The following is a 55,690-nucleotide window of genomic DNA, read 5'->3' on the forward strand; positions in this document are numbered from 1 at the left end:
AGCGCTTCGGCACGCCGCTGCCGCAGGCGGGGGTGCCGCCCGTCGAGATCACCGCGGACACCCCGGCTGCCGACCTCGAGATCGTGCTCGACGGCAAGCGGCGCAGGCTGCGCCTGCCGTATCAGGGGGTGAGCGTGCTCGACGTCGGGCTGCGCGCCGGTCTCGCGCTGCCGTACGCGTGCAAGGGCGGCGTGTGCTGCACGTGCCGCGCGAAGGTGCTCGAAGGCGAAGTGAAGATGGAAAAGAACTACACGCTCGAAGAACACGAGGTCCGCGACGGGTTCGTGCTGACGTGTCAGTGTCATCCGGTGAGCGAGAAGGTTGTCGTCAGTTACGACGAACGTTGAGCCTGGAGCTTTCGTGGCCAGGGTGTGGACTCGCTTCGTGTAACGGCCGGCGCCGCTTTCGGCCGTTTCGCGATCCGCTTACACTAGGGGCCGCTCATCGATCGGGACATCGGTTTCCAGTCGGCGAGCGGCCTTTTTTTGTTACAGCTGCAAGCGTCACAGCAAGCCCTTGCCCATGAGCACGATTCATCTCACCAACGGCGACGTCGCCGCCGAGTCGCTGCGTACCGCGCTGGCCCAGGCGGGCCGCGACGACCGCGTGCAGCCGTTGCGCGACGATCTGGCGGTCGGCCCGCTACGCGGCGTCGACGACGCTCCGTACGTGCGGGCCGACTTCTGGGAACGCGTCAACGCCGACCCGCGACGCGACTTCGTGCGCGAGTTCCGCGAACAGGCCGCAGTGCTCGACGGCCTCTCGAACGACACCGCGAATCTCGTTGTGTGGCACGCCGAAAGCGCGTCCGATCAGCTGATGCTGCGCCGTGTCTGCTACCTGGTGCGCAACAGCCCGCAGCGTTTGAACGAAGTGCGTCTGTCGATCGCCGACCTCGCCGATCCGCAAGCGTGGGCGCATACGCGCAAGGACCGCGCGACATCGGTCGGCATGTTTGCGCCGGACGTATTGCAGGCACATCTGCCGGACGCCGCGCCGATTTCCGTGCTGCGCATCAGCCGGCTCGCGCTCGAATGGCAGGAGGTCAAGCAGGCGAACGGCGAGACGCGGTGCTGGCGTGACAATACCTTCACGAGCGGCAGCTTTGCCGAACTCGACACGCTGATCCTCGAACGCGCAAGCGACGACTGGCAGCCCGCCGCGCGCGTCGCCGCCTATGTTATGACCGCCGAACTGTGGTTTCTCGCCAGCGACAGCATCGTGCTGTGGCGCATGCGCGAACTCGCGACGCAACGACGCATCGACCTGCGTGGCGACGCGAACGAATGGCGCTCGCTCGAACTGCGCGCGGCGTCCGCTTCCAGCTCACCCCAATAAGATAAAACAGACAACTATGGCCCGCACCCGAGCCCCCGACCACGAAACCCAGCGCGAGCAGATTCTCGAACTGGCCGCCGCGAAGTTTGCGCAGACCAGCTACCCAAGCACGTCGATGGCCGATCTCGCCGCGGCGAGCGGCACCTCGAAGGCGCGCCTCTATCACTATTACGAGAGCAAGGAAGCGATCCTGTTCGACCTGCTCGATCGCTACACGAAGCGGCTGATGCTGATCATCGCCGAAGTGGAAGGGTCGAGCCAGCGGCGCGAACTGAGCGAGCGCGAAACCTTCGCGGAGCTGATCCGCGCGTTCCTGTCCGAGTATGAGACGTCGCACAGCCGGCACGTCGCGCTGTTGAACGATGTCAAGTATCTGGTCGATTCGCAGCGCGAGATCATCCTGAACCGCCAGCGCGACGTGGTCGCCGCGTTCGCGCGGCAGCTCGCGCGCGCCTACCCCGAACGAGCGACGCGCGACAACCAGACCGCGCTGACGATGATGGTGTTCGGCATGATCAACTGGACCTTCACGTGGCTCAAGCCGGACGGCCGCATGGGTTATAGCGAGTTCGCCGAACAGGTGGTCGGCATGGTCGAGCATGGTCTCGGCACCGCGCCGGTCAAGTGAGACGACGGTCCGAGCCGGCGCCTTGGATGATGCAAAGCAACAACATTCATACGAAATATGTCAGCTCCGGGATGCATGCGGCATCGTGTCCCGAACGTGCGTTCATTTTGCATTTCCTTTAAAAATCAATTGAGTAAATTTAGGGCTCCAGCGGTCTAGGTAATCGCCTCAGTTTTTGATACGGGTTTTCCCTAGTGAATGGCTTGGGTTTCCGCTAAAATCGGTTTTGCGGTGCACAACACCGCCTGATTAAAAGGAGAACCCGACCATGAACACGCTGAGCCTTCGCACCACCGAGCCGATCGCACCGAACGACCGCGCGTCGCTGTCTGCTGGACGCGCGCACGTTCTGGTCCGAGAACTCACCGCGGTCGATCGCGAACGCCTGCTCACGCACTTCCTCGCGCTCGACGAAGAAGACCGACTGCTGCGCTTCGGCCAGGTTGTGCCGAACCACGTGATCGAAAACTACGTGCGCACGATCGACTTCACGCGCGACACCGTGTTCGGCGTGTTCAACAGCAAGCTGGAACTGAGCGGCGTCGGCCATCTGGCCTACCTGCCGGCCGAAGGCAACAAGCGCACCGCCGAATTCGGCGTCTCGGTGCTCGAAAGCGCGCGTGGCATCGGTATCGGCTCGAAGCTGTTCGAGCGCGCCGCGATCCGCAGCCGCAACACGCATGTGACGACGCTGTACATCCACTGCCTGGCGCGCAACTCGACCATGATGCACATCGCCAAAAAGGCCGGCATGAAGATCGAATACGCGTACGGCGAAGCCGACGCCTATCTGACGCTGTCGCCGGCAGATCAGTCGAGCATCCTCGCGGAAATGCTGCAGGAGCAGGCCGCCGTGTTCGACTACGCACTCAAGCGCCACGCGCGCCAGGCATCGCGACTGTTCGAGTCGTTCATGCCGGTGGCTGTCGCTGCCTGAATAATCGCTACGGGGAAATGAGACTGGGGCGGCCGCAAGGTCGCCCTTTTTTCTATCTGTACCAAATCAACGCCATGCGCAGGGCGTGACGCGTGAAGCCTACAAAATGGGCAGCGCCGTCGTTTCCTTGATTTTTTCGAGCGAAAAGCTCGATTTCACATCGATCACCGATGGATGCCGCAGCAATTGATCCTGCACGAAGCGCGAAAAGTGCGCCATGTCCTCAACCTGGACGCGCAGCAGGTAATCCATCTCCCCCGTCATCGCGTGACACGCGACCACTTCGGGCCACGTCTGCACGGCCGCGCCGAACAGATCGGCGTGGGTGGCATCGCCATGCGGACTGAACGCGCGACCGCCGCCCTTCTCCAGCCGCACGTTGACATATGCAAGCAGGTCGAGTCCGAGACGCTGCGCGTCGAGTAGCGCGACGTAGCCGCGAATCACGCCGCTTTCCTCGAGCCGGCGAATCCGCCGCAGGCACGGACTCGGCGACAGATTGATCCGCTCCGCTATCTCCTGATTCGACAGCCGGCCATTTTCCTGAAGGATCGCCAGAATGCGTCGATCGATCGCATCTATCTCGCTATTAGCCATGTTCTGCCACGTCTCGCCCGAATCGAGCCATAAAGTAGCTCGAGAATAGCGACGCGCGATTAAGTTCGCAAGTTCTTGCCCCCATCACAGTTCTACACTTGCCCTATCCGGTCGCGCTCAGCCGACCGTCCCGCGCGCTCACCGCCAGCGCGCCTCGGCAACCCCTTGCATGGGATTGGAGACAGACAATGCAGGTTTCTACTTGGGAAAATCCGGTCGGCACCGACGGCTTCGAATTCATCGAATACACGGCGCCGGACCCGAAAGCGCTTGGCAAACTGTTCGAACGGATGGGTTTCACCGCCGTCGCGCGACATCGTCACAAGGACGTGACGCTGTATCGTCAGGGCGACATCAATTTCATCGTCAACGCGGAGAAGCATTCGTTCGCGCAGCGCTTCGCGCGCTTGCATGGCCCGTCGATCTGCGCGATTGCGTTTCGCGTGCAGGACGCCGCGAAGGCCTACAGCCAGGCGCTCGAAAAAGGCGCGTGGGGATTCGACAACAAGACCGGCCCGATGGAGCTGAACATCCCGGCGATCAAAGGCATAGGCGATTCGCTGATCTATTTCGTCGACCGCTGGCGCGGCAAGAACGGCGCGGCGCCGAACAGCATCGGTGACATCGACATTTATGACGTCGACTTCGAACCGCTTCCCGGCGCGAACCCCAATCCGGTCGGCCATGGCCTGACCTATATCGATCACCTGACGCACAACGTGCATCGCGGCCGCATGCAGGAATGGGCCGAGTTCTACGAGCGCCTGTTCAACTTCCGCGAGGTGCGCTACTTCGACATCGAGGGCAAGGTGACGGGCGTGAAGTCGAAGGCGATGACTTCGCCGTGCGGCAAGATCCGCATTCCGATCAACGAGGAGGGCTCGGACACAGCCGGTCAGATCCAGGAATATCTGGACGCGTACCACGGCGAAGGCATCCAGCACATCGCGCTCGGCACCAGCGACATCTACCGCACCGTCGACGGCCTGCGCGCGTCGAACATTTCGCTGCTCGACACGATCGACACATACTACGAACTCGTCGACCGGCGCGTGCCGAATCATGGCGAGCCGCTCGAGGAACTGCGCAAGCGCAAGATTCTGATCGACGGCGCGCCGGACGATCTGCTGCTGCAGATCTTCACCGAAAACCAGATCGGCCCGATCTTCTTCGAGATCATCCAGCGCAAGGGCAATCAGGGCTTCGGCGAGGGCAACTTCAAGGCGCTGTTCGAATCGATCGAGCTCGACCAGATTCGCCGCGGCGTCGTGCAGGACAAGACCTGATCGCGGTGACTCGCGCCTGATCGGCGCGCAGAAGAAAAAAGGGCGAGGATCGCAGGATCCTCGCCCTTTCACGTTGCACGCCGCCGCTCTCTTCGAAACGGCGGCCGGTTGTCACAAGACGCGCGCGATGTGGCGCGTCATGAATTCTGCCTGTACTCATTGCTGCCGGTCGCACCGTCGATCGTTCCGACCTGCGCCGGCGCTACCTGCGCCGTGCGAATCATCGCGTTCGACAGCGCCCCCGTAGTGCCCGGATTCGAGTGCATCGGCGTGCTCATCGCGAAGAATGCGGCGGAAACCATCAGGAACGTCTGGATGTTTCTTGTGTTCATGCGTACTCCTTTTCTAACTGCCCTGCTGTCCAGAAGCTGCGCAAAATGCGCAGCGATCGGCATCGCTCGCAGGTCCGGGGATTAGACAGTGGTTTTCACTGCGGTTCCGCACATTTGTAGGTTTTACAGCTTGTTACATGCGCAAGCACAACCCAACTCGATTCCGCGGAAAATCCGCGCCAACTGCTGACACCGCGTGGCCAACTTGCAGCGGAACCATCTGAAATCAGACTCGGCGCGGGCGATTTCTGATCCGCTGCGGCGGGTTTCCACCAGTGCTACCATCGCTTGAAACCCGTCAATATGACGACCCCGGCCCCAGCATTCACGAGATGCCGGGGGCCAGAAAAGTTTTGGTGATCCCAAGCTGAAGTGGAGGAGTACACATAATGAATGCCCCGCTAGACGCAGGTCAGCGAGCCTCGCTCGAAGCCGCGTTGTCTTCCGTCACGCTCGACGACAAATACACCCTCGATCGCGGCCGCGCTTACATGAGCGGCATCCAGGCGCTGGTGCGTCTGCCGATGCTGCAGCAGGAACGCGACCGCGCCGCTGGCCTCAATACGGCCGGCTTCATCTCCGGCTACCGCGGGTCCCCGCTCGGCGGACTCGACCAGTCGCTGTGGAAAGCCAAAAAGCATCTGTCAGCGCATCAGGTCGTGTTCCAGCCCGGTGTCAACGAAGACCTCGCGGCCACCGCCGTGTGGGGTTCGCAGCAGGTCAACCTGTACCCGAGCGCCAAATACGACGGCGTGTTCTCGATGTGGTACGGCAAGGGCCCCGGCGTCGACCGCTCCGGTGACGTCTTCAAGCACGGCAACTCGGCCGGCTCGTCGCGGCACGGCGGCGTTCTGGTGCTCGCCGGCGATGATCACGCGGCCAAATCCTCGACACTCGCGCACCAGTCCGAACATATCTTCAAGGCGTGCGGGCTGCCGGTGCTGTTTCCGTCGAACGTGCAGGAATATCTGGACTTCGGTCTGCACGGCTGGGCGATGAGCCGCTACTCGGGCCTCTGGGTCGCGATGAAGTGCGTGACCGACGTGGTCGAATCGTCCGCATCGGTCGATATTGACCCGCACCGCACCAGCATCATCCTGCCGGAAGACTTCGTGATGCCCGACGGCGGGCTGAACATCCGCTGGCCCGATCCGCCGCTCGTGCAGGAAGCGCGTCTGCTCGACTACAAGTGGTACGCGGGCCTCGCCTACGTGCGCGCGAACAAACTCGACCGCGTCGAAATCGATTCACCGCATGCGCGCTTCGGCATCATGACCGGCGGCAAAGCCTATCTCGACGTGCGTCAGGCACTGACCGACCTCGGCCTCGACGACGAAACCTGCTCGCGCATCGGCATCCGGTTGTACAAGGTCGGCTGCGTGTGGCCGCTCGAAGCGCAAGGCGCGCAGGCCTTCGCGCGCGGTCTCGACGAAATTCTCGTGGTCGAGGAAAAGCGCCAGATCCTCGAATACGCGATCAAGGAAGAGCTGTACAACTGGCCCGACGCGCAGCGCCCGCGCGTGTTCGGCAAGTTCGACGAAAAAGACGGCGCGGGCGGCGAATGGTCAGTGCCGATGGGCAACTGGCTGCTGCCGGCGCACTACGAGCTGTCGCCCGCGATCATCGCGAAGGCAATCGCCACGCGGCTGGACAAGTTCGATCTGCCGTCGGACGTGCGCGCCCGGATCGCCGCGCGCATCGCGGTGATCGAGGCGAAGGAAAAAGCGCTCGCGCGGCCGCGCGTCGAAGTCGAGCGCAAGCCGTGGTTCTGCTCGGGCTGCCCGCACAATACGTCGACCAATGTGCCGGAAGGCTCGCGCGCGATGGCCGGCATCGGCTGTCATTACATGACGGTCTGGATGGACCGCAGCACCAGCACGTTCAGCCAGATGGGCGGCGAAGGCGTCGCGTGGATCGGCCAGGCGCCGTTCACGAACGACAAGCACGTGTTCGCCAATCTCGGCGACGGCACCTACTTCCACTCGGGGCTGCTCGCGATTCGCGCGGCGATCGCGTCGAAGGCGAACATCACCTACAAGCTGCTGTACAACGACGCGGTCGCGATGACGGGCGGCCAGCCGGTCGACGGCGTGCTGACCGTGCCGCAGATCACGCACCAGCTCGCCGCCGAAGGCGCGACGAAGATCGTCATCGTCACCGATGAGCCGGAGAAGTACTCGGCGAACGTCGGCCTCGCGCCCGGCGTCGACATTCATCACCGCGACCAGCTCGACGACGTGCAGCGCCAGTTGCGCGAGATTCCCGGCACCACGATCCTGATCTACGACCAGACCTGCGCGACCGAAAAGCGCCGTCGCCGGAAGCGCGGCGCGTATCCCGATCCGGCACGGCGCGTCGTGATCAACGAGGCGGTGTGCGAGGGCTGCGGCGACTGCTCGGTGAAGTCGAACTGCCTGTCGGTCGAACCGCTCGACACCGAGTACGGCACGAAGCGCCAGATCAACCAGTCGACCTGCAACAAGGACTTCTCGTGCGTGAACGGCTTCTGCCCGAGCTTCGTCTCCGTTGAAGGCGGCCAGTTGCGCAAGCCGAAGGCGGCGTCGGGCGCCGGCGCCGAAATGCCGCCGGTGCCGGACCCCGAGCTGCCGTCCATCGAGCGTCCGTACGGCGTGCTGGTGACGGGCGTCGGCGGCACCGGCGTCGTCACGATCGGCGCGCTGCTCGGCATGGCCGCGCATCTCGAGAACAAGGGTGTCACCGTGCTCGACGTCACCGGCCTCGCGCAGAAAGGCGGCGCCGTGATGAGCCACGTGCAGATCGCGAACCAGCCGGCCGACATCCATGCGACTCGCATCGCGATGGGCGAAGCGAGCCTCGTGATCGGCTGCGACGCGATCGTGACCGCCAGCGACGAGTGCGTGTCGCGGATGCACACGGATCGCACGCGCGTGGTGCTGAACAGCGCGCACACGCCGACCGCCGAGCTGATCAAGAATCCGAATTGGCGCTTCCCCGGCAGCAGCACCGAAGCCGACGTGCGTGCCGCAGCGGGGGACGACAACGTCTCGGCCGTCGACGCGAATCACTTTGCCGTCGCTCTCCTCGGCGACGCGATCTACACGAACCCGTTCGTGCTCGGCTACGCGTGGCAGCGCGGCTGGGTGCCGCTCACGCACGAGTCGCTGATTCGCGCGATCGAGCTGAACAACGTGCAGGTGGAGAAAAACCGCGCCGCGTTCCAATGGGGCCGGCGTGCCGCGCACGATCTGGCCGCGGTACGCAAGCTCGCGCAATCGCAGGGACGCGGAGAGACGACCGACAACGCAAGCGGCAAGATCATCGCACTGCATACGCCGAAGGCGCTCGACACGCTGATCGACAAGCGCGCCGACTATCTGACCGCGTGGCAGAACCGTGCGTATGCGGACCGTTATCGCGCGCTGGTGTCGCAGGTGCGGGTCGCGGAAGAAGCGCTCGATTCCGCCGACGGCCATATGCCGCTGACCGAAGCGGTCGCCAAGAACCTGCACAAGCTGATGGCGTACAAGGACGAATACGAAGTCGCGCGTCTGTACAGCGACCCGGCGTTCATCGAGAAGCTGAACGCGACGTTCGAAGGCGACTGGAAGCTGCATCTGCATCTCGCGCCGCCGACGCTATCGAAGAAGGACGCGCACGGCCATCTGGTGAAGAAGAAGTACGGTCCGTGGATGTTCCGCGCGATGCACGTGCTCGCAAAGCTCAAGTTCCTGCGCGGCACCGCGCTCGACGTGTTCGGCAACACCGAGGAGCGACGCACCGAGCGCGCGCTGATCGGCGAATACGAGGCATTGGTGCGTGAATTGATCGGCGGGCTGACTTCGCAGAAGCGCGATCTCGCGGTCGAGCTCGCGAACCTGCCCGACGGCATCCGCGGTTATGGGCACGTGAAGGAGAACAACCTGAAAGGCGTGCGCATCAAGTGGAACGAGCTGCTCACGCGTTGGCGTTCGTCCGATGCAGGCAAGACGACGCAGCACGCGGCCTGATCGACTCTGGCAGTTGAACTGAAAAGCGGCGGTCTTCACGGACCGCCGCTTTTTTTCGGACGCAAAAAAAGCGCCACGGAACCGCAATTCCGTAGCGCCTTTACCGAAGGCGTCGCGCGCGCGTTACTGCCGCCCCCGCTTCAACCCCGCGCGATGCACGTTACTTCGCGTTCACCGACTTGCGCGCGTTAGCCGAAGCGACCGCCGTCATGTTGATGATCCGGCGCACGGTCGCGGCCGGCGTCAGGATATGCACCGGCTTTTCCGCGCCGAGCAGGAACGGGCCGACCGTCACGCCCTCGCCGCCCACCACCTTCAGCAGGTTGTACGCGATGTTCGCCGCTTCGACGTTCGGCATGATCAGCAGGTTCGCTTCGCCGGCGAGCGTCGTGCCCGGGAACGCGGCCTTGCGGATGGTCTCCGACAGCGCCGCGTCGCCGTGCATTTCACCGTCGATTTCGAGCGACGGCGCGCGTTGCGTGATCAGCTTGCGCGCGGCAGCCATACGCTGCGACGACGACGACGGCGCGCTGCCAAAGTTCGAGTTCGACAGCAGCGCGACCTTCGGCGTGATGCCGAACTTCTCGATTTCGCGCGCGGCGAGCATCGTCATGTCGGCGAGCTGCTCGGCGGTCGGCACTTCGTTCACGTACGTGTCGCAGATGAACAGGTTGCGGCCCGGCAGCATCAGCAGGTTCATCGCGGCGAAGTTATCGACGTTGTCGGCCTTGCCGAGCACCTGCTCGATGAAGTTCAGGTGCGTGTGGTACTGGCCGATCATGCCGCAGATCATGCCGTCCGCATCCCCGAGATGCACGAGGATCGCGCCGATCAGCGTGTTGAACTTGCGCATCGCCGCCTTCGCGACGTCGGGCGTCACGCCTTCGCGCGCGCCGATTTCGTGATACGCCTGCCAGCTCTTGTGATAGCGCGGATCGTCTTCCGGATCGACGATTTCGACGTCTTCGCCGCACTTGAGCTTCGAGCCCATCTTCTTCAGACGCATCTCGATCACCGACGGACGGCCGACCAGGATCGGCTTCGCGATCTTTTCGAGCAGCACGAACTGCGCGGCGCGCAGCACGCGCTCGTCTTCGCCTTCCGCGAACACGATGCGCGCCGGTGCCGCCTTCGCCGCCGCGAAAACCGGCCGCATCACCATGCCCGAGCGATAGACGGTCGCGCCGAGCTGTTCGCGGTACGCGTCCATGTCCTGGATCGGACGGGTCGCGACGCCCGAATCCATCGCGGCCTGCGCGACGGCCGGCGCGATCTTGATGATCAGACGCGGATCGAATGGCTTCGGAATCAGGTATTCGGGACCGAATTCGAGCGAGTGGCCTTCGTAGGCCTTCGCGACCTCATCGCCCTGGTCGGTTTCCTCGGCCAGTTCGGCGATCGCGCGCACGCACGCGAGCTTCATTTCTTCGGTGATCGTCGTCGCGCCGACGTCGAGCGCGCCGCGGAAGATGAATGGGAAGCACAGCACGTTGTTGACCTGGTTCGGATAATCCGAACGGCCGGTCGCGATGATGCAGTCCGGGCGGACCTTGCGCGCTTCTTCCGGACGGATCTCCGGCTCGGGGTTCGCGAGCGCGAGAATCAGCGGCTGCGAGCCCATTTCGGCGACCATCTCCGGCTTCAGCACGCCGGCGCTCGAGCAGCCGAGGAACACGTCGGCGCCACGGATCGCGTCGGCGAGCGAGCGCGCTTCCGTGTGCGCCGCATAGCGTTCCTTCGACGGATCGAGGTTGCCGCGCCCTTCGTAGATCACGCCCTTCGAGTCGGCGACGATAATGTTCTTCTTCGACAGACCAAGATTGACGAGCAGATCCAGGCACGCAATGGCGGCGGCGCCCGCGCCAGAACAGACCAGCTTCACTTCGTCGAGCGTCTTGCCGACCACTTTGAGGCCGTTCAGGATCGCCGCCGACGCGATGATCGCGGTGCCGTGCTGATCGTCGTGGAAGACCGGAATCTTCATACGTTCGCGCAGCTTCTTCTCGATGTAGAAGCACTCGGGCGCCTTGATGTCCTCGAGGTTGATGCCGCCGAGCGTGGGCTCGAGCATCGCGATCGCCTCGACGAGCTTGTCCGGATCGGATTCGGAGAGCTCGATGTCGAACACGTCGATGCCGGCGAACTTCTTGAACAGACACCCCTTGCCTTCCATCACCGGCTTCGCGGCGAGCGGGCCGATATTGCCGAGGCCGAGCACCGCTGTACCGTTCGTGATCACGCCCACCAGGTTGCCGCGCGACGTGTACTTCTGCGCGTCGAGCGGTTCCTCGTGAATCGCCATACAGGCTGCAGCCACGCCCGGCGAATACGCGAGCGACAAATCCAGCTGGTTCGACAGCGGCTTGGTGGGCGTCACCGAAATCTTGCCAGGTTTCGGATTCTGGTGATATGCGAGAGCGCTTTGCTTGAGTTGTTCGTCCATTTCTAGGCCTGCGAGACGTAAGTGATTGGGCCCGGCGCCCCACACCGTTGCGGCGTTTTCATCTGTCGAATGGATAGCCGACCGAGGCGGTTTTCGCACGCGCCCGGCAAGGCGCGATGACTTACCTCGACGAAGACGGGACGATGCGGAGTGCTTCGCGGGTCGATCAGTGTACACCCCGGAAGTGTCGATGCACTGAGTGGTTAACAGAACTGGCCATTGGCGAAACAGCCGCTATAAATGCAGAGTCGCTGCACCTGGGAGCGTTTTTCCGCCATGTGGCGGCGGCACGCTTAATCGAGCTCGGCGCCGCGTCGCTCAGGGATCAGAAATAGTGTCGCGAAGATGTCGAGCAGGTAAATCGACGCGAGCAGCGCGAGCGCCGCGCCAAACGAGTAGCGCGCCGCCAGCGCGCCCACCACGACCGGCCCAAAGCCTCCCACCGCGCGGCCGGCGTTGAACAGCACGTTTTGCGCGGTGGCGCGCGCATCGGTTGGATAGAGCTCCGAAATGAGCGCGCCATAGCCGCCGAGCATGCCGTTCACGAACACCCCCATCGCCGCGCCGCCGATCAGCAACGCCATCGGCGTCGTCAGTTGCGCATATACGAATACCATCACGACTGCGCCCGCCTGGTAGAACAGGAACGTCGGCTTGCGGCCGAAGCGGTCGGCGGCGATGCCGAATAGCCAGATGCCGGCCGCCATGCCGAGAATCGTCGCGGCGGTCCATAGCCCCGATTTGGTCAGCGAATAGCCGAAGGTCTTCGACAGATAGCTCGGCAGCCAGATCATCAGCCCGTAATAGCCGAAGTTCTGCACCGAGCACAGGATCATGACGCCGAGGCTCGCGCGCGTCGTGCGTGCATCGACGAACAGCAGTTTCAGCGGCAGCTTGCGCATGCCGCGCGCGACGCGTTGGTTGAAAAGCGCCGGCTCCTCGACGCGGCGCCGCACGAAGAACGACACGACCGCCGGCAACAGCCCGAGCGCGAACATGCCGCGCCAGCCGATCACCGGCAGCAGGAGCGGCGTCAGCAACGCGGCCGCCAGCACGCCGAGCTGCCAGCCAAGACCGACATACGACGACACCCGCGCCCGCTGCGACGCCGGCCACGCTTCGGCGACCAGCGTCATGCCGATGCCGAATTCGCCGCCCAGCCCGATGCCGGCGATGGTCCGGTAGACCAGCAGGTCCGTATAGCCCTGCGCGAGCGCGCACAGGCCGGTGAACACCGCGAAGATCAGGATCGTCCACGTCAGCATGCGCACGCGGCCGAAATAATCGCTGAGCACGCCGAACAGCACGCCGCCCGCGACTGCGCCGATCAGCGTCCATGTAACCAGCGCGCCGGCCTGCGACGAGCTCAGATGCAGGTCGGCGGCGATCACCGGCAGCATGAAGCCGAGGATCAGCAGATCGAAGCCGTCCATCGCGTAGCCCAGCACCGACGCGAGCAGTGCGCGGCCCGCATGGCCCGGCTTGACGGCAAAACGGGTTTCGGTGGCGGAGGCTGAGGCGGATGGAGCGGCGTTCATTGAAAGCATTCCGTTGGTCTGGAGGCGGCTGCGTGGGTTGCCACCCGGGAAAGTCGCGTGAGTGTAAAGGCGGCCTCAGCCGGTCACAAGACGATGCGCGCGCCGAAGCGCCCACCGGGGGCGGCGGCGCGTACGACGGCCTCCTCGGTGGGACCCATTTCAGGTAAAATAACGGCCCACGCGCGCAGCAAAAGCCGGTCCTTGCTCTTCCCCCGGCCGCGTATCCCGCCCAGCATGGCGCGGCATACCCCGCTTGCTGCGCCACCGGGCCCGGCGCCCGCTTCTCCCCCGCTCACTCCGAAGGATCCGCCCATGACAGGCTTCGATCGCCAGACGATCTCCGACACCACCGCCAAAATGCTGCTCGAAGTGCAAGCAGTGCATTTCAACGCGGAGAAACCGTATATTTTCACGTCCGGCTGGGCGAGCCCGGTGTACATCGACTGCCGCAAGCTGATCTCGTATCCGCGCGTTCGCCGCGGCCTGATGGAAATGGCCGAAGCGACGATCCTGCGCGACGTCGGCTATGAGCAGATCGACGCGGTCGCCGGCGGCGAAACCGCAGGTATCCCGTTCGCGGCATGGCTGTCCGACCGCCTGATGGTGCCGATGCAGTACGTGCGCAAGAAGCCGAAGGGTTTCGGCCGTAACGCGCAGATCGAAGGTCTGCTGACCGAAGGCCAGCGCGTGCTGCTCGTCGAAGACCTGACGACCGACAGCCGCAGCAAGATCAACTTCATCAACGCACTGCGCACCGCCGGCGCGACGGTGAACCACTGCTTCGTGCTGTTCCACTACAACATCTTCAAGGAAAGCGTGTCGGTGCTGAAAGACATCGACGTCGATCTGCACGCGCTCGCCACGTGGTGGGACGTGCTGCGCGTAGCGAAGCAAAACAACTACTTCGACACGAAGACAATCGACGAAGTGGAGAAATTCCTGCACGCGCCGGCCGAATGGTCCGCGGCGCATGGTGGTGCGACGTCTGCGCCGCAATAAAGCCATCGCGGTAAAGCAGTGACAATAAAAACGTAGCCGCTTTATGCGAATTGAATAAGAAAGCCGCCTGTTGCGAAACAGGCGGCTTTTTTTATCGCCGATTGCATATTGCGGATTACCTTTCGCCGATTACGCGGCGGACAAAACGAGGCGCGATATCAGGACTCGTTCGCGATGTTCCTGGCCGCGTTCGACGACAGATTCAGCAAACCATTGCTCTGTGCATACTGGAATAGTTGAGAGTCGCGATCGATTCCGAGCTTGCGCATGGCTGCATTTTTCTGCGTGCTGATCGTCTTGATGCTGCGATTCAAACGCTCCGAAATTTCCTTGATCGTCATACCCGACACGAACAGCCGCACGACTTCGAGTTCGCGCCTCGACAGCTTCGAGTCGTCGCGCTTGCCGGCCGAATTGACCCGCAACCCTTCGAGCACCGCCTTCACCGACGGACTCATATAGGTCATGCGACGGCCGACGTGCTGTACCGCAAGCGCAATATGGCTTAGATCGTCCGACTTGTTCACGACCGACGTCACGCCAAGCTCCTTGAGCCGTTTCAGTAAGGCGGCGTTCTCGAGCATGGTGAGCACGACAATGGGCAGGTTCGGAAAATTGCGGCGCAAATAGTCGATCAGCTGCAAGCCATCGCCGTACTGACCGCCCGGCATGGCCAGGTCGGTGACGAGCACGTCGCATCCGGTGGATTGCAACAATTTGATGAGTTCAGTCGACTGTCTTGCGCGCCCAACGACTTGCATACCGGGAAATTTGTGAAGCGCATTTTCGGCACCAAACAGAATAACCGGATGATCGTCTGCCACCACGACCCTGAGTGAAACTTGCATCGTCCTCCTCTGGACGGATAAACCGGTCTCCACAACATCTAACACTTCTTTCGACGCTCGCTATTTAAACGAGATAAATACAGCCAGGGTCACCCGATAATCCTCTTACTATAGCTGATTTCCTATCTGCTAATTCCGCGGGACGCGAACAGATTGCGTCGCAGAGCTAATCAGCGCTGGTGTTAGACTTTATTCGACCTTGGGGCACAATTCAGGACAACGACCATCGCGAGGACCCGCGCCTCGCGCCCTGACAGGAGAACCGGCATATGCGCGTGCGTTGCCTGGTTGTTTCGTTGGCTTCATCCTGGTGGCATCGATCGCTCGCCGTCGGTGCGATGCTCGCACTATCGGCGGCGCATAGTGCCGGTGCCCGCGCCGACGAGCCGTTCACGCTGACGAGCGCGAGCGTGCGCGCGGGCGGCGCCGTGCAGAATGCGCAGGTGTTCGACCAGAGCGACTGCAAGGGCGGCAACCGTTCACCGCAGCTTTCATGGCGCGCCGCACCGGCCGGCACGCGCGGCTTCGCGATCACGATGTTCGACGAGGACGCGCCTGGGCGCGGCTGGTGGCACTGGGCGGTCGCGGGCATCCCAGCCACGGTCGACAGCCTGCCCGAGAATGCCAGTTCGTCCGGTTTCCTGCGCAAGCTCGGCGCGGTCGAAGCGCGCAACGACTTCGATACGGACGGCTATGGCGGCCCGTGCCCGCCGCCCGGCAAACCGCATCGCTATATCATCACCGTGTACGCGCTGAATTCGGCCGATCTGCGTCTCGCGCAAGGGCGTCCCGCGTTGATGTTCGATCACGAGATCGGCACGGCCGCGATCGGCAGCGCGAAGCTGGTGGTCAATTTCGGGCGCTAGTGGCGGCCGGCGCGGTCGTCATGGCGCGCCGCCTCGCCGCATCGGGTTTCGTCTCCCATCACCGTCCGGGTCGCCTCGCTGGAGCAGTCCATGTCGAAGATCGTCATCGTTTACCACAGCGGCTACGGCCACACGAAGAAGGTCGCCGAAGCCGTGCTCGCGGGCGCGCTCGAAGCCGGCGCGCACGCGAAGTTGATGCCGGTGGGCGACCTCGACGACGCCTCGTGGGACGAGCTCGCCGCCGCCGACGCGCTGATCTTCGGCGCGCCGACCTACATGGGCGGCCCGTCGGCCGACTTCAAGAAGTTCGCCGATGCGAGCTCGAAACCGTGGTTCGCGCAGGCGTGGAAAGACAAGATCGCGGCCGGCTTCACGAACTCGGCGACGATGAACGGCGACAAGTTCTCGACGATCCAGTACTTCGTCACGCTGGCGATGCAGCACAGCATGATCTGGGCAGGCACCGGCATGATGCCGTCGAACACGAAGGCCGCGACGCGCAACGATCTGAACTTCGTCGGCGGCTTTACCGGCCTGCTCACGCAATCGGCGGCTGATGCGTCGCCCGACGAAGCGCCGCCGCCGGGCGATCTCGAAACCGCGCGCCTGTTCGGCGCGCGCATCGCGGGCGTCACCGCGCGCTGGATCGCGGCGCGCGGTTGATGGCAGAGCGGTCTGAACGGCCCCGAAGCGGCGTCGCGCCGCATCTGTAGTGCATCTTCGGTCATCAGCCCGCATTTGCCGCGCAACGGGTCACGCCGATGTCACGTTGCGCGCGCATCGTCGTTTTTTCGCGCTGCACCGCACGATCGCGGCGATGACGTCTTAAAATAACGTTCCGGCGCGGCGTCGCGCCCCGTTTCCAGCGAGTGAGAGTGAGATGAGCACGAAAGTTTTTGTCGACGGACAGGAAGGCACGACCGGCCTGAAGATTTTTGAATACCTGTCGCAGCGCGCCGACGTCGAAATCCTGCGTATCGAAGAAGCGAAGCGCAAGGACCTGGACGAGCGCCGTCGTCTCATCAACGCATCGGACGTCACGTTCCTGTGTCTGCCCGACGTCGCCTCGCGCGAATCCGCTTCGCTCGTCGAGAACGACCGCACGGTGCTGATCGACGCGAGCACCGCATTCCGTACCTCGCCCGACTGGGCCTACGGCCTGCCTGAGTTGGCCCGTTCGCAGCGCGAGCGGCTGCGCACCGCCAAACGCATCGCCGTGCCGGGCTGCCACGCCTCGGCGTTCGTGCTCGCGATGCGCCCGCTCGTCGAAGGCGGCGTCGTCGCGCCCGAGTTCGCCGCGCATGCCTATTCGATCACCGGCTACAGCGGCGGCGGCAAGAAGATGATTGCCGACTACGAAGCCGGCGGCAACGACAGGCTGAAGAGCCCGCGCCCGTACGCGCTCGGCCTCACGCACAAGCATCTGCCGGAAATGGCCGCGCATACGGGCCTGAAGTCGGCGCCGATCTTCACGCCGATCGTTGGCGACTTCTACAAGGGCCTCGCGGTCACCACGTACTTCTCGCCGGGCCAGCTCGCGAAGAAGACGACACCGCACGACGTGCAGGCTCTGTTCGCCGAGTACTACGCAGGCGAAGCATTCGTGCACGTCGCACCGTTCGACGCCGAAGCGAACCTCGACAACGGTTTCTTCGACGTGCAGGCGAACAACGGCACCAATCGTGTCGACCTGTTCGTGTTCGGCAATGAGGAGCGCTTCGTGACCGTCGCGCGTCTGGACAATCTCGGCAAGGGCGCGTCGGGTGCGGCGATCCAGTGCATGAATCTCGCGATCGGCGCGACCGAAGACAGCGGTTTGAAACGCTAAGCAAGTCGACCCACGAGCCTCGCTGCGAGCCTACGAAAAAGCCAGCCGGTCTATAAGACCGGCTTTTTCGTTTTAATACCGCGAACCCGGTCACTTCCTTCGTGGCCGCATCGTATAAGTTTCTGAGCTTGATTTTCCGCGGTCGCGGCGGCGGCGCTTTGCGCACACGCGGCGAATTCCGGGCAAAAAAAAGCCCGCCTAGGTTGGCGGGCTGAATCCATATCAGAGGAGACATGGAGGAGACAAGACGTACTATAGCAAACCGCTTGGTGCGTTGCAACATGCAAATTAGGGTTGACCCTCGATGTTGCAAACATACAACGGTCACACAAATACGCTTCAGTTTCCCGTTGTCTGCCAGCAGGCGCGGTGCTCAGTGCCGCACCAGCGCCATCATCGCGCCGAAACCCACGAATACACCGCCCGTCAGCCGGTTGAACATGCGCGCGACGCTGCGGCTCTTCAGCTTCGCGCCGATGCGTGTACCAAAACCCGCATACACCAGATACCAGCTGACCTCGATCAACGCGAACGTCGCGAGCAGCACGCCGAACTGCGGCAACTTCGGTTCGGTGGCATCGATGAATTGCGGCAACAGCGCGGCCGCGAACAGAATCGCTTTCGGATTGCTGCTCGCGACCAGAAAGCCGTTGCGAAACAGCGCGAAGCGCGAGCGCGCGGGCCTGACCGCCAGATCGTCGACGGTTTGCGCGGCGGCTTCGTCGGCCGGCGCGCGCCATGCCTTGATGCCCAGATACACGAGGTAGGCCGCGCCGATCATGCGCAGTGCGTTGAACATGGTCGGCCATGCCGCCAGAAACACGCCGAGTCCCGCCGCCGATACCGCCAGCATCAGCACCAGCGCCGACAGACAGCCGGCCATCGTCGCGCTCGCGCGGCGCAGACCGTGCTGGGCGCCGTGCGTCATCACGAGCAGCATGTTGGGACCGGGAATCGCGGAAACGACGAAAACGGTGGCGACGAACAGCCACCAGGTATGCAGAGTCATCGAGGTCGGGGGTAGGGAAATCGGGCGGCCATTATGCCTTGCCGCCCAGCGTGACTCCATGCGGTCACATTGGGTCGATCGCTCGCGTGCGGCGATCGACGGCCACGATCAACGGCCGGCGCGTCGCGCGGCCACCTGGCCCAGCACCGCGAAATCCTTCTCGCCGTCGCCGTGCGCGATCGCCTCGATCAGGCTGTCGCGCACCACGCTTGCGACCGGCATCGGCGTCGTCACCGCATCGGCGGCGGCGAGGGCGAGGCGCACGTCCTTCAGTCCCAGACGCGCCTTGAACAGCGCCGGTTCGAATCGCTGCTCGGCGATCAGCTTGCCGTAGCCCGAGTACACCGGCCCCGGGAACAGGCCGCTCGTGATCACATCGAGGAAGTCCTGCATTCCGACGCCGTGGCCCGTAACGAGCGCGGCCGCTTCGCCGAGCGACTCGATCGCCGCGCCGAGCATGAAGTTCGCGGCCAGCTTCATCACGTTCGCCTGCTGCGGCAGCGAGCCGATGCGCCAGGTCTTCTGGCCGAGCACGTCGAAAATCGGCTGGATCCGGTCGATCGATTCGGCCGGCCCGCCCGCGACGATGGTCAGCTTGCCCGCGGCCGCGACGTCGGGCCGACCGAGCACCGGCGCGGCCACATAGTGCACGCCGCGCGACGCGTGCGCGGTCGCCAGTTCCTCGGCGAGCGCCACGGAAATCGTCGCCATGTTCGCGTGGATCAGCCCACGCGGCGCATGTTCGAGGAGCGACGCGGTGATGACTTCGCGCAGCGCGGCATCGTCGGCGAGCATCGAGAACACGGCGTCGCCCGCAAACGCTTCAGCCGGCGTCGCAACCACTTGCGCGCCCAGCGCGGCCAGCGGCTGCGCCTTTTCCGGCGAGCGGTTCCACACCCGCACCTGGTGCCCGGCTTTCAGAATGTTTGCAACCATCGCGGCGCCCATCTCGCCGAGACCGATAAAACCGATGTCCATCTATCGCTCCGTCTTTTAAAGAACCCGAAGTAAAGCACACTCATGCGACACGCGCAGGACAACACACCGCCCCGGCGGTGCGATACTGCGGGCATGGTCACTGCGACATTCCGCTTCTACGAGGAGCTGAACGACTTCATCGCCCGGCCGCTGCGCCGGCGCGCGTTCATCTGCGTCTGCGCGCGCGACGCGACGACCAAGCACATGATCGAAGTGCTCGGTGTGCCGCATACCGAGGTCGAGCTGATCCTCGTGAACGGCGAGTCGGTCGGTTTCGATTATCCGCTCGCCGACGGCGACCGCGTCGCGGTCTATCCAAAGTTCGAGGCGCTCGACATCCAGCCGCTGCTGCGTGTGCGCGAGCGTCCGTTGCGCGTGATGCGGTTCATCGCCGACGCGCATCTCGGCGGCCTCGCGCCGCTATTGCGGCTCGCGGGCTTCGATACGCTGTATGACAACCACTTTCCCGACGCCGATATCGAGGCGCTCGCCGCCGCGCAACAGCGCATCGTGCTAACGCGCGACCGCGAGCTGCTCAAACGCCGCAACATCACGCATGGCTGCTATGTGCGCGCGCTGCGGCCGCGCGAGCAGTTACGCGAAGTGTTCGAGCGGCTCGATCTCGCGCGCAGCGCGCAACCGTTCCGGCTATGCCTGGTATGCAACGCACCGCTGCGGCGAATCGGGCGCGAGGAAGCCGGCCCGCGTGTGCCGCACGGCGTGCTGCAGCGGCATAGCCGCTTCGTCACCTGCGATGTATGCGGACGGGTGTTCTGGGAAGGCACGCATTGGCAGAGGATGCGTGCGTTGATGGACAGCGTCTCCGCCAGCGCGCCGGAGCGAGTCGGCTGACGTCGCGCGCTTGCGTACAATGCGGGTTGATCTATTTGGCAGAGGCCTTTCCGATGGCGATGAAAAAAACCGACCTTGAAAAGAACAAGGCGCTGAAACTGGGCAACGCGATGAAGCAGGCGGCCGCGAACCGCGGCGGCAAGAACGCGGCGACGGAGCCGAAAGTCGACCGGCGCGAGCAGCGCAAGCTCGATCAGGCGCAAGGCCTCGTCCCGTTTGCGTGCAAGCTCAATAGCGGGCTGGTGGAAGAATTGAAAACGCGCGCCGCCACGCATCCGGACGGCCTGAACGGGCTGCTCGATGAAGTGATCCGGCGCGGGCTCGCGGGCTGATCCTCCCGCGCGCAATATTCGCCGCAAAAGCAAAAAGGCCAGAGCTCGCGCTCTGGCCTTTTTGCTTTTGCAACGCATCTGCCTTCGCCGGCTGCATCGACCGGCAAGCGGCCCGGTGCAGCGGTATGGCACGCCCGACGAGCGGGCGTCGGCTTAGTTCTGCGTGCCCTTGTCGTTCGTGCCAGCGGCCGAAGCTGCAGCGGAAACGTGTGCCTTCTTGCCGTGGGTCTTCAGTTGCTTGATGTGGTGCTTCTTCGGTGCGCTTGCTGCTTCCGTAGCTGCGGCATCCGATGCCTGTGCGAAAGCCTGAACGGAAACGAGTGCGATCGAAGCGGCTGCGAGCGAGACGATAACTTTTTTCATGTGTTGATCCCCAAACCAGACGACTTAGTCAATGTGAATGAATACAACAGCTGCACGGTAGAGCGGGCCGGACTTCGAGGCGCCTTGTGCTCCCCGCGGGAGAGTATTACCCAAGCGTAGGCGGTTTGTCATGCGCAAAACTCGATATGTATTTTCCGGGAGACAGCCTGCTTTCAGCGTGCTTGCATCGACCTGCAAGTTGCACCAGGGACACTACCAACTCCCCCGTGAAGCCACCTGCCGCGCGCCTCGCCGACCGCTTCGCCGCGCTCAAAGAAGGTTCCGCAGCAGGCTCGCGGTCTCCTGCAGCGCCGGCAAAACGCGGTGCAGCGCGGCGTTCGCCGACTCCTCGCCGATCGGCATGCTGACGCTGATCGCCGCGACCACCGTACCGTGCCGGTCGCGCAACGGCACCGCGACGCCGCGCACCCCGATCTCGAGCTGCTGGTCGGTGACCACGTAGCCGTTGCGGCGGATTTCGCCGAGCACTTCCCTGAGCCGGTCGACCGTCGAATAGGTGTACGGCGTAAAAACCTTGATCGGATACGACGCGAGCCACGGGTCGATGCTGTCGGGCGGCTGAAACGCGAGCAGCACGAGCCCCGCCGACGATAACGGCGCCGGCGCGCGCGAGCCGGTCACGAAGCCGACCGCCATCGCCCGATTCACGCCGTTGCGCGCGACGTACACGACGTCGTGTTCGTCGAGGATCGCAACCAGCGCGGTTTCCTGCACGGTCGCGGTGATCCGCTGCAGGAACGGCTGCACCGTGCGCGGCAGCCGCGCCGAATCGAGGTAAGACTGCCCGAGCCGCAGCACGCGGGGTGCGAGCCAGAAAAGCTTGCCGTCGGTGTCGACGTAGCCGAGCTCGCGCAGCGTCAGCAGATAGCGGCGTGCGGCCGTCCGTGACAGGCCGGCGCGCGCGGCAACCATCGTCGGCGTCATGCGCGCGTGTTCTTCGTCGAATGCTTCGATGATCGCGAGCGCCTTCGCGGCGCCCGCGATCCAGTCCTTGTCGTCCATTTCGTTTGCTCGTGGAAGGAGCCAGGGGTCGCGGTCCGGTTTGCAAGTCGCCTCATCACGGCGGTCCGCACGGCGGCGACCGCGGCCGTTGCGCGATTATCGCGCGGCTCGCGGGCTTTGCCTGCCCGGCGCGCGAGGCCCGCGTATCATGTGAGCGATTCCTTACGGGCTGCGCACCGCGTGGCGCGCCCTTGCGGCTTCCCAGCCCGATCCACACGACAAAACAGAACAAACCTTGAATCCCGACACCCGCCAACACCTGCGCGCGAACGTGCTAATGCTGATCGCCGCGATGATCTGGGGCTCCGCGTTCGTCGCGCAGCGACTGAGCCTCGATACGATCGGCCCGTTCCTGTTCACCGGCCTGCGCTTTTTGCTCGGCGGGCTCGTCGTGCTGACGATGATCGTCTGCGTGCGCCGCCCGGCGCTCGCCGAACTGACGAAGCGCGCGCCTGGCGGCGCCCGCGAACTGCTTGGCGCGGGCGGGCTGCTCGGTGTCGTGCTGGCCGTGTCGATCTCGCTGCAGCAGATCGGCCTGCAGTACACGAAGATCGCCAACGCGGGCTTCATAAGTTCGCTGTATGTGGTGATCGTGCCGCTGCTCGGCGTGCTGTTTCGCCACCGGACCGGCCTAGGTACATGGCTTGGCGCGCTGCTCGCGGCCGTTGGCATGTACTTCCTGAGCGTCGACGAGCACTTCTCGATGCTGTATGGCGACTGGTATCAGCTCGCCGGGGCGCTGGTGATTTCCGCACAGATGATGCTGGTCGGCCGCTTCGCGGCGCGCCACGACACGCTGATGCTCGCGCTCGTGCAGTTCGTGACCTGTGGGCTCGTGTGTCTGTCGATTGGCCTCGTCGTCGAGCCCGTTAGCGCCGCGGTAATTGTGCGAGCCGCGCCGACGATCGCGTACGGCGGTGCATTATCGGTGGGCGTCGCGTATACGATCCAGGTGGTCGCGCAGCGCTATGCGGCGCCTTCGCACGCGGCGGTGATTTTCAGCATGGAAGGCGTGTTCGCGGCGTTCGCGGGCTGGCTCGTGCTCGGTGAGACGCTGACGGCGCGCGCATTGTTCGGCTGTGCGCTGATGCTCGCGGGATTGATCGTGTGTCAGGTACTGCCGGGCTGGAAACGCGCCCGGCAGCGTGCTCCGCAGGGGTTGTGACTGACAGCGGTTAAAACGATTCGACGCCGACGCTCGGTGCGCGACGCGCACCGGCAGGCGTCTTGCCCATTCGCCCAACTATGCCGCGCGCGGATGAGCGAATAGGCTCGGCGTATCGGCGGTCGGCGGAAACACACACCAGCAGCCGTCGTCGTGCCGAAAGAAGAACAAACCGCGCGCGCCCTCTTCCGACGAAGTTTCCACCCGCACATAACGCCGCCCGCCGGTGCGCGTGCGGCTGAACTCCGTCACGTGAACCGGCTCCGCCGGCGATGGCGAAAGCCACTTGTCGACCAGAAACCGCAACGACTGTTCGCTCGCGGTTCTCATGATCTGCTCCGGAACAGCTTGTCGCGCTGCGCATTGCGCGCGGACTCGGGACTGTCGTCGTCGCGAGTGGTGTCGCCGTTCTCGGCAGCCTCGGCGGCTGCCAGCGCCATCATCCGATTGGTTGCGGCCGCCCGCAACGATCTGCAATGGGCCGCATGTCGAAGGTCCGACAGAAGACGGACTAGCTGTCGTGCTGATCTGCGTTTCATACATCCCCCGCACTGCACCAGAAACCTCACAAAGCACTTTAACTCTATGCCGGATTGTTCGCTGGGCAAATGGTTTTTGACGAAATAGCAACAGTTGCGCTTGCAATAAGAAGGCGCGCAATCTTCGTACCGCGTCATCAATGTGCGCGTTCGGTAGCCGAAATTCTGTGCGTTGGCGAGCGCTTCGCATCGCGCGAAGCGCAGGTGCGGGCAGCGGTTATCCACAGCGACCTCTGAATAACTTCGGGATAGCACGACGAACAGCCTGTGCGCGAAATCTTGATAAAGCCGGGGTCGGTTAACGCGTGTTCGAACTTATCCCAGCTATGTAGTTTTTCTACCGACGTGTTCCGCAGGGTTATCGGTTTCGCATGATGTTGAAGCGGCGGGACATTTGCGACTTATCCACAGAATCGGCTAACCCTTGTTAACTACTACTACGTATGTATACGTATCAAGTAAACACCATAAGGTGAATCTTGCTGCGCGCCTGAATCAAAGGCTGATCGGATCTTGATCAGCCTCGATGCGAAAGCCGCTGCGCGCTGTCACGGCACCAGAGACGCCGTGCCGCTCGCGGGTTCGATCGCAGCGGCCTGGCCAATCGGGTCGGTTGGTTGGACCGGAGAGGATGGCGACGGCGTCGTGAGCGAAACCGGTGCGGGCGCGGTTATCTGCACTGGGGCGGGCGCTGATTGGACCGCTTGAACCGCAGATGGCTGCGTCGCCTGACCCGACACTGCCGGCGTCGCCTGAACGGCAGCGGGAGTCGTCGCCGGTACCGGCTTGGGGACCGGATCAGGAATCGTCAGCTGGAGCGGCGTGGCTACCTGCATTGGCAGCGTGCGCGTTTCGATCGAGCTGCTCGTCACCGGCTGCGTACGCACGACGGTCTGCAAGTAGTGATCGACGAGCCTGAAAAAGCGGTCGTAGAACTTCCCAGACGGGATCGTTTCGCTCGAGATCTTCACCATCGCGTCGCTATTCGAGCGAATCGGCAGCGACAGCGAACCGAGCACGCTGAGCCCGACGCTCGCCGACGTATCGCTCTTCTTCAACGCGAAGCCGTTCTGCACCGCGTTCACATAAACGATGCTGGTATTGGCCGCCTCTTCGCCGGGCGTGCAGACGACGTGAAATTCGACGACCACGTGTGAATCGCCGGTCGGTTGAAAATTCTTCGTGCCGTCGACGGTATCGGGGCGCGACATCGTCGTCAGATAGCCTTGACTCAGCAGTGCGCGGCGCGCGGCTTCGCAGCTATCGCCGGTACTCGAATTAAAATTGCGCGCGTACGGGCTGGCGCCGGTTTCGAACAGTTCCTGCGTGAACTTGGGTTGCGGCGTGCTGCTGCATGCCGTGAGCGCGAGCAGCCCGAACAGGGCCGCGGCGGTGGTGCGGGAGAAGGGGGTCTGCATGATCAGGTGCAAGAAGCGCCTCGTGAGCGCGAATGGGAATGCATTGTAGAGCGGGCAGCGCTATGTGCGTAAAAAGCGTGCAAGCCGGAGCCCGAACCCCATTACGTCATGTAACACAGCACATCAACTAGATGCACGCCGCCCGACCTTCGCAGCACGTACGGGCGAAAACGGGAGTAAAAGCCGCGCCGGCGCGCCTAGTACGATGTCGTGCGCGTCGAGCCCGCTGTCGCGGCCGAACTCGACCCTGAGGCCGCGGCAGCCCCGCTCGCCGCAGGTGCCACAGGTGTAGTGAGCGCCGCCGGTAGGCTGAACGCGTCGGCCCACGGGTTCACACCGGCGCAACGATCCGCCTCGCACGACGCGGACCGCCCGGCGGCTCCTGAAGCGCCGTCCGCGGGCGTCGCAACCGCCGCGAAATCTTCGATGCGCAGATTCACCTTCTGCGCATAGGCCTTCGAGCCGCCATAGCTCCTCAGTGCCGTATTCAGATCGCCGTTCGCCGAGCGCATGTAGCCGTATAGGATCGCCGAACCGGCTTCGATGTTCGCACCCGGTTCGGTCAGGTCCTTCACGTTGCGCAGCAGCCCGCGGTGCGCCTGCGGCACGACCTGCATCAGCCCCGTCGCGCCATTGGCGCCGCGAGCCTTTTCCTTGAAACGGGATTCGATCGAGATGATGGCGAGCAGCAGCGCCGGAGGGAGGGAGTATTTGTTGGCGGCGGATTGCACCGCGTCGGAGATCTTTTGAGCTTTTTCTTTGCCCACACCGAATTTCTGCGTCAGGTATGCCGATATTCGGTCGGTGTTTTCGTCGGCCGCCGCGGTTTGCGCGAGGCCGAGCGAAAGCACGATCAGACAAAGTAACCGGCTCATGGTGGACGTCAGGGAAGCAAAGATCCGCGCATTATAGCTCCGCGGTGCACTACGGAGCCTTTATTCGAGAGTTTTTGTCTTTTAAATCAAGGATGACCAGAACTCTTCGCATTTTGGGATCCGCTTGTTTGACCGCTTCGGTCTTCAGGTCATAGCCGTCGGTCAGCGTTGCGAGGAACGCGGTGAAGAGCGGATGGGCTCCGCTCACGCCCGGCTGGTGGATATGACAGGACGCGCAATTGCCGCCGGCGGGGTCGTCGAACAGCCTTTGCCTCGCAACTCTTGTGCAGTTAGTTGCACTTTTCTGTCGAGGTAGCAATCGAACTTGCTCGTGTACGGATGAGAGCTCGGGTCATCGCGCTCGAAGCGCTCGATCGCGTGGCGAGGGGGCCGCTCGCTTCATCGTTCGCGCGGATTTGAGACAATGCACGTCCGCCGTGCGCATCGCGTTGCGCACCGCCTCGATGAACAACCGATGTTTTCAGCTATGAGCAAGACCGCGTTTATTCCCAGCGTCCCGGGCACATCGGACGACGACTTCGAGATTTCGGCGAGCGCGAAGATGGCCGGCTACCGGCGCTTCTTTGGCGTGTTGAAGGTCGTGCGCACGACCGACGGCCGCGTGCTGTTTCCGTTCGACGGCGCGCCGGAACTCGGCCCGCATCCGAGCCGCGTCGAAGCACTCGCGGCCGCGCAGGTGTATGGCGAACACATCGTCGCGAGCGATCTGGCGCGGCCGGAGTTGTAGGCCGGGACGCCCCGAACCGGGTCCATTCCAACGAACGGCGAGGTCTCCATCAGCGCGCCCGCACCCGGCGCGCAGCCCCAGCCCCCGAGCGTGCCGCGAGCACACCGCCGATCACGCCGCCGATATGGCTCTGCCATGACACATCGGGATAGATCGGCAGCACACCGAACAGCAAACTCAGACCGTAGCTGCCGACCACGACTAGAGCCACGAGGATCGACGCCAGATTGCGCGTGTAGTAGCCGCGTGCGACCAGGTAACCCGCATAGCCGAACACCAGTCCACTCGCGCCGATATGCACCGAATACGGCGCGCCGAACAGCCACGCGCAAAGACCGGCGCCGAGCATTGCGCCGATGGTCGCGCGCCAGAAGCCCCCGATGTGCGGCCACGTACACAGCCAGCCCAGTACGACGAGCCCGCTCGTGTTGGCCGCGATATGCCCGACGCTCGCATGCAGCCACGGTGCGAACAGAATCCCTTGCGAGCCGCCAAACGTACGCGGCACGACACCGTGTTCGTCCAGATGCAGGAACGGCAACGCAACCGACAGAAAGAACACGGCCCACATCGAACCGACGAACAGCGCGATCAGTACGACTCGCGACTTGAGCTTCTCGGTGAGCGTGTTGCGAGATGAGGTCTTCATGGTGACGTGGCCACGGAATGTCGACAGAGGGTAGTCGATGTGGCGTCGTCACGTCGAGGCATCGTGGAACGACAGATGCCGATTTGAGCGGTGGATGTTTCGTCAGCCGCACCGCACCGAATGGCGGTGCGGCTGATTTGGCGGGAGCCGGCGGCCCGGTTCGTCGCCGCCGCCGTGTCGTTACGTCTTCTGCTTCGTCGTCACTCCACCGTCACCGACTTCGCCAGATTGCGCGGCTTATCCACATCCGTGCCACGCGCACACGCGGTGTGATACGCGAGCAACTGCAGCGGCACCACGTGCAGGATCGGCGACAGCAAGCCATAGTGCTCCGGCATCCGGATCACATGCAGCCCTTCGCCGTTGACGATCTTCGTATCCGCATCGGCGAACACATACAGCTCGCCGCCGCGCGCGCGCACTTCCTGGATGTTCGACTTCAGCTTTTCGAGCAGCGCGTCATTCGGCGCAACCGTCACCACCGGCATCGCTTCGGTCACGAGCGCCAACGGCCCGTGCTTCAGCTCGCCAGCCGGATACGCCTCGGCGTGGATATACGAAATTTCCTTGAGCTTCAGCGCGCCTTCGAGCGCGATCGGATAATGCATGCCGCGTCCGAGAAACAATGCGTGTTCCTTGCGCGAAAACTCCTCCGACCAGGCGATGATCTGCGGCTCCAGCGCGAGCACGCTGTTCAGCGCGGCCGGCAGGTGGCGCAACTGCTTCAGATAACTCGCTTCCTGCTCGTCGCTCAAACGTCCGCGCAGCTTCGCGAGCGTTGCCGCCAGCGTGAACAGTGCGACCAGCTGCGTCGTGAATGCCTTGGTCGACGCGACGCCGATCTCGCGGCCCGCATGCGTGAGGAACGACAACTCGGTCTGCCGCACCATCGCGCTCGTGCCGACGTTGCAGATCGCGAGCGTGTGCGGGTGGCCGAGTTCCTGCGCGTGCTTGAGCGCCGCGAGCGTGTCGGCGGTTTCGCCCGACTGCGAGATCACCACCACCAGCGACTTCGGATTCGGCACCGACTCGCGATAGCGATACTCGCTCGCGATCTCGACCTGAGTCGGAATCTTCGCGACCGATTCGAGCCAGTACTTGGCGGTGAGTCCCGAGTAGTAGCTCGTGCCGCACGCGAGAATCAGCAGGCTGTCGATGTCCGCGAACACCTGGCGCGCGCCTTCGCCGAAGATCGACGCATCGAACGCGTCGGCTTGCGGAATCGTGTCGGTGATCGCGCGCGGCTGCTCGAAGATTTCCTTCTGCATGAAGTGGCGATACGGGCCGAGTTCGACCGCGCCGCCATAGGCCGCGACCTGACGCACCTCGCGTTGCGCGATCTCGCCCTGGCGATCGGCGATGCGCACGCCATCGAGCGACAGTTCGCACACGTCGCCTTCCTCGAGGAAGATGAAGCGCTCGGTGCTGCCGGCGAGCGCGAGCGCGTCCGAGGCCAGGAAGTTTTCACCGTCGCCGAGTCCGACCACGAGCGGCGAGCCCTGGCGGGCGCCGACCACCGTATGCGGCTGGTCCTTATGCTGCACCGCGATCGCATACGCGCCGTGCAGTTGTGCGATGGCTTCGCGCACCGCGGCGAACAGGTCGCCGCGATACAGGCTATGGATCAGGTGAGCAATAACCTCGGTGTCAGTTTGCGACACGAACTCATAACCCTTGCCACGAAGCATTTCGCGCAAGGTCTCGTAGTTCTCGATGATGCCGTTGTGTACCAACGCCAGCGCGTCGCGCGAGAAGATCGGGTGCGCGTTATCGGTGACCGGCGCGCCATGCGTGGCCCAGCGTGTATGCGCGATGCCCGTCACGCCTTCGAGGTGACCTTCGCGCACCTGAGCGTCGAGGTCGGCGACGCGCGCGACGCTGCGTGCGCGGCTCGGCCCGCGAGCGCCGAGCACGGCGACGCCGCACGAATCGTAGCCGCGATATTCGAGACGTCGCAGTCCTTCGATCAGGACGGGAACGATATTACGTTGCGCAACCGCGCCGACAATGCCGCACATGGTGTATTCCTTTTCAGTGCCGAATTCAGTGAGCGCGCCTCGTGGGCACGCCATATCGATCAGCTTTTCTTTTTGACTGGGCGCACGTAGCCCGTCTTGCTCGTCTGGGTTTTATCGTTCAACACCAGCGCATTCGCGGCGACGTCTTTCCACACCGTGGTGCCGGCCGCGATCGTCGCGCCGCGCTGGACGCGCACCGGTGCGACCAGTTGCGTGTCCGAGCCGACGAACACGTCGTCCTCGATCACGGTGCGGAATTTATTGGCGCCGTCGTAGTTGCAGGTGATCGTGCCCGCGCCGATATTCACGCGCGCACCGACATCCGCGTCGCCGATGTAGCTGAGGTGGTTGGCTTTCGAGCCATGACCGAGCACAGCGTTCTTGATCTCGACGAAGTTCCCTACATGAGACTCGTCTTGCAGCGCCGCGCCTGTGCGCAAGCGCGCATACGGACCGACAACGGCTTTCGCGCCCACTTCCGCGCCTTCGATGTGCGTGAACGCATCGACCCGCGTACCCGCGCCGATTCGCGCGTTGCGAATCACGCAGTTCGGCCCGATGCTGACGTTGTCAGCGAGCGACACGCTGCCTTCGAACACGCAGTTGACGTCGATCGATACGTCGCGGCCGCATTCGAGCGTGCCGCGCACGTCGACGCGCGCGGGGTCGGCGAGCGTCACGCCCGCGACGAGCAGCGCGTCGGCGACGTTGCGCTGATGAATCCGCTCGAGTTCGGCGAGTTGCTGCTTGCTGTTGACGCCGAGCGTTTCCCACTCGTCGTCGGGCTGCGTGGTGACGACTTCGAGGCCGGCTTCGATCGCCATCTCGACCGCGTCGGTCAGATAGAACTCGCCTTGCGCGTTGTCGTTCTTGAGCGCCGCGAGCCAGCCGGCAAGGCGCGCGGTCGGCGCGACGATGATGCCGGTGTTGATTTCAGCGATCTTCAGCTGCTCCGGATTTGCGTCCTTCTGCTCGACGATGCGCTGCACGTTGCCATGCTGATCGCGCACGATGCGGCCGTAGCCGTTCGGGTCGTCGAGCGTGACCGTGAGTACGCCGTAGCCGTCCTGCCCGGCGCGCTCTGTCAGTGCGCGCAGCGTTTGCGCGCGCGTGAGCGGCACGTCGCCATAGAGCACCAGCGTGGGCAACGAAAGATCGAGCAACGGCAGCGCCTGCTGCACCGCGTGGCCGGTGCCGAGCTGTTGCTCCTGCACCGCGAACTGGATATCGGGCGCCGCGACGGCTTCGCGCACGGCTTCGGCGCCGTGGCCGATCACGACGATCAGGCGCGCGGGCCTCAGCGCGCGGGCGGTGTCGATGACATGAGCGAGGAGCGGCCGGCCGGCCAGAGGATGGAGCACCTTGGGAAGCGCGGACCGCATGCGCTTGCCGGTACCTGCCGCCAAAATGACGATGTTCATGGCGTCGGCAAATAGACGAGTTTGGAGCGCACGATTCTATCATGCTGCACCTGCAAAAAAGGCCGCAGACGCGGCCTCGGCAGGGCGTGCAAGCCAGCCGAAAACCGCCCGAATGCCGCCAAAACAAGCAGTTTTCGCTCTCTACAGGTCGTCGAACTGGACCAGCGGAATAGTCTTCGGGCCGGTGAGCGGTGCACCTTCGTCGCCGCTCGAGCACGGTTCTTCGTCGAACGCGATGTCGCCTTGCGGGTCGGCCTCACCGGTCGCGCGCAACCCCGCGAACGGAAACAGCTGGTGATCCATCAGATGCGACGGCACTACGTTCGACAGCGCGTTGAACATGTTCTCGATGCGACCCGGGAAACGCTTTTCCCAGTCGCGGACCAGCGCCTTCATTTCCGCGCGCTTCAGGTTCGGTTGGCTACCGCACAGATTGCACGGAATGATCGGGAATTCGCGCAGCTCCGCGTACTTCTCCAGATCGGTTTCCTTCACGTAGGCAAGCGGCCGGATCACGATGTTCTTGCCGTCGTCCGATTGCAGCTTGGGCGGCATGCCCTTCAGCTTGCCGCCGTAGAACAGATTCAGCAGCAGCGTCTGCAGGATGTCGTCGCGATGATGGCCGAGCGCGATCTTGGTCGCGCCGAGCTCGCCGGCGACGCGATACAGGATGCCGCGCCGCAGCCGCGAGCACAGCGAGCAGGTGGTCTTGCCCTCCGGCACGAGCCGCTTGACGATGCTGTAGGTGTCCTGGTTCTCGATGTGGAACGGGATGTCGAGCTGGGTCAGATACTCGGGCAGCACGTGCTCGGGGAAGCCCGGCTGCTTCTGGTCGAGGTTGACCGCGACGATGTCGAAATTGATCGGCGCGCGCTCGCGCAGCCGCATCAGGATGTCGAGCATCGCGTAGCTGTCTTTGCCGCCCGACAGGCACACCATCACCTTGTCGCCGTCCTCGATCATGTTGTAGTCGCCGATCGCCTGGCCGACCTGGCGCGCGAGGCGCTTGAACAGCTTGTTGTTCTCGTACGCTTCCTTCTGCTCGCGGCGCGTGAGCGGCGATTTCGGGGCGCGCGCGGCGTTCGGGGCCGTGGTGGCCTCGGCGGCCGGGTTGCCTGCGTTCAGCATTTCCGGTGCATTCATCGCTCAATCCTCCTTGATGCGGAAGACTTCGACACCGACCGCATCGCAGTCCGGATACACGTCCGGCTTCTCGGTCGACACGCGCGCGCCGCGCACCTGCGGATGTTCGAGCATCACGCGCACGAGGTCGTCGCACAGCGTTTCCTGCAGATGAATATGGCCTTGCGACACGCGCTTGGCGATCGTCGAGCGCATGAAGTCGTAGTCGACGACTTCGGTGAGCTTGTCGTGAACCGGCGTGGACATCGCGAGCGGCACGAACAGTTCGACGTTGATCACGACGCGCTGCTCGCCGCGCTTTTCGAAGTCGTGCACGCCGATGTTGATATGCACTTCGTAATTGCGCAGAAACAGCCGGCGGCAATCGGCGAGCCGGGGGTGCGAAAGAGCGGCAAACATGTTCGTTCCAGTCAAAAAAGCGTGCGGGGCACGCAAAGGGGCACTTCGTCGCACGCGACGGCCGCCTCGGCAAGGCCGGCCGCCCGCACGTATCAGGCGCCCGTCAAAAACATTACATCGCGCGGCAGCGGCACGAGATGCTGCCCGCCGTCGACCACCAGCGTCGTTCCGGTGACGCCGGCTGCATCCGCGAGATACAGCGCGGCGGCGACGATATCCTCGGGCCGCGACGCACGGCCGAGAGGCGTCATACGGTGGGCCGCCTCGAACCCGTGCTGGGTCTGGTCGCCCGATTGCATCGTCAGGCCAGGCGCGAGCCCGACCACCCGGACCTTCGGCGCGAGCGCCTGGGCGAGCGCGACCGTCGCGGTCTGCAGCGCCGCCTTCGACAGCGTGTACGACAGATAGTCCGGGTTCATGTTGTACAGCTTCTGATCCAGCACATTGATGACCACGCTGCGCTGGCTTTCGTCGCGCAACGCGGCATCGGGCGTCGCGTCGTAAAGCATGCGCGCGAGCACCAGCGGCGCGCCGACGTTCATCGCGGTCAGCTTCAGCAGCAGGTCGTAGCCGACGTCGCGCGCCGTATCTTCCTCGAAGCGCGACGCGTTGTTGACGATGCACGACGGCCGCCCGAGCGCCGCGGCACAGTCCGGCAGCAGCCGCGCGACCTGCGCCTCGTCACCGAGCTCGGCGTGCAGCGCGACCGCGCGGCGGCCCAGCGCGACGATCTGCGCGACCACTTCGTCGGCGTCCTCACGCGAGGCGCCATAGTGCACCGCCACGTCCCAGCCGCGTGCGGCAAAGCCGAGCGCGAGCGCGCGCCCGATGCGGCGCGCGGCGCCGGTAATCAGCACGACGCGGGGCGGTTCAGTCGGCGCTTCGGCCGCGCGGGCAGCGATGTCCGGAGAAACGGTCATTTACAATGCGGGGATGAATCCGAAAGCTCACCAACCCGATAGTTTACCTGCTCCCGGCCCGAGCGCGCTCGCGCAGTCCGACGCGCTCGTCGCCGAGATCCGCGCCCAGCTCGACGCGGCCGGCGGCTGGCTGCCGTTCGACCGCTACATGGAGCGCGCTTTGTACGCGCCGGGGCTCGGCTACTACAGCGGCGGTGCACGCAAATTCGGCCTGCGCGCCGACGATGGCAGCGACTTCGTCACCGCGCCGGAATTGTCACCGCTGTTCGCCGCGACGCTCGCGCGCCCGGTCGCGGAAGCGTTGGAGGCGAGCGGCACGCGCGAGGTGATGGAGTTCGGCGCCGGCACCGGCAAGCTCGCCGCGGGGCTGCTCAATGCGCTGGACACCCTCGGCGCCGAATTCGACAGCTATTCGATCGTCGATCTGTCGGGTGAGCTGCGCGAGCGGCAGCGCGAAACGATCGCGGCGGCCGCGCCCGCGCTGCTCGCCAAAGTGCGCTGGCTCGACGCATTGCCGGAGCGCTTCGAAGGCGTGGTGATCGGCAATGAGGTGCTCGATGCGATGCCGGTGCGGCTCTTCGCGCAAAACGGCGGTGTCTGGCACGAGCGCGGCGTGGTCTGGCGCGACGGCGCATTCGCATTCGACGACCGCCCCGTCGCGGCCGCCGCGGACCGCGCGCTGCTGATCGAAATCGATACTGATCGCGAGAACGCCGGCGACGGCTACGTGACCGAAACGCACGAAGCCGCCCGCGCTTTCACGCGCACCATCTGCACGATGCTCGCGCGCGGCGCGATCTTGCTGATCGACTACGGCTTTCCGCGCCACGAGTACTACCACGACCAGCGCGCGCAGGGCACGCTGATGTGCCACTACCGGCATCGCGCGCACGGCGACCCGTTCCTGTACCCCGGTCTGCAGGACATCACCGCGCACGTCGAATTCACTGGCATCGCCGAGGCGGGCGTCGACACCGGCGCGGATCTGCTCGGCTTCACTTCGCAAGCGCGCTTCCTGCTGAACGCGGGCGTCACCGAGGTGCTCGGCGAAATCGATCCCGCCGACACCAGGCGTTTTCTGCCCGCGGCCAACGCGATACAGAAGCTGCTGTCCGAGGCGGAGATGGGCGAACTCTTCAAGGTGATCGCGTTTTCACGCGGACTCGACGATACGTTGCGCGCCTTTTCGAGCGGCGACCGCTCGCATACGCTGTGATTGTGAAACCGCTCCGGTTCGAGGACTCGCGATGATTCGCTGGCTGTTGACTACCTTCGTCGCCGTCGCGGTGCTGTCGTCGTGCTGGCCGTGGCTGCGGAAGCTCGGCATCGGCCGGATGCCCGGCGACGTGACCTTGCGGCTGTTCGGCCGCGAGTATCCGTTTCCGTTCATGTCGACGCTGGTGCTGTCGATTCTGTTGTCGCTGTTGGCGCGAGTGTTATAGGCACCGCGCGCCGCTTCACGTTAGCACCGCTTCAGGCAAGCGCCGCTTGCACCGCGCGCACCCGCTCCTCATGCACGGCGTCCTTGATGCCGGCCGGTGCATCGGCGAGCCGCTTGGCCACCGCTCCCGCATCCACGCCTCGCGCGGCCACCAGCGCCACCCTCAGCCGCTCGGCCTGCGGGTACTCGCTCATCTCGAGGCCGAGCCGCCCGCGCGCATCGGACTCGCAGGCCTGCAGCGCCTCGGCGAAGCGCGCCGGCTTCCTGATCGCGTCGCTGCGCTCGAGCAGGCGCACCAGTGCCGCCGCCCCCATCTCCATCACGCGATGAATGTTGCCGTGCTCGCGCGCGACCAGCATCGCCAGATCGCGGCATTCATTTGGCACGCGCAGCCGCTCGCACAGCGGCTTCAGCAGATCGACGCTGCGGCCCTCGTGGCCGATGTGCCGCGGCAGTTGCTCCTCGGGCGTGGTCGCCTTGCCGAGGTCGTGCGTCAGCGCCGCGAAGCGCACCGGCAGCGTGTAGCGCTGCTGCGCGGCATGGTCCAGCACCATCATCACGTGAACACCGGTATCGACTTCGGGGTGATAGTCGGCGCGCTGCGGCACGCCGAACAACGCATCGATCTCCGGCAGAATCCGCGCGAGCGCGCCGCAGTCGCGCAGCACGTCGAACATCCGCGACGGCTTCTTCTCCATCAGTCCGCGCGATACTTCCTGCCACACGCGCTCGGCCACCAGTGCATCGGCTTCACCGTCGGCGACCATCTCGCGCATCAGCGCCAGCGTTTCCGGCGCGACCGTGAAATCGACGAAGCGTGCCGCGAAACGCGCGATGCGCAGAATCCGCACCGGATCTTCGAGGAACGCATCGCTGACATGGCGAAAGAGCCGCGCCCGCAAGTCAGCCTGGCCGTTGAACGGATCGATGACGGGGCCGGTCAGCGCACCGTCCGGGCGCACCTCGCGCGCCATCGCGTTGATCGTCAGATCGCGGCGCGCGAGGTCTTCTTCGAGCGTCACGTCGGGCGCATAAAAAAACTGGAAGCCGTGATAACCGGCCGCCGTCTTGCGCTCGGTGCGCGCGAGCGCGTACTCCTCGTGCGTCTGCGGATGCAGGAATACCGGAAAGTCCTTGCCCACCGGCCGATAGCCCTGCGCGACCATCTGCTCGGGCGTCGCGCCCACCACCACATAGTCGCGGTCCTGCACCGGTACGCCGAGCAGCTCGTCGCGGACCGCGCCACCTACTGCATAGATATTCATGGGCATTCGTCTTGATAGGCGATCGCGTGCGTTTCACGGCGCGAGGCATCGATCCATGCGTTGACCGCAGGCAGCTTGGTAAGCCGCTCGACATAGGCGACCGAGGTCTCCGACAACGCCGGCTTCCACGTGTTGAAGCGCATTGCGACCGGCGCGTACATCGCGTCGGCAATGCCGAATTCGCCGAACAGGAACGGACCGCCGTAGGTGTCGAGGCAGTCGCGCCAGATCGTCTCGATCCGCGCGATGTCGGCGAGCGCGCCCGGCGTCGCGTTCTTGCCCGGGAACGACGCACGGATGTTCATCCACATCTTCGAGCGCAATTCGCCGAAGCCGGAATGCATCTCGGCGCTGACGCTGCGCGCATGCGCGCGCGCCGCCGCGTCACGCGGCCACAGCGCGTGTTGGGCAAAGCGCTCGGCGAGCGTTTCGGCGATCGCGAGCGAATCCCACACGGCCTGCCCCGCGTCGTCGATCAGGCACGGCACCTTGCCCGGTCCGCGCGGTGCCTGAGCGTGGATCTTCGCATTCGTGTCCGCTTCGTTTAGCAGGATCAGTTCCTCGTCGAACGGAATGCCGAAGTGCGTGAGCAGCAGCCACGGACGCATCGACCACGACGAATAGTTCTTGTCACCAATCAGCAGTTTCATGCTTGTTATCAGGGAGTGGGAAAAAGGTTTCAGCGCCCCGCGCTGGCGCGGAACGTGTCGAGTCGCGAACCCGAGGCCGCGCCGGTCAGATACGTCGGCACGATCGCTTCGATGCTGACCGGTTCGAGTCCGAGCTCCGGCGCGAGCGGCCCGCTCAGAATATTGGCGACCTTCATCGAATCGAGATTGTCGCGCGAAATCACCGGTTCGCCCGGCGCCAATTCGAAGCTCAGCGCCTGCAGCCGCGCGAGCGGCTCGGGCAGACGGATGATGCGCGCATGCTTGCCGATCACGTCGCCGCAATACGACACCAGGTCTTCGAGCGTATAGACGGTCGGGCCGCCGAGCTCGTAGGTGCGGCCGCCCGCGCCGTCCATATCGAGCACGTTGACGATCGCCTTCGCGACGTCGCCGACATAGACCGGCTGGAATTGCGCGTCCGGCATCGCGAGCGGGATGGCCGGAAACACGCGCTGCAAAAACGCGAACTTGTTCAGAAACGCGTCCTCGGGACCGAACACGACGGACGGCCGGAAGATCGTCCACGCGACATTCGCCGCATGCACCGCCTTCTCGCCGTCACCCTTCGAGCGCGCATACATGCTCGGGCCGCTCGGATTGGCGCCGAGCGCGCTCAGATGAATCAGCCGATGAACACCCTTGCCTTCGCAGGCGGCGACGATGCGCGTCGGCAACTCGACGTGCGCATGCGCGAACTCCCGTCCATAAGGCTTGCCGCGTTTGCCGTTCAGGATACCGACGAGGTTGATCACGCAATCCGCGCCTTCGACGAAGCGCGCGAGTTGCACCGGATCGAACACGTCGGTTTCGAGCACGTCGATCGGCAGCATGGTCAGATGGCGCGCGTTGTAGCGTCGCCGCGTGGCGACGCGCACATCCTTGCCCATTTCGACGAGCGAGTTGACGAGGTAGCTGCCGATGAACCCGGAGCCGCCGATGACCGCGATAGCTTGATGTCGCATTTTTCGACTCCCTGATGGAAGCCGCGGCAACGGCTGGCGAAGCGCGCCGCAACCTCGAAACGAGATTGCGGCGGCAAGGCGCTTACGGTGCGATGTAACCCAGGCGCGCCTTCAGCGATTGCGGACGGCCTTCAAACAATGCCGCGTAGTAGACCGTGTTGGACAGCACATTCTTAACGTAGTCGCGAGTTTCCTGGAACGGAATCGCCTCGGCGAAAACCGCGCCTTCGACCGGGCGCTGCAGCGACTGCCGCCAGTTGCGCGGACGGCCCGGACCTGCGTTGTAGCCAGCGGTGGCCAGCACGGCGGACCCGTCGAACTGATTGTAGATCATCGCCAGGTAGTTCGTGCCGAGCAGGATATTGGTATTGATGTCGTTCATCTGCTCGCGCGAGAGCGGGCCCAGACCGATTTTCTTCGCGACCAGTTGCGCGGTGGCGGGCATCAGCTGCATCAGTCCGCCCGCGCCGACATCCGAGCGCGCGTTGATGATGAAGCGCGACTCCTGGCGAATCAGCCCGTACGCCCACTCGACGTCGAGCCCGCTCGACTGCGCGTCCTGCTCGACGATGTTGCGGAACGGCGATAGATAGCGCAGCGAAAAATCATGCTCGCTCTTCGTGCGGTCCGCAGTGTTGACGGTGCGGTCGTACAGCTCGATGCGGCGCGCGTACTCGGCGGCCGCCAGCAGTTGCCGGTCGGTCATGCCGCGCAGCGGCCAGTTCCACTCGCGATTGCCTTCGAGCCGCAGATTCAGCGCATAGAAGCGCTGCGCCAGATCGAAACCCGGCGTGGTGCCGGCCTGCTGCACTTCGGCGTCGGTGACCGTGGTTTTCGGCGGCACGGTGATCTTCTGGCCGAGCTCTTCCAGCGCGAGTTGGCCGTAGAAGTTGAAGTTCGACGCGATCGACTGGAATTCCTGGTTGGCCGTGGCGGTGTCGCCGGCCTGCTTCAGCGCGCGCGCGTGCCAATACACCCACGACGGCTGCTTGCGCAGCGACTCGGGCATCTGCTCGATCGACCAGCGCACCATGTTCCAGTCGCCGGCAAGCAGTGCACTGCGGGTGCGCCATTCATACGCGGGATTCGACAGCGGCGCGTTCGCCGACAGCCGGAACCAGTCGACCGCGGCAGGCATCTGCTTGAGCGCCCCCTGATAGCCGATCGTGCCCCAGCCGATCGCGCGCTCCGGCGAATTCAGCGACGGCGCGACCGATGCGAACGTGGCCGCGGCCATGGCGGGATCGTTGCGCGCCATGCGCGTGATCGCGAGCAGCGCCAGCTGATGCGATTGCGCATCCGCTCCGACGGTGCGCGCGAGCAGCAGCGGCGGCGTATTGGCGGCCTGGCTGAATAGCACCGGGTCGGGCGGCTGGTCGCCGAGCGCGTCGACGAGCTTGCTGCCGGTGTTCGTGTAGTTCTGCTCGTACGCGAGACGAATCTGCGCCCAGATGTCGTCGCTGCTGAACTGATGGTCCACGCCGAGCACCGTGATCAGATCGACGCAGCCGTCGCCGTACCACTTCGGATCGACGAGCAGCGCGCGTGCCGCGTCCGCGACGTTCTCGCCGCGCGACGCGCGCGATTCGAGCGCGTAGCACTTGACCTGTGTGTCGTCGTCGAGCACGAACTTCGCGTACTGCTGGTCGAAGTTGCGCCAGTCGTGACGCGTGCCGAGCACGGTCAGGTAGTCGTTGCGCATGCGATCGGCGATCGCCTGGCCGTCGTACTTCTGCAGGAACGCGAGCACGGGCGCGTCCGGTGCGTCGATGCGCGCATGGCCGGTCGAATCGAACAGCTGCGGCTTGATCTGGAAGTACTCCAGATACGAGGGCGCCGGATAATTCGGGATCATGCTCGCGAGCTGGGCTGCGCGCGCTGCGTCGTTAGTGCGCGCGGCTTCGCGAAGCTGGACGAAAATCTGGTCGTCGTTCGTGAGTTGGGAGATCGGGAGAGGCTTGACGGCCGAGGCAGTACTGCAGGCCACGAGTGCCGCTGCGGCCAGCGCGATACCGGCCGCGCGATATACTCGAAAAAGGCGTTTTGACATCGTTGTTTCTGGAGCGCGAATTGGACCCAAGCATAGCATGCAACCCTGTCCCCGCAACCAAAAAGGCGCTGCGCCGGATGTTGCTGGAAAGCCGTCTGCAAGCGGCTTCCGAGCCGTCGAAGAATGCCGCGCTCGGGCGTCGAATGCTTGACGCGCTGAAGCACTACGCGGTACGCAGCGCCGGATTCTACTGGCCGCTCGCCGGCGAGTTCGACGCGCGCGGCGCGATCGGGATCTGGCTCGCCGCGGATTCGCATCACGAAGCCAGTCTGCCAATCATTAAAGAACGTGGCATGGCACTCGAATTCCATGCGTGGACGCCCGCGACGCCGATGAAAATCGGCCATCACAAGATTGCCGAGCCCACTTCGGGGCGCGTCGTGCTGCCCGAGCTGCTGTTCGTGCCCTGCGTGGGTTTCGACTCGGACGGCTATCGCCTCGGCTACGGCGGCGGCTATTACGACCGCACGCTGGCCGGCTGGCCGGCCGCGCAGAAGCCGGTCACGGTCGGCATCGCGTACGAAGCGTGCCGCACCGACACGCTGGAGCGTGAGGCGCACGACATTCCGCTCGATCTGATCGTGACCGAAGCGGGGTTTCATCCGGCGCTGCCGGACTGAACGCGCGATGCGCGGCGTGTGATGCGCGGCGTTTGCGCTATTTCGTCGTTACAGCGAAGCGGCCGCGCGCGCCGCCGTGTCGTACAGCCCCGACGCATTGCGCATCAACTGCGCGGCCTCGCCGATCTGCTGGTTGGTCAGGCCGCTTTCCTTGAGCGTCGAGATCAGGCAGTTTTCGCGCACCTCGCGATACTTCAGGCATAGCTCGCGGCCCGCGTCGGTGGCGGAAAAGAACACTTCCTTGCCGGTCTTTTCGCTTTTTACGTACCCTCTAGCTACGAGCTTTTTCAACGCGTAAGTCGCGACGTGCGTGTCTTCGATGTTCAGCACGAAGCAGATGTCCGCGAGTTTCTTGCGGCGCTCGCGATGGCTCACGTGGTGCAGCAGCGACACCTCGATCGCGGTCATGTCCTTGTCGCCGGCCGCCGACATGCAGCGCACCATCCAGCGGTTGAACGCATTGCCCGCCATGATCAGCGCGTATTCGAGCTCGGACAGCTCCGCGCTGCTCTCGGAGACGAGGTGTTCCGACGAAACGATCTTGGTGGGATGACGCGTCATACGAGGTTCCCGTGACGAATAATGGGCTGGAAAAGTGTCGCAAGTGTACGACGATGTCCAGTCGCCGACGAGCCTGGCAGAAACGCTTATTGATAAACCGTCAATATTTTATTGATAATGTACGCTCGAAACGTCGCCGACTCCATGCCGGATATGTGCCAACGTACCGCGCTGGCCGGCTTATTTTCCGACTCGATCCGGGCCGCCCACTCATGAGCCAACCACGAATCTTTCCGCTCGGCGACAGCGCGCTCGTCTGCGAAGCGCCCCCGCCGGCCACACTGTCGTGCCAGCAGCGCGTGTGGGCCGCCGCTGAAGCCGCGCGCGACTGGCCGCAGGTGCTCGAAGTGGTGCCCGGCATGAACAATCTGACGCTCGTGTTCGACCCGCTCGCGACCGACGCCGACGCGCTCGGCAAGCAGTTGCTGTCGGCCTGGAACGCAGCGGAAGAAGCCGCCGCGCCAACACGCGACGTCGAAATTCCGGTGCAGTACGGCGGCGCATTCGGCCCCGATCTGCAGGCGGTCGCCGAACATACGGGCTTCAGCGCGCGCGAGGTCGTCGAGCGTCATGCGGGCGGCGCCTACGTGGTGTTCTTTCTCGGCTTTCAGCCCGGCTTCGCCTATATGGGTGGGCTCGACGCGGCGCTGCACACGCCGCGCCGCGCGTCGCCACGGCTCGAAGTGCCGGCGGGCTCGGTCGGCATCGGCGGCGAGCAGACCGGCATCTATCCGGCGGTGTCGCCGGGCGGCTGGCAGCTGATCGGCCGCACCGAAGTAGCGCTGTTCGACCCGGCGCGCCGCCCGCCGACACTGCTGCAGCCCGGCGACCGGGTGCGCTTCACGATCGCGGGGATGCACGCATGATCGACGTGATCCGCGCGGGTCTCCAGACCACGATCCAGGACCTCGGCCGCCACGGCTACCGGCATCTCGGTGTCGCGATGAGTGGTGCGCTCGACCGGTTGTCGCTCGAAGTCGGCAACCGGCTGGTCGGCAATCGCCCCGATGCGGCCGGCCTCGAAATCACCTTCGGCCCGACCGTGCTGCGCTTTCTGCGCGCGACGCGCGTCGCGATCGCCGGCCCCGACTTCGGCTCGACGCTGGACGGCAAGCCGGTCTTTTCATGGTGGAGCCTGCCCGTGCAGGCCGGCCAGGAACTCGTGCTGAACGCGGCGAAGCGCGGCATGCGCGGTTATGTGTGCGTGGCGGGCGGCATCGACGTACTGCCGATGCTCGGCTCGCGCAGCACCGATCTCGCCGGTCGTTTCGGCGGACTCGGCGGCCGCGCGCTCAACGATGGCGACCGTCTGCCGGTCGGCGCGCCGCCGCAGCGCGGCCAACTCGGCTTCGCGCCGGAGGCGCCCGCGTTCGGCGTGAAGGCGCCCACATGGTGCAAGTTCGTGCTCGTCCCCGAGCCGCTGCGGCGCGGCCGACATCCGTCCGGCGTGCCGTGGGCGGTTCCGATCCGCGTGCTGCGCGGCCCCGAATACGACAGCTTCACCACGGATGCGCAGCAGTCGTTCTGGTCCGACGAGTGGCTCGTCACGCCGAACAGCAACCGCATGGGCTACCGCCTCGCCGGCACGGAACTCAAACGCACGCACAAGACCGATCTGCTGTCGCACGCGGTGCTGCCCGGCACGATCCAGGTGCCGCCGAACGGTCAGCCGATCGTGCTGATGAGCGACGCGCAGACCACCGGCGGCTATCCGAAAATCGGCGCGGTGATCCAGGCCGATCTGTGGAAGCTCGCGCAGGTGCGCCTGAACGCGGCGGTCCGATTCATCCCGACGACGCCCTACGAGGCGCGCCAGGCTTTGCTGGAAGAACGCACGTATCTGCGGCAGATCGATGCCGCGATCGCGATGCATGAAGAGCGTTGCACGCGCCAGGCGGCGCTCGCGGCGCTGTAACGGTGAGAAAAGGAATCCCCATGGAAATCGATCTGAACGCCGATCTCGGCGAAGGCTGCGGCTCCGACGAGGCGCTGCTCGACCTCGTGAGCTCGGCCAACATCGCATGCGGCTGGCATGCGGGCGGGCCCAACGCGATGCGCGACTGCGTGCGCTGGGCCGTGCAGAAAGGCGTGTCCATCGGCGCGCATCCGAGCTTCAACGATCCGGAGAATTTCGGCCGCAAGGAAATGGATCTGCCGGCGGGCGAGATCTACGCGGGCGTGCTGTATCAGCTCGGCGCGCTGTCGGCGATCGCGCAGGCCGAGGGCGGACGCATCGCGCATGTGAAGCCGCACGGCGCGCTGTACAACCAGGCCGCGCGCGACGCGAAGATCGCCGACGCGATCGTCTCCGCGGTGCACGACTTCGATCCGTCGGTGGCGGTGTTCGCGCTCGCCAACAGCGGGCTCGTCAGCGCCGCGCGCAACGCGGGCCTGACCGCGATCGAGGAAGTGTTCGCCGACCGCGGCTATCGCGCCGACGGCTCGCTGGTGCCGCGCAAGGAGCCGGGCGCGCTGCTCGACGACGAGGACGAAGTGCTCGCGCGCACGCTTACGATGATCCGCGAACAACGCGTGAAGGCCGTGGACGGACAGTGGGTGCCGTTGAAGGCGCAAACCATCTGCCTGCACGGCGACGGCCCGCACGCGCTCGCGTTCGCGCGACGCATTCGCGCCGCGCTCGCCGACGCCGGCATCGAAGTGCACCCGGCGGGCGCCGCGCGCGTCTGAGCGTTCGCATCGCCACCGTGCACACCGCGCGCGGTGATGCCCGCTGCAAGCCCGCCGATGCCGACGCACGCGCATCCGCGGGGCAGGTAAAGAGAGTTCGACGCGGCCGCAGAGTCGCGGCAGCACGCCGGCGCATGGGCCGCATGCACCGGTTCACGTCAGCCGCCACCCGCGGCGAAGTTGCATAACCTCTTTGGAGACCCTGATGCAGACAACCGTCAGTCTATGGCCGCTCATCGGTGTGGCCGTCATCATCGTTGGCTTTCTGTTGCGCTTCAATCCGATGCTGATCGTGGCCGTGGCCGCGATCATCACCGGTTTCGCCGCGCATTTCCCGCCGGAAAAAATCCTCGCGCTGATCGGCACCGGCTTCATCAAGACACGCAACATTCCCCTGATCATCCTGTTGCCGCTCGCGGTGATCGGCCTGCTCGAACGACATGGCCTGCGCGAGCGTGCGCAGGCATGGATCAGCGGCATCAAGGCGGCGACCGCCGGGCGTCTGTTGATCGTCTATCTGGCCGTGCGCGAGCTGACCGCCGCGGTCGGCCTGACCGGGCTCGGCGGCCATCCGCAGATGGTGCGTCCGCTGATCGCGCCGATGGCCGAGGGCGCGACCGAGAACCGCTTCGGCAAGATCAGCGACGCGGTGCGCTTCCGGCTGCGCGCGTTCTCGGCCGCAACCGACAACGTCGGCCTCTTTTTCGGTGAGGACATCTTCGTCGCGTTCGGAGCGATCGTGCTGATGACGACCTTCCTGAAGGAAGCGGGCATCGTCGTGGAGCCGATTCACGTTGCGGTGTGGGGCATTCCGACCGCGATCAGCGCGTTCATCGTGCATGGCTTCCGGCTCTGGCTGCTCGATCGGTGGCTCGAGCGTGAATTGCGCGGCAAGGTGTCGGGCGGTACTTCGAGCGCGAAAGCGACTGCCAAATCGAAACCGTCGTCGGCCACGCGTGCTACCGGAGACGAAGCATGACCTTCACGATCACCTATCTGTTCTGGTTGCTCGGCATCGTGCTGCTGATCGTCGGCGGCATGATCGTTACGGACCGCCAGCATCCGCGCCGCTTCACCGCGGGCGGCTTCTGGATTCTTTACGCGCTGATCTTCCTGATCGGCGACCGGCTGCCGCCGGCCGTGGTGGGCGTCGCGGTAATCGCGATGGCGCTGATCGCGGGCTTCGGCGGCGTCACCGCGGGCAAGCCGAAGACGCTGTCGCTCGAAGCGCGTCAAGCGAGCGCCGCGCGACTGCGCAACAAGCTGTTCGTGCCCGCGCTGACGATTCCGGTCGTCACCGTGATCATCACGCTCGCGGCAAGCCATCTCGTGTTCGGCGGCGTGCCGCTGATCGAGAAGGCCAACGTCACGCTGATCGGCTTCGGCATCGGCTGCGTGATTGCGCTCGCGATCGCCTGCGTGATCACGCGCGACACGGTCGGTCAGTCGATGAAGGAGGCGCGCCGCCTCGTCGATGCGCTGTCGTGGGCCGCGGTGCTGCCGCAGATGCTCGGCATGCTCGGCCTCGTGTTCTCGGACGCGGGCGTCGGCAAGGCGGTCGCGCACGTGACCACGTCGTATATCAGCCTCGACTACCGCTTCGTCGCGGTGGCCGTGTACTGCATCGGCATGGCGTTGTTCACGATGGTGATGGGCAACGGCTTCGCGGCGTTTCCGGTGATGACGGGCGGCGTCGGGGTGCCGATCCTCGTCGGTGTATTCCGCGGCAACCCGGCCGTGATGGCCGCGATCGGCATGTTCTCCGGCTACTGCGGCACCCTGATGACGCCGATGGCCGCGAACTTCAACATGGTGCCGGTCGCGCTGCTCGAATTACCCGACAAGAATGCGGTGATCAAGGCGCAGATTCCGACGGCGTTGACGCTGCTGGTGATCAACATTTTTCTGTTGAACTTTTTGATGTTTCTGTAGCGCTGCTGACAAGCGCGTCGCTCAGACAAGCGGCGCGTGAAAAGACGCGAGCGGTCTTGCGCCGCTCACCCCGCCTCCACCACGAAGCCGTGCTGCCGCAACTGCTGCAGCACGCCCTTCGGTCCACCCAGATGCAGCGCGCCGATCGCGACGAACAGCGGCTTGTTCGGCGCGGCGAGCTGTAGCATCTTCGCGACGAAGCGGCGATTGCGCTCGTAGACGATCCGGTTGTCGATCGAATCGGAGATGCGGGGATCGCGCGCGAGCTTCTCAGATTTGGCGGCCTGCCACGCGGCGATCGCATCGGCATCGCCGACCTGCCATAGCCGATGCAGCGTGCGCACGTCCTGGACGTTCTGCGCGGGCGTCTGCACCAGGTCCTGCGCGAGCATCTCACGCTGCTGCGCGGCCGACAGTCCGGTGAACGAACGCATCTGCTGCGCGAGCGTTTCGAGTCCGACGATCTTGCCGCGCGTCTTCAGATACACGTTCTGCAATTGCGCTTCGGTGCCGTACTCGGTTTGCAGACCGGCTGACAGCGAGTCGTAGGTCTCGACCACCAGCGACGCGAGCCACGGCCGCATTTTCTTGATCGCATCGAGCGCGGCCGGGTTGCCGCGCAGCCGCAGCGCGAGCTTGTGCCATAGCGGCTCGGGCAGCAGGCCCGGCAGGCAGTCGTGCTTGCACACGCCGTACTTCGACACGTCGTCCTGCGATACCAGCAGTTCGTCGGGCGACAGTTCGAGCGCGAGTGTCGGCGACGCGGCGAGCGCCGCAAGGATCGGCGCGCGGAACGGCTGCCCCGCCGGATAGTCGGCCGGATCGCCGACGTGCAGCGTGCCGAGCACATAGATGGTGATATTGCCGCGCGTCGCGACATAGAACGGCATGCGCGCCGGTTGCTGACGCACCGGTCCGCTCGCGGTGGTGCCAGGAACCGGGGGCGGCGCAATCGACGGCGGTGGCGTGGCCGGCACCGTAACCGCCGGTCGGGCCGCCTGCGCCGCCGGTGCTGGCGTATTGGCCGCCGCGCCGGCCGCGTCAGCGATGCCGGGCACGGCCGCGCCGACCGACAGCGCGCAGCCTACGCGCAAAAAAACGGACAACGACGCGGGAAGAAATACGGAGAACAAGGCGCGCGCGAGCGCATCGACAAACGCGCGGAAAAACGTGCGAAAAAACTCGCTGAAGAAGCTTCCAGCAAATGCGCCGCAGGGCGCGGCGCCTCCCGACGCACGCGCCCCGCGGCGCCGCGCGAAGGCGGCTATCCCGCCGCCCTCACACAAGCGGCGCGCAACACGACGCGCCGCCACCCCATCAGGCATCCACGTCCCCCACCTCTTCGGCGCGGTGACACGAGACGAGGCGCCCATCCACTTCACGCAGCTTCGGCACCTCGCTGCGGCAGCGGTCGATCACGTACGGGCAGCGCTGATGGAACGTGCAGCCCGACGGCGGATTCAGCGGCGACGGCATTTCGCCTTGCAGCTTGATCTTAATCGTGCGGTCCGCCTCGAAGATCGACGGGGTCGCCGACATCAGCGCACGCGTGTACGGATGGCGCGGGTGCGAGAAGATGCGCTTCTTGTCGCCGAGCTCGGCGACGCCACCGAAGTACATGACCATCACGTCGTCGGCGATATGCTCGACCACCGACAGGTTGTGCGAGATGAACACGTAGCTCGTCTTGAACTCGTCCTGCAGGTCCATGAACAGGTTCAGGATCTGCGCCTGGATCGACACGTCGAGCGCTGAGACCGGTTCGTCGGCGACGACGATCTGCGGATCGAGGATCATCGCGCGCGCGATCGCGACACGCTGGCGCTGGCCGCCGGAGAACATGTGCGGATAGCGCTTCGCGTGCTCGGGCCGCAGGCCGACCGTGCGCATCATCTGCGCGATGCGCTCGGCGCGCTCGGTCGCGCTCATCTGCGTGTTGATCGCGAGCGGTTCGCCTAGCGTTTGCTCGACGGTCTTGCGCGGATTGAGCGACGCAAACGGGTTCTGGAACACCATCTGCACGCGCCGCCTTAGCGCGGCGATCTTCTCGTGACTCGCGCCGGCCACGTCCTCGCCATCGATCAGCAGGCGGCCCGCGCTCGGCGTTTCGATCATCGTCAGCTGACGTGCGAGCGTCGACTTGCCGCAGCCGGACTCGCCGACCACCGCCAGCGTCTTGCCGCGTTCGAGCGCGAACGACACGCCGTTCAGCGCCTTCACCGTGCCGTGCGCGAACATGCCGCGCTTGACGTCGTAGTAGCGTGCGAGCTGATCGGCGACGAGCACGTGATCGCCAGTACGATCCGACTGGCGACGGGTTTCGGATACGGTGCTCATCGGGCGCCTCCTTGCGTGTGAACGTTGGCGTCCTTCTCGAGGTTCAGCGGCTTGATGCAGCGCACGCGCGTGAATTCCGCATGGGCGGGCAGCGCAGCGAGCGCGGGGCGCGCCTTCATGCAGTCGTCGACCACGTACTTGCAGCGCGGCGCGAACAGGCAGCCCTTGGGCCGGTCGTCGCGGCCCGGCACCATGCCCGGCAGCGCCGCGAGCCGCACCGCGCCCACGTTGTGCTCGGGAATCGCGGCCAGCAGCGCTTCCGTGTACGGATGATGAGGCGCGGCAAAGATGTCGGGCACCTTGTTCGTCTCGATCACCTCGCCCGCGTACATCACGGCGACGCGCTGCGCGACCTCGGACACCACCGCCAGATCGTGAGAAATCAGCACGAGCGCCATGCCGCGTTCCTTCTGCAGGCGCATCAGCAGTTCCATGATCTGCGCCTGGATCGTCACGTCGAGCGCGGTGGTCGGCTCGTCGGCGATCAGCAGCTTCGGATTGCAGGCGATCGCCATCGCGATCATCACGCGCTGGTTCATCCCGCCCGACATCTGATGCGGAAACGCGCCGATGCGGTTCTTCGCATCGGGAATGCCGACCTGGTCGAGCAGTTCGAGCGCGCGTTTGTCCAGCGCGCTGCCGCGCAAGCCTTCGTGCAGCTTCAGCACTTCCTTGATCTGATAGCCGACCGTGTAGCTCGGGTTCAGGCTCGTCAGCGCGTCCTGGAACACCATCGCGATGTCCTTGCCGATGATCTTGCGGCGTTCCTTCGCGGAGGCGTTCAGCAGGTTCTTGCCGTCGAACGTGATTTCGTCGGCGGTGACCTTGCCGGGCGCGTCGATCAGGCCCATCAGCGCCATCATCGTCACGCTCTTGCCCGAGCCCGATTCGCCGACCACGCCGAGCACTTCGCCTGGTGCGATGTCCAGATTGATGCGGTCGACCGCGGGCAGGCCGCCGAAGTTGACCGCGAGATTGCGGATGGTCAGTAGATTGCTCATGTTCAGGCCATCCGTTTCAGTTTGGGGTCGAGCGCGTCGCGCAGCCCGTCGCCGAGCAGGTTGATCGCAAGCACCGAGATCAGGATGGACAGGCCAGGCATCGTGACGATCCACCATGCGCTGTCGATGTAATCGCGCGCCGACGCGAGCATCGCGCCCCACTCCGCCGACGGCGGCTGCACGCCGAGGCCGAGGAAGCCGAGCGCGGCGGCATCGAGAATCGCCGACGAAAAGCCTAGAGTGGCCTGCACGATCAGCGGCGCGGTGCAGTTCGGCAGGACCTGCGAGAACATCAGCCGCAACGTGCTCGCACCCGCCACGCGCGAAGCGGTCACATACTCCTTCTGCAACTCGCCCTGCGCGGACGCGCGCGTCAGACGCACATAGCCCGGCAGCGCGACGATCGCGATCGCGAGCATCGTGTTGACGAGACCCGGACCGATGATCGCGACCACTGCAACCGCGAGGAGCAGCGACGGCAGCGCGAGCAGCACGTCCATGATGCGCATGATCGGCGTGTCGGCCCATTTCTCGAAGAACGCGGCGATCAGCCCGAGCACGATGCCCGGAATCAGCGCGAGCACCACCGACACGAAGCCGATCCAGAACGACAACCGCGCGCCGTACATCAGACGCGAGAGGATGTCGCGGCCCGCTTCGTCGGTGCCGAGAATGAACTTCCAGTTGCCGCCGTCGAGCCACGCGGGCGGAATCTTGACGGAGTCACGATACTGCTCGATCGGGCTGTGCGGCGCGATCAGCGGCGCGAAGATCGCGATGAAGATCAGCACCAGCACGATGATGCCCGCGCCGACCGCGCCGCGGTTGCGCGAGAAGTTTGCCCAGAATTCGCGTGCCGCGATGGCGCGGCCGCTCGGTGGGGTGACCGCCTGGGGGACGGTGTTTTGAATGTCAGCCATGGTCGTGATTACCTCGTATGGCGAATGCGCGGGTTGAGCACGCCGTACAACAGATCGACGACGAGGTTCACGACGATCACCAGCGTCGCGATCAGCAGGATACCGCCCTGCACGACCGGATAATCGCGCCGGCCGATCGCATCGATCAGCCACTTGCCGATGCCGGGCCATGAAAACAGCGTTTCGGTCAGCACCGCGCCCGCAAGCAGCGTACCGACTTGCAGGCCGATCACGGTGACGACCGGAATCAGCGCATTGCGCAGCGCATGCACGACGATCACGCGTCCCGGCGACAGCCCCTTCGCGCGCGCGGTGCGGATGTAGTCCTCGCGCAGCACTTCGAGCATCGACGAGCGCGTCATGCGCGCGACGACCGCGAGCGGAATCGTGCCGAGCACGATCGCGGGGAGGATCAGGTGACTGAGCGCGGACGTGAACGCGCCTTCGTCGGTGGACATCAGCGAGTCGATCAGCATGAAGCCGGTCACGTGCGGAATGTCGTATTCGACCGCGATGCGGCCCGACACCGGCGTCAAGCCGAGCTTGACCGAGAACACCATGATGAGGATCAAGCCCCACCAGAAGATCGGCATCGAGTAGCCGGTCAGCGCGGTGCCCATCACGCCGTGATCGACCACCGTGCCGCGCCTCAGCGCCGCGAACACGCCCGCCGGCAGGCCGACGATCAGCGCGAACAGCATTGCGCAGAACGACAGTTCGACCGTGGCGGGAAAGCGCGCGAGGAATTCGCCCATCACGCTGGTGTTGGTGATGATCGAGGTGCCGAGGTTGCCGTGCAGGGCGCGGCCGATGTAGTGGAAGTACTGGATTGGCAGGGGCTCGTCGAGCCCGAGGCGGTGCATCGCGGCCGCGTGCATGGCCGGATCGACGCCGCGCTCGCCCATCATCACTTCGATGGGGTCGCCCGGGATCAGGTGAATCAGCGCGAACGCGAGGATGGTGATGCCGATGGACGTCGGTATCACCATGCCGATGCGGCGCAAAACGAAGCGGAACATGGTTCGCTCCTATGGTACTGGTGATGAAAAAACGCAACCGGCGACGAGGGCTCGTGACCCCGGTCGCCGGACCATTTCGACCAGTTTTCTAACCGTGCGAAAGCGTACTTTACTGCGGCGTACTGTGCGAACTTTACGAATTACTTGATGCTGACGCCGTCGAAGCGCGCGTAGCCAAGCGGTTCGATGCGCATGTCGACCACTTTCTTGCTGACCGGCTGATAGACGGTCGAGTGGGCGACCGGCGAGAACGGCAGTTCCTGCGCGAAGATATGCTGCGCGTCGCCGTAGATCTTCGTGCGCGTCGCCACGTCCGAGGTCGTGCGGCCCTTCTGGATCAGCTCGTCGAACGGCTTGTAGCACCACTTCGAGAAGTTGTTGCCGTTGATCGCCTCGCAGCCGAGCAGCGTGCCGAGCCAGTTGTCCGGATCGCCGTTGTCGCCGGTCCAGCCGATCAGCATCGAGTCCTGTTCGCCCGCGTGCGCGCGCTTGATGTACTCACCCCATTCGTAGGTGACGATCTTCGCCTTCACGCCGATCTTCGCCCAGTCCGCCTGGATCATTTCCGCCATCAGGCGCGCGTTCGGGTTATACGCGCGCTGCACGGGCATCGCCCACAGCGTGATGTCGAAGCCGTTCGGGTAGCCCGCCTTCGCCAGCAGATCCTTCGCCTTGGCGGGATCGTACGAGGCGGCCGGCAGGTTCTTGACGAACGACCATTGCGTCGGCGGCATCGGGTTCGTCGCGAGCTGGCCCGCGCCCTGGTAGACCGAGTCGATGATCGCCTTCTTGTTGATCGCCATGTCGAGCGCCTGACGCACTTCGAGCTTGTCGACCGGCTTGTGCGTCACGTTGTACGCGAGGTAGCCGAGGTTGAAGCCCGGCTGCGACGGCATGTCGATGTTCGGCTCGGCCTTCAGCGGCGCGATATCGGCCGGGCGCGGATAGCTCATCACCTGGCATTCGTCGCGCTTGATCTTCTGCACGCGCACGCCGGCGTCCGGCGTGATCGAGAAGATCAGCTTCGAGATCTTCACCGCGTTCGGCTTCCAGTATTCCGGATTGCCGTCGAAGCGGATCGTCGCGTCCTTCGTGTAGCTGCGGAAGATGAACGGACCGGTGCCGACCGGGAACTGATTGATATCGGCGGCCTTGCCTGCCTTCAGCAGTTGATCCGCATATTCGGCCGACAGGATCGACGCGTATTCCATCGCCAGATTCTGGATGAACGGCGCGTTGACTTCCTTCAGCGTGAACTTGACCGTGTATGGGTCGACTTTCTCGACGCTCGTGATCAGCTTGTCGAGGCCCATGTCGGTGAAGTACGGGAACTGCACCGGATACGCCTTGCGGAACGGCTGGTTCGGGTCGAGCATGCGCTGGAACGAGAACACCACGTCGTCCGCGTTGAATTCGCGCGTCGGCTTGAAGAACGAGGTGGTCTGGAACTTCACGCCGTGACGCAGATGGAACGTGTAGGTCTTGCCATCGGGCGACACGTCCCACTTCTCGGCGAGGCCGGGCTCGACCTTGGTGCCGCCGCGCTCGAATTCGACGAGGCGGTTATAGACGGTGAACGTGTTGGCCGTGAAGTCGACGCCCGTCGTGTATTGGGCCGGATCGAAACCCGCGGGACTGCCCTCCGAGCAGTAGACGAGGGTTTTGTTCGGAATCCCAGCGGCCTGCGCGCTCGTGACGCCAAGCAGGGATGCCGCTGCGGCTGCGACGAGCGTAGACACACGCGCGACGCGCAACAGACTGTTTTGCTTCATGTTTCCTCCAGGTTCAGGGCCGGCTTGCGCCGGCGTAGCGGGATATTACTTGAGCTTGGGCCGGCCACCAAGCGGAGCAAAATCCCTCTGTTGACGATAGGAAACACTTCGTGCAAACGTTTTGCCGCGATACTGTCGCGGGCCGGACGGCCCGTTCGAGCCGCCCGGCGACGAAAGCGGCGCAAAAAGCGCGCCGCGTCCGCTTACTTCACCCCGACCTCCAGGAATTGCGTCGGTCCGAACGGATCGATCTTGAAGCCCGTCACGTTCTTGCTGATCGGCTGATACACGGTCGAATGCGCGATCGGCGTGAACGGCACCTGGTCCTTGAAGATTTCCTGAGCCTGGGTGTAGGCCTTCAGCCGATCGGGCATCCTGGTGGTGCTGCGGCCCTGCTTGATCAGATCGTCGTAAGGCTTGTAGCACCACTTCGAGAAGTTGCTGCCGTTGACCGCGTCGCAGCCGAGCAACACGCCGAGCCAGTTGTCGGGGTCGCCGTAGTCACCCGTCCATCCGATCAGCATCGCCTGATGCTCGCCGGCGTGCGCGCGGCGGATGTACTCGCCCCACTCGTACGTGGCGATATTCACCTTGACGCCGATCTTCGCCCAGTCAGACTGCAGCATTTCGGCCATCAGGCGCGCGTTCGGGTTATACGGGCGCTGCACCGGCATCGCCCACAGCGTCAGCTCGAAGCCGTCGGGGTAGCCGGCCTCCTTCAGCAGCGCTTTCGCTTTGTCGACGTCGTACGGCGCGTCCTTCAGGCTCTTGTCGTAGCCCCATTGCGTCGGCGGCATCGGGTTGGTCGCGAGCTGGCCAGCACCCTGATAGACCGCTTCGATGATCGCCTTCTTGTTGACCGACATGTCGAGCGCGCGGCGCACGAGCACGTTGTCGAGCGGCTTTTTGGTCGTGTTGTACGCGATATAGCCGAGGTTGAAGCCCACTTCGCTCGGCATCGCGAGCGAGCCATCGGCCTTCACGGTCGGGATGTCGGCCGGGCGCGGATACGACATCACCTGACATTCGCCGCGCTTCAGCTTTTGCAGGCGCACGGCCGGATCGACGGTGATAGCGAAGATCAGCTTGCCGACCTTCGCGACGCCCGGCTTCCAGTAATCGGGATTGCCGTCGAAGCGGATCGTGTCGTCCTTCGTATAGTTGCGGAAGATGAACGGACCGGTGCCGACCGGGTACTGGTTGATGTCGGACGCCTTGCCCGCCTTCAGAAGCTGATCCGTGTATTCAGCGGACAGGATCGATGCGAACGGCATCGCGATCTGCTGAAGGAACGGTGCGTCGACTTCCTTCAGCGTGAAGCGCACCGTGTACGGATCGACCTTCTCGATTTTGGCGATGTTCTTCGCGAGACCGAGGTCGTTGAAGTACGGAAAATTGACCGGATACGCCTTGCGGAACGGATTCTCGGGATCGAGCATGCGCTCGTAGGTGAACACGACGTCGTCCGCGTTGAATTCGCGGGTCGGCTTGAAATACGACGTGGTCTGGAATTTGACGCCGCGGCGCAGATGGAACGTATAGGTGAGACCGTCGGGCGACACGTCCCACTTTTCGGCAAGTCCCGGCTCGATGTCCGTGCTGCCATGCGCAAATTCGACCAGCCGGTTATAGACCGTGTACGAGCCGGCGCTGAACTCGACGCTGGTCGTGTATTGCGCGGTATCGAAGCCCGCCGGGCTGCCTTCGGAGCAGAAAATCAGCGTCTTGTCGGGCAGCGAGGCCGCCTGCGACGTGGCGGGCGCGAGGCCGCTGGTGGCGACCGCGAGCGCGGCGAGAGCCGGCAGGCAGAACTGGTGAAGCGCGAACAGTCGGTGTGCCGCAGTCATTCTTGTCACTGTCATATCGTCCTCCGCACAGCAGCCGGGGTAGCTGCTTTTCGATGATAGACAGCCCAAAAATGAGCTTCAACAGGGACTTACCACGCTATTTGGGACAAATTCGAGACCCACGCCGGACTGGCGGGGACCGCGCGGCCGTTGCAGCCGCGCGGGCATGGCCGTCAAACGGCGAGCCGTTCGCAGATCGCCTTGGTCGAGGTGGCCGCGTTCAGCGTATAGAAGTGCAGACCCGGCACCTTCGCGTCGACGAGCCGTTGACACAGATCCGTCACCACGTCGAGCCCGAACGCGCGGATCGACTCGCGGTCATCGCCGAAGCTCTCGAGGCGGCGCGCGATCCAGCGCGGCACTTCGGCGCCGCACATTTCGGAGAAGCGCATCAGCTGCGAGAAGTTCGTGATCGGCATGATGCCGGGCACGATCGGCACGTCGACGCCGAGCTGGCGCGCATCGTCGACGAAACGGAAGTACGCGTCCGCGTTGAAGAAGTACTGCGTGATCGCCGAGTTCGCGCCGGCTTTCACCTTGCGCGCGAAATTCTCCAGATCGTGACGCGGCGAACGCGACTGCGGATGGTATTCCGGATAGCCGGCCACCTCGATCCAGAACCAGTCGCCGAACTCGGCACGGATGAAGCTGACGAGCTCCGATGCATAGCGCAGCTCGCCGACCGCGCCCATGCCCGAGGGCAGATCGCCGCGCAGCGCGACGATATGGCGGATGCCGTGCGCGCGGTACTCGGCAAGAATCGCGCGCAGGCTTTCCTTCGACGAGCCGATGCACGACAGGTGCGGCGCCGCCTCGAGCCCTTCCTTCGTCATGTCGATGACGGTATCGAGCGTGCCTTGCTGGGTCGAGCCGCCGGCGCCGAACGTGACGGACACGAACTTCGGCTTGAGCGACACGAGTTGCGCGCGGGTCGCGCGCAGTTTGTCGATGCCTTCCTGCGTTTTCGGCGGGAAGAATTCGAATGAGAGTTCGATCGGTTTCATAGTCAATGAGGTCAACCTAGACTGCGGTTGCCGAAAATGAGCGCGGACAGCAGCCACGACACGATGCTGTACAGGATCGAGCCGAAGAACGCCGACCAGAAGCCCGACACCTCGAAGCC

At 64.5% G+C, this 55,690-nt stretch carries 54 protein-coding genes and 1 pseudogene (1 of these 55 cut by a window edge); 22 read left to right on the forward strand and 33 right to left on the reverse strand.

The window, feature by feature from the left end; translation table 11 throughout:
- From AB4Y34_RS33675 to AB4Y34_RS33690, 4 genes are all read left to right on the forward strand, one after another.
- Positions 1-347, forward strand: a 347-nt coding sequence (locus AB4Y34_RS33675) for a 2Fe-2S iron-sulfur cluster-binding protein (RefSeq protein WP_176380126.1), incomplete at its 5' end; no start/stop codon positions are given.
- A 175-nt stretch (positions 348-522) separates the two neighbouring features.
- Positions 523-1,338 (forward strand): DUF1835 domain-containing protein, encoded by an 816-nt coding sequence (locus AB4Y34_RS33680; protein WP_368718503.1) that lies wholly within the window; start codon positions 523-525, stop codon positions 1,336-1,338.
- 16 nt (positions 1,339-1,354) lie between these two features.
- Positions 1,355-1,966, forward strand: coding sequence for a TetR/AcrR family transcriptional regulator (locus tag AB4Y34_RS33685; RefSeq protein ID WP_176124623.1), 612 nt, complete (start codon positions 1,355-1,357; stop codon positions 1,964-1,966).
- 268 nt (positions 1,967-2,234) lie between these two features.
- Positions 2,235-2,903 (forward strand): GNAT family N-acetyltransferase, encoded by a 669-nt coding sequence (locus tag AB4Y34_RS33690; protein ID WP_176380124.1) that lies wholly within the window; start codon positions 2,235-2,237, stop codon positions 2,901-2,903.
- A 99-nt stretch (positions 2,904-3,002) separates the two neighbouring features.
- Here AB4Y34_RS33690 and AB4Y34_RS33695 read toward each other — a convergent pair whose 3' ends face one another.
- A complete protein-coding gene (locus AB4Y34_RS33695; protein ID WP_176110082.1) occupies positions 3,003-3,500 on the reverse strand; it encodes an Lrp/AsnC family transcriptional regulator in 498 nt (165 codons plus the stop codon).
- 188 nt (positions 3,501-3,688) lie between these two features.
- On the opposite strand from AB4Y34_RS33695, the gene hppD reads away from it, so the two are divergent.
- Positions 3,689-4,786 (forward strand): 4-hydroxyphenylpyruvate dioxygenase, encoded by a 1,098-nt coding sequence (gene hppD / locus AB4Y34_RS33700; protein ID WP_368718504.1) that lies wholly within the window; start codon positions 3,689-3,691, stop codon positions 4,784-4,786.
- Positions 4,787-4,923: 137 nt separating this feature from the next.
- Here the strand turns inward: hppD and AB4Y34_RS33705 are convergent, their stop codons facing one another.
- On the reverse strand, positions 4,924-5,118 hold the full coding sequence (locus AB4Y34_RS33705; protein ID WP_176380122.1) for a hypothetical protein: 195 nt from the start codon (positions 5,116-5,118) through the stop codon (positions 4,924-4,926).
- A 389-nt stretch (positions 5,119-5,507) separates the two neighbouring features.
- Here AB4Y34_RS33705 and AB4Y34_RS33710 point away from each other — a divergent pair, with 389 nt between their 5' ends.
- On the forward strand, positions 5,508-9,107 hold the full coding sequence (locus AB4Y34_RS33710) for an indolepyruvate ferredoxin oxidoreductase family protein (RefSeq protein WP_368718505.1): 3,600 nt from the start codon (positions 5,508-5,510) through the stop codon (positions 9,105-9,107).
- A gap of 160 nt (positions 9,108-9,267) precedes the next feature.
- On the opposite strand, the gene AB4Y34_RS33715 is transcribed toward AB4Y34_RS33710, so the two are convergent.
- Together AB4Y34_RS33715 and AB4Y34_RS33720 are read right to left on the reverse strand one after the other, a co-directional pair.
- The gene (locus tag AB4Y34_RS33715) at positions 9,268-11,550 is read right to left on the reverse strand and encodes an NADP-dependent malic enzyme (RefSeq protein ID WP_368718506.1); all 2,283 of its coding nucleotides are present in this window, start codon (positions 11,548-11,550) and stop codon (positions 9,268-9,270) included.
- A 293-nt stretch (positions 11,551-11,843) separates the two neighbouring features.
- Positions 11,844-13,088, reverse strand: coding sequence for an MFS transporter (locus AB4Y34_RS33720; protein WP_368718507.1), 1,245 nt, complete (start codon positions 13,086-13,088; stop codon positions 11,844-11,846).
- 312 nt (positions 13,089-13,400) lie between these two features.
- On the opposite strand from AB4Y34_RS33720, the gene AB4Y34_RS33725 reads away from it, so the two are divergent.
- The gene (locus AB4Y34_RS33725; RefSeq protein ID WP_013090785.1) at positions 13,401-14,087 is read left to right on the forward strand and encodes an orotate phosphoribosyltransferase; all 687 of its coding nucleotides are present in this window, start codon (positions 13,401-13,403) and stop codon (positions 14,085-14,087) included.
- Between the two features lie 158 nt (positions 14,088-14,245).
- Here AB4Y34_RS33725 and AB4Y34_RS33730 read toward each other — a convergent pair whose 3' ends face one another.
- Positions 14,246-14,935: a response regulator gene (locus AB4Y34_RS33730; protein WP_176124615.1), complete on the reverse strand. Its 690-nt coding sequence runs from the start codon at positions 14,933-14,935 to the stop codon at positions 14,246-14,248.
- A 269-nt stretch (positions 14,936-15,204) separates the two neighbouring features.
- Here AB4Y34_RS33730 and AB4Y34_RS33735 point away from each other — a divergent pair, with 269 nt between their 5' ends.
- The 3 genes from AB4Y34_RS33735 to argC all read left to right on the forward strand — a co-directional run bounded on the left by AB4Y34_RS33735 (position 15,205) and on the right by argC (position 17,629).
- Positions 15,205-15,801, forward strand: coding sequence for a YbhB/YbcL family Raf kinase inhibitor-like protein (locus AB4Y34_RS33735; protein WP_368718508.1), 597 nt, complete (start codon positions 15,205-15,207; stop codon positions 15,799-15,801).
- A gap of 90 nt (positions 15,802-15,891) precedes the next feature.
- Entirely contained in the window at positions 15,892-16,464 is a 573-nt protein-coding gene (locus AB4Y34_RS33740; protein WP_176380117.1) for a flavodoxin family protein, read from the forward strand.
- A 217-nt stretch (positions 16,465-16,681) separates the two neighbouring features.
- The gene (gene argC, locus AB4Y34_RS33745) at positions 16,682-17,629 is read left to right on the forward strand and encodes an N-acetyl-gamma-glutamyl-phosphate reductase (RefSeq protein WP_368718509.1); all 948 of its coding nucleotides are present in this window, start codon (positions 16,682-16,684) and stop codon (positions 17,627-17,629) included.
- A 373-nt stretch (positions 17,630-18,002) separates the two neighbouring features.
- Here the strand turns inward: argC and AB4Y34_RS33750 are convergent, their stop codons facing one another.
- Positions 18,003-18,638: a LysE family translocator gene (locus AB4Y34_RS33750; RefSeq protein ID WP_176380115.1), complete on the reverse strand. Its 636-nt coding sequence runs from the start codon at positions 18,636-18,638 to the stop codon at positions 18,003-18,005.
- Between the two features lie 108 nt (positions 18,639-18,746).
- Positions 18,747-19,616 carry an NAD(P)-dependent oxidoreductase gene (locus AB4Y34_RS33755; protein ID WP_176110071.1) on the reverse strand — a complete coding sequence of 290 codons (870 nt, stop codon included), beginning with the start codon at positions 19,614-19,616 and terminating at the stop codon, positions 18,747-18,749.
- A gap of 93 nt (positions 19,617-19,709) precedes the next feature.
- Here AB4Y34_RS33755 and AB4Y34_RS33760 point away from each other — a divergent pair, with 93 nt between their 5' ends.
- Entirely contained in the window at positions 19,710-20,468 is a 759-nt protein-coding gene (locus tag AB4Y34_RS33760; protein ID WP_368718510.1) for a Mut7-C RNAse domain-containing protein, read from the forward strand.
- Between the two features lie 53 nt (positions 20,469-20,521).
- The gene (locus tag AB4Y34_RS33765) at positions 20,522-20,800 is read left to right on the forward strand and encodes a hypothetical protein (protein ID WP_176110069.1); all 279 of its coding nucleotides are present in this window, start codon (positions 20,522-20,524) and stop codon (positions 20,798-20,800) included.
- A 153-nt stretch (positions 20,801-20,953) separates the two neighbouring features.
- On the opposite strand, the gene AB4Y34_RS33770 is transcribed toward AB4Y34_RS33765, so the two are convergent.
- Positions 20,954-21,163: a hypothetical protein gene (locus AB4Y34_RS33770; protein WP_018432578.1), complete on the reverse strand. Its 210-nt coding sequence runs from the start codon at positions 21,161-21,163 to the stop codon at positions 20,954-20,956.
- A gap of 270 nt (positions 21,164-21,433) precedes the next feature.
- The gene (locus tag AB4Y34_RS33775) at positions 21,434-22,186 is read right to left on the reverse strand and encodes an IclR family transcriptional regulator C-terminal domain-containing protein (protein ID WP_368718511.1); all 753 of its coding nucleotides are present in this window, start codon (positions 22,184-22,186) and stop codon (positions 21,434-21,436) included.
- A 235-nt stretch (positions 22,187-22,421) separates the two neighbouring features.
- Between AB4Y34_RS33775 and AB4Y34_RS33780 the strand changes: the two genes are divergently transcribed.
- Positions 22,422-23,351: a DMT family transporter gene (locus AB4Y34_RS33780; RefSeq protein ID WP_368718512.1), complete on the forward strand. Its 930-nt coding sequence runs from the start codon at positions 22,422-22,424 to the stop codon at positions 23,349-23,351.
- A gap of 78 nt (positions 23,352-23,429) precedes the next feature.
- Here AB4Y34_RS33780 and AB4Y34_RS33785 read toward each other — a convergent pair whose 3' ends face one another.
- The 4 genes and pseudogenes from AB4Y34_RS33785 to AB4Y34_RS33800 form a co-directional block, all read right to left on the reverse strand.
- The gene (locus AB4Y34_RS33785; RefSeq protein WP_176110066.1) at positions 23,430-23,681 is read right to left on the reverse strand and encodes a hypothetical protein; all 252 of its coding nucleotides are present in this window, start codon (positions 23,679-23,681) and stop codon (positions 23,430-23,432) included.
- Positions 23,682-24,438: 757 nt separating this feature from the next.
- Entirely contained in the window at positions 24,439-25,308 is an 870-nt protein-coding gene (locus AB4Y34_RS33790) for a DUF2242 domain-containing protein (protein ID WP_368718513.1), read from the reverse strand.
- 197 nt (positions 25,309-25,505) lie between these two features.
- Positions 25,506-26,183 (reverse strand): lytic transglycosylase domain-containing protein, encoded by a 678-nt coding sequence (locus tag AB4Y34_RS33795; RefSeq protein ID WP_368718514.1) that lies wholly within the window; start codon positions 26,181-26,183, stop codon positions 25,506-25,508.
- Between the two features lie 175 nt (positions 26,184-26,358).
- A pseudogene (locus AB4Y34_RS33800) lies at positions 26,359-26,561 on the reverse strand (cytochrome-c peroxidase); the annotation flags it as partial.
- 109 nt (positions 26,562-26,670) lie between these two features.
- Here AB4Y34_RS33800 and AB4Y34_RS33805 point away from each other — a divergent pair.
- Positions 26,671-26,931, forward strand: coding sequence for a DUF6723 family protein (locus AB4Y34_RS33805; protein WP_176124588.1), 261 nt, complete (start codon positions 26,671-26,673; stop codon positions 26,929-26,931).
- Positions 26,932-26,980: 49 nt separating this feature from the next.
- Here the strand turns inward: AB4Y34_RS33805 and AB4Y34_RS33810 are convergent, their stop codons facing one another.
- The 6 genes from AB4Y34_RS33810 to AB4Y34_RS33835 form a co-directional block, all read right to left on the reverse strand.
- The gene (locus AB4Y34_RS33810) at positions 26,981-27,580 is read right to left on the reverse strand and encodes a rhomboid family intramembrane serine protease (RefSeq protein ID WP_368718515.1); all 600 of its coding nucleotides are present in this window, start codon (positions 27,578-27,580) and stop codon (positions 26,981-26,983) included.
- Between the two features lie 200 nt (positions 27,581-27,780).
- Complete coding sequence (glmS, locus tag AB4Y34_RS33815; RefSeq protein ID WP_368718516.1) at positions 27,781-29,598, reverse strand: glutamine--fructose-6-phosphate transaminase (isomerizing); 1,818 nt, start codon at positions 29,596-29,598, stop codon at positions 27,781-27,783.
- Positions 29,599-29,657: 59 nt separating this feature from the next.
- Positions 29,658-31,019: a bifunctional UDP-N-acetylglucosamine diphosphorylase/glucosamine-1-phosphate N-acetyltransferase GlmU gene (gene glmU, locus AB4Y34_RS33820; protein ID WP_176380106.1), complete on the reverse strand. Its 1,362-nt coding sequence runs from the start codon at positions 31,017-31,019 to the stop codon at positions 29,658-29,660.
- Between the two features lie 141 nt (positions 31,020-31,160).
- Positions 31,161-32,162: a tRNA 2-thiocytidine(32) synthetase TtcA gene (gene ttcA / locus AB4Y34_RS33825; RefSeq protein WP_176380105.1), complete on the reverse strand. Its 1,002-nt coding sequence runs from the start codon at positions 32,160-32,162 to the stop codon at positions 31,161-31,163.
- 3 nt (positions 32,163-32,165) lie between these two features.
- Positions 32,166-32,561, reverse strand: a complete 396-nt coding sequence (locus AB4Y34_RS33830) for a dihydroneopterin aldolase (RefSeq protein WP_013090805.1) — start codon at positions 32,559-32,561, stop codon at positions 32,166-32,168.
- A gap of 92 nt (positions 32,562-32,653) precedes the next feature.
- Positions 32,654-33,481, reverse strand: a complete 828-nt coding sequence (locus AB4Y34_RS33835; protein ID WP_176124573.1) for an SDR family oxidoreductase — start codon at positions 33,479-33,481, stop codon at positions 32,654-32,656.
- A 13-nt stretch (positions 33,482-33,494) separates the two neighbouring features.
- On the opposite strand from AB4Y34_RS33835, the gene AB4Y34_RS33840 reads away from it, so the two are divergent.
- Entirely contained in the window at positions 33,495-34,697 is a 1,203-nt protein-coding gene (locus tag AB4Y34_RS33840) for a class I SAM-dependent methyltransferase (RefSeq protein WP_368718517.1), read from the forward strand.
- A 31-nt stretch (positions 34,698-34,728) separates the two neighbouring features.
- The gene (locus tag AB4Y34_RS33845; protein WP_013090808.1) at positions 34,729-34,923 is read left to right on the forward strand and encodes a DUF2905 domain-containing protein; all 195 of its coding nucleotides are present in this window, start codon (positions 34,729-34,731) and stop codon (positions 34,921-34,923) included.
- A 31-nt stretch (positions 34,924-34,954) separates the two neighbouring features.
- Here the strand turns inward: AB4Y34_RS33845 and AB4Y34_RS33850 are convergent, their stop codons facing one another.
- From AB4Y34_RS33850 to AB4Y34_RS33865, 4 genes are all read right to left on the reverse strand, one after another.
- Positions 34,955-36,187 (reverse strand): multifunctional CCA addition/repair protein, encoded by a 1,233-nt coding sequence (locus AB4Y34_RS33850; RefSeq protein WP_368718518.1) that lies wholly within the window; start codon positions 36,185-36,187, stop codon positions 34,955-34,957.
- Complete coding sequence (locus AB4Y34_RS33855) at positions 36,184-36,837, reverse strand: glutathione S-transferase family protein (protein WP_176380102.1); 654 nt, start codon at positions 36,835-36,837, stop codon at positions 36,184-36,186. Before AB4Y34_RS33855 ends, AB4Y34_RS33850 begins: the two co-directional genes overlap by 4 nt.
- A gap of 29 nt (positions 36,838-36,866) precedes the next feature.
- On the reverse strand, positions 36,867-37,820 hold the full coding sequence (locus AB4Y34_RS33860; RefSeq protein ID WP_176380101.1) for a complex I NDUFA9 subunit family protein: 954 nt from the start codon (positions 37,818-37,820) through the stop codon (positions 36,867-36,869).
- Between the two features lie 82 nt (positions 37,821-37,902).
- The gene (locus AB4Y34_RS33865; RefSeq protein ID WP_368718519.1) at positions 37,903-39,870 is read right to left on the reverse strand and encodes a transglycosylase SLT domain-containing protein; all 1,968 of its coding nucleotides are present in this window, start codon (positions 39,868-39,870) and stop codon (positions 37,903-37,905) included.
- 77 nt (positions 39,871-39,947) lie between these two features.
- On the opposite strand from AB4Y34_RS33865, the gene AB4Y34_RS33870 reads away from it, so the two are divergent.
- Positions 39,948-40,490: a 5-formyltetrahydrofolate cyclo-ligase gene (locus tag AB4Y34_RS33870; protein ID WP_368718520.1), complete on the forward strand. Its 543-nt coding sequence runs from the start codon at positions 39,948-39,950 to the stop codon at positions 40,488-40,490.
- 48 nt (positions 40,491-40,538) lie between these two features.
- Here AB4Y34_RS33870 and AB4Y34_RS33875 read toward each other — a convergent pair whose 3' ends face one another.
- Positions 40,539-41,051 carry a winged helix DNA-binding protein gene (locus tag AB4Y34_RS33875; RefSeq protein ID WP_018418717.1) on the reverse strand — a complete coding sequence of 171 codons (513 nt, stop codon included), beginning with the start codon at positions 41,049-41,051 and terminating at the stop codon, positions 40,539-40,541.
- A 212-nt stretch (positions 41,052-41,263) separates the two neighbouring features.
- Between AB4Y34_RS33875 and pxpB the strand changes: the two genes are divergently transcribed.
- The 5 genes from pxpB to AB4Y34_RS33900 all read left to right on the forward strand — a co-directional run bounded on the left by pxpB (position 41,264) and on the right by AB4Y34_RS33900 (position 45,671).
- Positions 41,264-41,917 (forward strand): 5-oxoprolinase subunit PxpB, encoded by a 654-nt coding sequence (gene pxpB / locus AB4Y34_RS33880; protein WP_368718521.1) that lies wholly within the window; start codon positions 41,264-41,266, stop codon positions 41,915-41,917.
- Positions 41,914-42,966: a biotin-dependent carboxyltransferase family protein gene (locus AB4Y34_RS33885; RefSeq protein ID WP_176110045.1), complete on the forward strand. Its 1,053-nt coding sequence runs from the start codon at positions 41,914-41,916 to the stop codon at positions 42,964-42,966. Before pxpB ends, AB4Y34_RS33885 begins: the two co-directional genes overlap by 4 nt.
- Before the next feature lie 20 nt (positions 42,967-42,986).
- Positions 42,987-43,739: a 5-oxoprolinase subunit PxpA gene (pxpA, locus tag AB4Y34_RS33890; RefSeq protein WP_152852541.1), complete on the forward strand. Its 753-nt coding sequence runs from the start codon at positions 42,987-42,989 to the stop codon at positions 43,737-43,739.
- A 205-nt stretch (positions 43,740-43,944) separates the two neighbouring features.
- Positions 43,945-44,718, forward strand: coding sequence for a DUF969 domain-containing protein (locus AB4Y34_RS33895; protein ID WP_176380095.1), 774 nt, complete (start codon positions 43,945-43,947; stop codon positions 44,716-44,718).
- Positions 44,715-45,671 (forward strand): DUF979 domain-containing protein, encoded by a 957-nt coding sequence (locus tag AB4Y34_RS33900; RefSeq protein WP_368718522.1) that lies wholly within the window; start codon positions 44,715-44,717, stop codon positions 45,669-45,671. The genes AB4Y34_RS33895 and AB4Y34_RS33900 overlap by 4 nt, the downstream gene beginning before the upstream one ends.
- Positions 45,672-45,736: 65 nt before the next feature.
- On the opposite strand, the gene AB4Y34_RS33905 is transcribed toward AB4Y34_RS33900, so the two are convergent.
- From AB4Y34_RS33905 to AB4Y34_RS33945, 9 genes are all read right to left on the reverse strand, one after another.
- Positions 45,737-46,996 carry a TraB/GumN family protein gene (locus AB4Y34_RS33905; RefSeq protein WP_176380094.1) on the reverse strand — a complete coding sequence of 420 codons (1,260 nt, stop codon included), beginning with the start codon at positions 46,994-46,996 and terminating at the stop codon, positions 45,737-45,739.
- Positions 46,989-48,008 (reverse strand): peptide ABC transporter ATP-binding protein, encoded by a 1,020-nt coding sequence (locus AB4Y34_RS33910; protein ID WP_176380093.1) that lies wholly within the window; start codon positions 48,006-48,008, stop codon positions 46,989-46,991. Before AB4Y34_RS33910 ends, AB4Y34_RS33905 begins: the two co-directional genes overlap by 8 nt.
- Positions 48,005-49,009 carry an ABC transporter ATP-binding protein gene (locus AB4Y34_RS33915; protein ID WP_176380092.1) on the reverse strand — a complete coding sequence of 335 codons (1,005 nt, stop codon included), beginning with the start codon at positions 49,007-49,009 and terminating at the stop codon, positions 48,005-48,007. Before AB4Y34_RS33915 ends, AB4Y34_RS33910 begins: the two co-directional genes overlap by 4 nt.
- 2 nt (positions 49,010-49,011) lie before the next feature.
- Positions 49,012-49,929 (reverse strand): ABC transporter permease subunit, encoded by a 918-nt coding sequence (locus AB4Y34_RS33920; RefSeq protein ID WP_176124541.1) that lies wholly within the window; start codon positions 49,927-49,929, stop codon positions 49,012-49,014.
- Positions 49,930-49,937: 8 nt separating this feature from the next.
- Positions 49,938-50,948, reverse strand: a complete 1,011-nt coding sequence (locus AB4Y34_RS33925; RefSeq protein ID WP_368718523.1) for an ABC transporter permease subunit — start codon at positions 50,946-50,948, stop codon at positions 49,938-49,940.
- Positions 50,949-51,088: 140 nt separating this feature from the next.
- Entirely contained in the window at positions 51,089-52,720 is a 1,632-nt protein-coding gene (locus AB4Y34_RS33930) for an ABC transporter substrate-binding protein (RefSeq protein WP_368718524.1), read from the reverse strand.
- A 203-nt stretch (positions 52,721-52,923) separates the two neighbouring features.
- Positions 52,924-54,567, reverse strand: coding sequence for an ABC transporter substrate-binding protein (locus AB4Y34_RS33935; RefSeq protein WP_368718535.1), 1,644 nt, complete (start codon positions 54,565-54,567; stop codon positions 52,924-52,926).
- A gap of 173 nt (positions 54,568-54,740) precedes the next feature.
- Positions 54,741-55,571, reverse strand: a complete 831-nt coding sequence (gene metF, locus AB4Y34_RS33940; RefSeq protein ID WP_368718525.1) for a methylenetetrahydrofolate reductase [NAD(P)H] — start codon at positions 55,569-55,571, stop codon at positions 54,741-54,743.
- Positions 55,572-55,582: 11 nt separating this feature from the next.
- Positions 55,583-55,690 carry the end of a phage holin family protein gene (locus AB4Y34_RS33945; RefSeq protein ID WP_018432546.1) on the reverse strand. The gene runs 246 nt beyond the window's last position, so only the last 108 of its 354 coding nucleotides appear in the window; its start codon lies off the right edge, out of view — the gene reads right to left on this strand; it ends in the stop codon at positions 55,583-55,585.

The sequence above is a fragment of the Paraburkholderia sp. BR10954 genome, from assembly GCF_040965775.1.
GTDB lineage: Bacteria > Pseudomonadota > Gammaproteobacteria > Burkholderiales > Burkholderiaceae > Paraburkholderia > Paraburkholderia youngii.

Coding starts and splice junctions, on each gene's coding strand:
- AB4Y34_RS33760 (WP_368718510.1), top strand. CDS start 19,710: ATGGTCACTGCGACATTCCGCTTCTACGAGGAGCTGAACGACTTCATC.
- AB4Y34_RS33885 (WP_176110045.1), top strand. CDS start 41,914: ATGATCGACGTGATCCGCGCGGGTCTCCAGACCACGATCCAGGACCTC.
- AB4Y34_RS33805 (WP_176124588.1), top strand. CDS start 26,671: ATGAGCAAGACCGCGTTTATTCCCAGCGTCCCGGGCACATCGGACGAC.
- AB4Y34_RS33905 (WP_176380094.1), bottom strand. CDS start 46,996: ATGCCTGATGGGGTGGCGGCGCGTCGTGTTGCGCGCCGCTTGTGTGAG.
- AB4Y34_RS33775 (WP_368718511.1), bottom strand. CDS start 22,186: ATGGACGACAAGGACTGGATCGCGGGCGCCGCGAAGGCGCTCGCGATC.
- AB4Y34_RS33690 (WP_176380124.1), top strand. CDS start 2,235: ATGAACACGCTGAGCCTTCGCACCACCGAGCCGATCGCACCGAACGAC.
- AB4Y34_RS33735 (WP_368718508.1), top strand. CDS start 15,205: ATGCGCGTGCGTTGCCTGGTTGTTTCGTTGGCTTCATCCTGGTGGCAT.
- pxpB (WP_368718521.1), top strand. CDS start 41,264: ATGAGCCAACCACGAATCTTTCCGCTCGGCGACAGCGCGCTCGTCTGC.
- AB4Y34_RS33680 (WP_368718503.1), top strand. CDS start 523: ATGAGCACGATTCATCTCACCAACGGCGACGTCGCCGCCGAGTCGCTG.
- AB4Y34_RS33835 (WP_176124573.1), bottom strand. CDS start 33,481: ATGACCGTTTCTCCGGACATCGCTGCCCGCGCGGCCGAAGCGCCGACT.
- AB4Y34_RS33910 (WP_176380093.1), bottom strand. CDS start 48,008: ATGAGCACCGTATCCGAAACCCGTCGCCAGTCGGATCGTACTGGCGAT.
- AB4Y34_RS33850 (WP_368718518.1), bottom strand. CDS start 36,187: ATGAATATCTATGCAGTAGGTGGCGCGGTCCGCGACGAGCTGCTCGGC.
- AB4Y34_RS33875 (WP_018418717.1), bottom strand. CDS start 41,051: ATGACGCGTCATCCCACCAAGATCGTTTCGTCGGAACACCTCGTCTCC.
- AB4Y34_RS33895 (WP_176380095.1), top strand. CDS start 43,945: ATGCAGACAACCGTCAGTCTATGGCCGCTCATCGGTGTGGCCGTCATC.
- AB4Y34_RS33710 (WP_368718505.1), top strand. CDS start 5,508: ATGAATGCCCCGCTAGACGCAGGTCAGCGAGCCTCGCTCGAAGCCGCG.
- AB4Y34_RS33900 (WP_368718522.1), top strand. CDS start 44,715: ATGACCTTCACGATCACCTATCTGTTCTGGTTGCTCGGCATCGTGCTG.
- AB4Y34_RS33765 (WP_176110069.1), top strand. CDS start 20,522: ATGGCGATGAAAAAAACCGACCTTGAAAAGAACAAGGCGCTGAAACTG.
- AB4Y34_RS33770 (WP_018432578.1), bottom strand. CDS start 21,163: ATGAAAAAAGTTATCGTCTCGCTCGCAGCCGCTTCGATCGCACTCGTT.
- AB4Y34_RS33685 (WP_176124623.1), top strand. CDS start 1,355: ATGGCCCGCACCCGAGCCCCCGACCACGAAACCCAGCGCGAGCAGATT.
- AB4Y34_RS33855 (WP_176380102.1), bottom strand. CDS start 36,837: ATGAAACTGCTGATTGGTGACAAGAACTATTCGTCGTGGTCGATGCGT.
- AB4Y34_RS33915 (WP_176380092.1), bottom strand. CDS start 49,009: ATGAGCAATCTACTGACCATCCGCAATCTCGCGGTCAACTTCGGCGGC.
- AB4Y34_RS33920 (WP_176124541.1), bottom strand. CDS start 49,929: ATGGCTGACATTCAAAACACCGTCCCCCAGGCGGTCACCCCACCGAGC.
- pxpA (WP_152852541.1), top strand. CDS start 42,987: ATGGAAATCGATCTGAACGCCGATCTCGGCGAAGGCTGCGGCTCCGAC.
- AB4Y34_RS33730 (WP_176124615.1), bottom strand. CDS start 14,935: ATGCAAGTTTCACTCAGGGTCGTGGTGGCAGACGATCATCCGGTTATT.
- glmS (WP_368718516.1), bottom strand. CDS start 29,598: ATGTGCGGCATTGTCGGCGCGGTTGCGCAACGTAATATCGTTCCCGTC.
- AB4Y34_RS33810 (WP_368718515.1), bottom strand. CDS start 27,580: ATGAAGACCTCATCTCGCAACACGCTCACCGAGAAGCTCAAGTCGCGA.
- hppD (WP_368718504.1), top strand. CDS start 3,689: ATGCAGGTTTCTACTTGGGAAAATCCGGTCGGCACCGACGGCTTCGAA.
- AB4Y34_RS33840 (WP_368718517.1), top strand. CDS start 33,495: ATGAATCCGAAAGCTCACCAACCCGATAGTTTACCTGCTCCCGGCCCG.
- AB4Y34_RS33870 (WP_368718520.1), top strand. CDS start 39,948: ATGTTGCTGGAAAGCCGTCTGCAAGCGGCTTCCGAGCCGTCGAAGAAT.
- AB4Y34_RS33830 (WP_013090805.1), bottom strand. CDS start 32,561: ATGTTTGCCGCTCTTTCGCACCCCCGGCTCGCCGATTGCCGCCGGCTG.
- argC (WP_368718509.1), top strand. CDS start 16,682: ATGAGCACGAAAGTTTTTGTCGACGGACAGGAAGGCACGACCGGCCTG.
- AB4Y34_RS33695 (WP_176110082.1), bottom strand. CDS start 3,500: ATGGCTAATAGCGAGATAGATGCGATCGATCGACGCATTCTGGCGATC.
- AB4Y34_RS33845 (WP_013090808.1), top strand. CDS start 34,729: ATGATTCGCTGGCTGTTGACTACCTTCGTCGCCGTCGCGGTGCTGTCG.
- ttcA (WP_176380105.1), bottom strand. CDS start 32,162: ATGAATGCACCGGAAATGCTGAACGCAGGCAACCCGGCCGCCGAGGCC.
- AB4Y34_RS33790 (WP_368718513.1), bottom strand. CDS start 25,308: ATGCAGACCCCCTTCTCCCGCACCACCGCCGCGGCCCTGTTCGGGCTG.
- AB4Y34_RS33865 (WP_368718519.1), bottom strand. CDS start 39,870: ATGTCAAAACGCCTTTTTCGAGTATATCGCGCGGCCGGTATCGCGCTG.
- AB4Y34_RS33720 (WP_368718507.1), bottom strand. CDS start 13,088: ATGAACGCCGCTCCATCCGCCTCAGCCTCCGCCACCGAAACCCGTTTT.
- AB4Y34_RS33860 (WP_176380101.1), bottom strand. CDS start 37,820: ATGCGACATCAAGCTATCGCGGTCATCGGCGGCTCCGGGTTCATCGGC.
- AB4Y34_RS33705 (WP_176380122.1), bottom strand. CDS start 5,118: ATGAACACAAGAAACATCCAGACGTTCCTGATGGTTTCCGCCGCATTC.
- AB4Y34_RS33930 (WP_368718524.1), bottom strand. CDS start 52,720: ATGAAGCAAAACAGTCTGTTGCGCGTCGCGCGTGTGTCTACGCTCGTC.
- AB4Y34_RS33740 (WP_176380117.1), top strand. CDS start 15,892: ATGTCGAAGATCGTCATCGTTTACCACAGCGGCTACGGCCACACGAAG.
- AB4Y34_RS33715 (WP_368718506.1), bottom strand. CDS start 11,550: ATGGACGAACAACTCAAGCAAAGCGCTCTCGCATATCACCAGAATCCG.
- AB4Y34_RS33725 (WP_013090785.1), top strand. CDS start 13,401: ATGACAGGCTTCGATCGCCAGACGATCTCCGACACCACCGCCAAAATG.
- glmU (WP_176380106.1), bottom strand. CDS start 31,019: ATGAACATCGTCATTTTGGCGGCAGGTACCGGCAAGCGCATGCGGTCC.
- AB4Y34_RS33750 (WP_176380115.1), bottom strand. CDS start 18,638: ATGACTCTGCATACCTGGTGGCTGTTCGTCGCCACCGTTTTCGTCGTT.
- AB4Y34_RS33785 (WP_176110066.1), bottom strand. CDS start 23,681: ATGAGAACCGCGAGCGAACAGTCGTTGCGGTTTCTGGTCGACAAGTGG.
- AB4Y34_RS33925 (WP_368718523.1), bottom strand. CDS start 50,948: ATGTTCCGCTTCGTTTTGCGCCGCATCGGCATGGTGATACCGACGTCC.
- AB4Y34_RS33795 (WP_368718514.1), bottom strand. CDS start 26,183: ATGAGCCGGTTACTTTGTCTGATCGTGCTTTCGCTCGGCCTCGCGCAA.
- AB4Y34_RS33935 (WP_368718535.1), bottom strand. CDS start 54,567: ATGACTGCGGCACACCGACTGTTCGCGCTTCACCAGTTCTGCCTGCCG.
- AB4Y34_RS33755 (WP_176110071.1), bottom strand. CDS start 19,616: ATGGACATCGGTTTTATCGGTCTCGGCGAGATGGGCGCCGCGATGGTT.
- metF (WP_368718525.1), bottom strand. CDS start 55,571: ATGAAACCGATCGAACTCTCATTCGAATTCTTCCCGCCGAAAACGCAG.